Here is a 57,671-nt window from a genome sequence, read left to right on the forward strand (position 1 = left end):
GTCCAGTACCGCCGTCGGCGGACCGCGGTGGCCCCCGCGGCGGCCGTGGTGGTCGGCGGGGGGATCCCCGGGGGCGCGAACGCCGGCGGGCCCCGCCGGGGCGGGCCGCGGCCGGCCCCCCGCCCCTCGTCGTTCCAGGGCCGTCGAGGCGGTCGAAATTTTTCGATCAGGCGGCAACCACGCAGATCGAAACCGACGTCTGGGAGTGCATCAGAGACGCGCGCCCCCCAACCCCTGAGGATCGAATCGTGAACGTCATCGTCAACACCGCCCGCGGAGTTCGTACCGTCGCCGCCCTCGCCGCCGCCGCGTTCGTCGCCGTGGGCGTGAGCGCCTGCGGCGACGGCGGGTCCACCCCGTCTGCGTCCACCGCCCCGTCGTCCACCGCCCCGTCGTCCGCCGCACCGGGCCCGTCGGACTCCTCCTCCGCCGCCCTGCCCGGCACCCGGTACTACCTGGCGTTCGGCGAGCGGGCCGCGGAGGTGCACGTGGTCAAGGGCGGCACCGACCGGGTGAGCGACAGCGTCCCCTACGGCGGCGGCGACTGCGTCCGGAACACCATCACCATCTCCCCGTACGGCGAGCGGCTGGCCTGGGTGGAGGGAGCGGCCGGGGCGGAGGCCGGCGCGCTGGTGACCACCCTGATCGACGGCAGCGGCCGGGCCACGATCGCCAAGGAGGTGCCCTACTCTGGCAAGACGCCCTGCGACGGTGACGACCCGCTCGTGTGGAGCACCGACGACCGGCTACTGGTGCAGCAGGACGGCCACATGGCGATGATCGACCTGACCACCCGCAGGCCCGCGGACGGCGACGCCGGCAACGAGACCCTGAAGTGGTGGACGCCGGACGGCCGGAACTGGGCGGCGGTCTCCGAGGGCCGACCGTACTCGACGCGCAGTGAGGGGCCGAGGTTCTACCGCTACACGCCGCCGAAGGCCGAGGCGGCGCGGTACGCCGGCTGGCGGGTCCGCAGCGTCTCGCCGGACGGCCGGTACGTGGCGGTCGGCTGGATCAACAAGGACGAGTCCCGCAACGACGGCAGCTTCGCGGTGGTGGACACCAGCACCAGCAGGACCGTCGAAATGCCCGGCGACGGCGAGGTCCGCAGCATCCTGTTCAGCAAGGACGGGACGGTGCTGGTCCGGCGCGACAGCGGTATCAGCGTGCTGGACAAGCGTTTCCGGGCGGTCGGGGCCGTGACCGAGCCGGTCGGCCTCAGCGGCGGGGTGCTGCTGGCGTACGTGCCCTGACCATGGGCCGCAAGACGAGGGGCGGGTCACCGAGGGGTGGCCCGCCCCTTCCGTCGTTCAGCGCAGCACGGTGATCGCCGCGTCCGCAGCGACGTGTTTCCACGGCACCAGCACCACTGTCCCGTCCCGTTCCAGGACCTTCGCGTTGGTGCCCTCGCCACCGGCCGGGCGTGGGCCCTCGGCCACCACGCTCACCGTGCCGGTCGCCGGGTCGATGCGGATCAGCCGCGGGTCGAGGTTCCGATGGTCGCCGACCTCCCAGGCGAGCAGTCCCTGCTCGTCGACGCGGATCAGCTCCACCTGGCAGTCGGTGTGCCCGCTGGAAACCCAGCGTCGCTTGCCGGTGGCCAGGTCGATCGCCACCACCTGGTTGGTTTCGCGCATCTTGCCGGGCGCGTTCGTCGCCTCGGTGGGCAGATAGAGCGTGTCGGCGTCGGCCAGGTACCGCCGTACCGCCGCCCCCTCGATCGAGTTCGAGCTGTTGATCGGCAGGTCGCTGAACCGCGTACCGTCGACGGGGTTGCCGAACGTGGCCCGCGTCCGGCCGGTGGCGTCGCGGGCGACGAACGTGTCGGCGACCAGGCCGGGCAGGCTGACCAGCGGGTCGACGCTGAGTACGCCGGCGCTCTGCTGCGCGGCGGGCAGCTGTCGCTTCCAGCGGGCCTTGCCGGTGGCCGGGTCCAGGCCGAGCAGCGCCCCGCGGTCGCCGTCGCATCGCGCGGTGACCACGGCCTGGTCGCCGGCCGCCTGCGTGTCGGCGAGCCGGCAGTCCCGGCCGGGCAGCAGCCGGTCCGTGTCGGTCTGCCACAGCCGCTTGCCGTCGGCGAGCGAGTAGCCGAAGACGTTCTGGTCGGCGCGGACGATGACCTGACGGTCGGTCAGCGACAGGTCCGGGGCGGCGATCGTGGACCGTCCATCCCGGTGCTCCACCGGGAACGTCGCCTGCCACGTCCGGGTGCCGGCGGCCGTGTCGAAGCCGACGAGGGTGTTGCAGGAGCCGGTGCCCAGGGCCATCACACCCCGCCCCTCGACAAGCGTCTGGGTGGCTGCGCACAGCGAGCCGCCCTGCGGCGCGGGCACACCCCACGCCTGGCCGCCGTCGCCGAGCCGGTAGGCGATGATCCCGTCCAGGTGGGCGCGGACCACCGTGTCACCGGCCAGCCAGGCGCCGAAGATGTCCTGCTCGTCGTAGGTCTTCAGGCCGTTGCGCTGCCGCTCGGGGAAGTCGAGCACCCAGGCGGTGCGCAGCGCCTTGTCGTCGCTGCCGCCGCCGACCATCCGGTACACGCCGTAGGCGGTGCCGGTGGCCACGGCCAGCACGGCCACCACCCCACCGGCGACGAGCGCCGCCACGCGTCCGCGCTTCTTCGGCGCCGCCGGCGGCGGTGGGGCCGGCGGCGACCAGCCCGGCGGTGGGTACGCGGGGTGCTGCGGGTACTGGTAGGTCATCCGTGGTCTCCGATCCCACTCAACGTGCCTGGGCGCGGACGTAGGCGGCCCAGCCGGCCTCGAAGTCGCCGAGCGACACGCCCAGCACGTCCCGGGCGGCGCGGTCGGCCGGGGTGCCGCCGTAGACGGCCTCGACGAAGCGGAACAGCTTCGCCTCACCGTGCTTGTCGGCGAGGTGGTTCATCGCGGCGTGGCCGAGCCAGTAGTGGAAGCCGAGCCGTTCCGGGTTCTTCCACTCGCCGTTGCTCGGCAGCCTGCCGGTCCACCCGTCGCGGACCAGCCACTTGGCCGGCCCGGTGCGCGCGCTGGCGCTCAATGGGCGGCCGTGGAACGCGACGTACTCGGCGAAGCCCTCGGTCACCCACTCGTCGATCCGGTCGAGCCCGTTCACGTCGGACAGCTTCATCCGGTGCGCCATGAGCGAGTGCGCCACCTCGTGCCGGAACACCATGCCGGCGTCGTTGTCGCCGCCGGAGCGGGTGAAGAAGCCGTCCTCGGTGTCCACCACCACCCGGGTGGCGCCGATGGTGAACTCCCCGTCCTTTCGTTCGGCCGCCACCATCGGCAGGGAGAAACCCGCCTCGGTGGCCTTCTCGGTGCCGATCCGGAAGAGCGTGGTCATCTCCTCCTTGCCCTTGGCGAGCGTGAAGACGAAACCGTCGGGCACCGCGCCGGTCAGCCCACCGGCCCGCCACACCTCCAGGTTCCGGGCGACCGCGGCCTCGGCGATCGGGGCGTACCGCTTCGCCGACGCGGCCCGGGTCGCGTCGGCGATGACCAGCGCGTGCGGGGTCCGCTCGACGTGGATCTCCCGCCACCGGTCCCACGGGCCGGGGTAGTGGACCGTCTTCGAGCTGCCGTTGGCCGCGGCCGGCGCGCCGGTGACCGCGGTGACCCGGACCGGCGCGTCCCTGGACGCGCGGACGACCGTCCAGCGGTACCACTGGCTGACCGGGGCCAGGTCGAAGCCGTCGAGCTGGTGCACGAACGAGACGTCGAGCTGGAACGTGACGCCCTGGCCGAACGCGTCGCTGGCGCGGCCCTGCTTCTCGATCGTCTCGTAGCGGGCCACCGACAGGGGCAGCTTGGCCAGGTTGCGGAACAGTCGGGTCTGCCCGGCGACCAGGTCCTTGCGGGCCGGGTCGAAGGCGGCCAGGTAGCCGTCCAGGTCCTTCGCGGCGAGCGCCTTGCTGTGCCGGTCGAGCAGGGTGGTCAGCTCGGCGTTGGTGACCGTGACGCCGTTGGCGCCGGCCGCCGCCTTCGGTGCCGGCGCGTCCTCGTCGCCGCGCAGCCCCAGACCGACGCCGACCGCGGCGCCGGCGCAGACCGCCAGCGCGAGCGCACCGGCCGCGAGCCCGATCCAGAGCCCACGGCGGGACTTCGGCTTCGGCGGGGGCCCCGGCGGGTACGCCGGCCACGCCCCCGGGACGGGCGGCGGTGGACCGGGCGGGCCGGCGGCCTGAGCCGGTGCGTGACCGGGTCCCGGCAAGCCTGCCGGGGGGTGCCCCTGCGTCATGTGGTTCCTCGCTCGCGCCGTACACGGGACCGGTCGGACGGACCGCCCGAACGGATGACGGCAGACATCATGCCTGGTCCGGGCGTCGTATTCTGCCCCGCGCGGACGAGTCGGACGTTTTGTCCGCCCGGACCGGTCGCCGGGAACGGGACATCGAGACATCCGCCACGTCTGTCCCGGGAGGCCAGCGGGACAGGCCCGCACGGTGACAGACTGTGCGACGCACTTCTGCCGGGACGTCTGAGGGGGGCGCCGTGCGCTGGCGCAGCTACGTGGCGGTGGGCGACAGCTTCACCGAGGGCATGGACGACGCATACCCGGACGGCAGCTACCGGGGTTGGGCCGACCTGGTCGCCACCCGGCTCGCCGCCGAGACCGGCCCCGACTTCCGCTACGCCAACCTTGCCATCCGGGGTCGGCTGTTCCCGAACGTCGTGGCCGAGCAGGTGCCGTCGGCCCTGGCCATGAAGCCCGACCTGATCAGCTTCGCGGCCGGTGGCAACGACGTGCTGCGGCGCAGCTTCGACCCGGAGGTGTTCGTCCCCCGCTACGACTCGGTGGTCGCACGGCTCCGTTCCGGCGGCAGCGACGTCGTGCTGTTTCGGTTCGCCGACGTGATGGCCCGCCTGCCCGGCCAGCGGCTGGTGGCCCCCCGGGTGGCGATGCTCAACCGCGCGGTCGGCGAGGTCGCCGAACGGCACGGCGCGATCCTGGTCGACCTGTACTCCGACGACACCTACCTCAACCCGATGCTCTGGAGCACCGACCGGCTGCACCTGTCCGCCGCCGGGCACCGGCGGGTCGCCGCGCAGGTGCTCACCGCACTCGGCGTCGGCTGCGACGAGGAGTGGTTGTTGGTGCCGCCGCACCCCGCGCCCAGTCCGTGGCTGGCGGCCCGCGCCGCCGACCTGCGCTGGGCCGGCAAGCACCTCGCGCCGTGGCTCAGGCGCCGGCTCACCGGCCGGTCCTCCGGCGACTTCATCACCGCGAAGCGGCCGGTGCTCGGGCCGGTCGAGCCCGACTGAACGGTGCGTACCGCCCACGCCGCCGACCTGCTGCGGCTCACCCCTGACGACCCGCCGCGCGCCGGGCTGGCCGTGGTGGTCCGCGACGACCGGGTCGAGGCGATCCTGCCGGTGGCCGAGCTGACCGACGCGTACCCGGGGGTGCGGGTGCGGCGGTGGGCCGGCACGCTCGGGCCGGCGCTCGTGCACGACGGCCCGCTGCCCCCGGCGCCCACGCCCCGCGAACGGGTGCACGCCCTGTTCCGCCTCGGTGTCGCCGCGGTACGCGACGCGCACGTCACCGACCCGGCGCTGCGGGCCGCCGCCGCCCGCAACGACGTGGCGGTGCTGGTCGCCGCCCGCCCGCCCACGCTGGAGGCCGGCGGGCGGGCCGACCTCGCCGTGTTCGACCCCGACGGGTCCTGCCGGGCGACCGTGGTCGCCGGCCGTCTGGTCCACCGCCGCGCCTGATCGCCGGACGGCTCGACTTCTCTCGACCCTCGGTCCGGTGTGGAGTGTCCGCGTCGAATGGGCATCGCCCGATGTCCGCCCGGTTGGTTAGCATCCGCTGCCCCCGTTATCGAGTACGGGGTGACATTGGGGAAAGGTGGATGAGGGATGCCCCTCATGCCGGTCAGAAATCCGCTCCGTACCGGTGGGCGAGCCGTGCTCGCCGGTGCCCTGTCGATGGTGGTGGCCGCGGGTGCGGTCGTAGCCGCCGCGGCACCGGCCGCCGCGTACGACATCCGTTACGAGACCAACAGGTCCTGGGCGTGGACCGACTCCCGCACGCCGGACACGATCGTCATCGACCGGGCCGGTGACGTGCCGGTCGGCACCTGGAAGGACGCGGCGGGCCGGCCGCACACGTCGCGGGCGTACTTCACGTTCGACATCTCCCGCTACCGGGGAGCAGACATCCAGTCGGCCAAGCTCGACGTGAAGGAGACGGCCGGCGCGGACTGCACCAAGCGTCCGAAGATCGAGCTGTGGCGCACCGCGCCCTACACCGCCAGGTCGAGCTGGCGTAACCCGCCGGCCGACCTCGCGCTTGTCGACAGCCGGCAACTCACCGACCAGACCGTCTGCCCGGCGCCCCGGGTGGAGTTCGACGCGATCGGAGGGCTGCGCCAGGCGCTTGCCGAGGGCCGGTCGACGCTGACCCTCTCACTGCGGCTGCCCGCCGACGCCGAGCGGGATCCGGCACTGGCCCGGAAGTACGCCACCAAGGTCGGCATCTCGATCGACTACAACTTCCGTCCCGGCGTGCCGACCGACCTCCAGAGCGAGGCCGGTACGGCGTGCACCACCGCCGAGCCGTACCAGGTGATCCGCAACCCCACGCTTTCCGGAGTGGTGCACGACCGGGACCGCAACGACGGCGGCGGCACGGACCACCTCGACGTCACCTTCGCGGTCTGGCCGGTCGACCAGCCGGAGGCGCGGATCGAGCAGGCGAACCTCGCGCGTGACGGCGAGCGTGCCGTCGGCCGCTTCGACCACATCTATCCGTCGCCGTTCGAGCACGACCGGACGTACGCCTGGCAGATGCGGGCCAAGGACAGCCGGGCCACCGGCGACTGGAGCGTGACCTGCTACTTCCGCCTCGACGTCCGTGGTCCGGCCACGGCGCCCGGCGTGACGTCCACCGACTTCCCCGACGACGACCAGTGGCATCCGGGCCTGCCCGGCGAGTTCACCTTCACCGCCAACGGCTCAGCCGACGTGGTGCGGTACGGCTACTCGTGGGACTCCGGCCCGCAGCAGACGGTCGACGCGGACCGGCCGGGCGGCGGTGCCACAGTCACGCTCACCCCGGACCGTGGCGTGAACACCCTGCGGGTGTGGAGCATGGACGCGCTCGGCAACCGCTCGGCGAGCACCGATTACACGTTCCTCGCCGAGGACGTGTCGCCGATCATCGAGGGACGGTTGACCGAGATCGGGGTGCCGGCCACGTTCCAGCTGCGGCCGCAGTTGGACGGGGTGGTGCGCTACCGGTACAGGTTGGACGGCGACCCGGAGCGGACGGTCGAGGCCGCCGCCGACGGCTCCGCCGGGATCACCGTCACCGCGACCCGGGGCGGCCTCCGCACCCTCACCGTCACCAGCGTCACGGCCGACGGTGTGGAGACCACCGGCAGTCGGGAGTTCAACCTGCCGACCGAGCCGAAAATCTCGGCCACGGTCTACGAGGAGTACGGCACCGACGGCGGGCAGGGCATCCCGGGCGTCTTCACCTTCGCCCCACGCCTGCCCGACACCGTCAGCTACCGCTACCGGTTCAACGGCGAGTCGGGCACGGTGGCCGCGAAGGCCGACGGCACCGCATCGGTGACCTGGACGCCGACCGAGGCGGGCGCGGTCAACCTGGACGTGTGGAGCGTGAGCCGGGACGGCACCGAGTCGCAGCCGGCGACCTGGTTCTTCCGGGTGCGGGACCTGCGCCCCGCCGTCTCCGCCGACCCGTACCGGGCCGACCTGCCCACGGGTGGTCCGGGCCAGGCGGGCGAGTTCCGGTTCACCTCGCAAATCCCCGAGACGGTGGCCTTCCTCTACCGGTTCGACGACGGTGCCGAGCAGCGTGTCGAGACCGGCCCTCGGGCGACGGTGAGCTGGACGCCCACCGAGGGCGGGAGCCACACGCTCACGGTCCGCGGGGTCACCGCGGACGGCACCCGCTCGCTCGAACGGGTCTGGACGTTCCTGGTCAACGACGCGCCGCTGGTCGCCTCGACGGAATATCCGCAGGACCAGAGCGGTGGCCTGCCCGGCGTCGCCGGCACCTTCACCTTCACGCCGCAGCGGTCGAACGTGGTCCGCTACCACTACTCGTTCCAGGGCGAGGAGACGAAGACGGTCGACGCCTCGGCCGACGGCACCGCCACCGTCACCTGGACCCCGACCGGCGCCGGCTGGCACTACGTGACGGTGACCGCGGAAACCGGTGACGGCACGCGTACCGGGCAGCGGGACTACCAGTTCACCGTCCGCGACCCGCAGCCGCGGGTCATCTCGTACCTGTACAGCGAGTGGAGTTCCAGCGGCGGCATCGGCGTGCCCGGCGGTTTCCGCTTCGACTCCGACCTGCCGGACACGTCCGCGTTCGTCTACCGGCTCAACGGCGGGCCGGAGCAGACCGTCGAGGTCAACGACGGCACCGCGGCCGAGCTGACCATCACCCCGGACCGGGCCTTCCGCAACACGGTCACCGTCCGGGCCCGCTCGGCGTCCGGCGAGTTGTCCCCGGAGACGAGCTTCGCGTTCCTGGTCAGCAGCGCGCCGGGCGTCAGCTCGACGACCTACCCGCCCGGTGGCTCGGGTGGTGGGCCGGGCACGCCGGGCGTCTTCACGTTCACCCCCGGGATGCCGGACATCGACAGGTATGTCTACGAGTTCAACGGCGCGGAGGTCACCGTGCCGGCGGGTGCGGACGGCGCCGCCTCGGTCACCCTCACGCCGTCCGAGGCGGGTTGGTACACGCTCTCCGTGTACGCGATCGACAAGGCCGGCAACCAGTCGGACGTCGCCTACCACTGGTTCGTCGTCGAGGACTGAGAGGTTGAGCGCACCGGCCCCACCACCTTCGCCTGGTGGTGGGGCCGGTGTCACATCCGGAGCCGGTGATCCGGCGTACCTTGGGGATCATGCCTGTGCCGAACGATCCGCATCCCCAGCTCCAGTCGTACGCCGACCCGCAGCGCCTGGTCACCACCGGGTGGCTGGCCGAGCATCTGGGCGACGAAGGGCTCGTGGTGGTCGAGTCCGACGAGGACGTGCTCCTCTACGACACCGGCCACATCCCCGGCGCCGTCAAGGTCGACTGGCACACCGAACTGAACGACCAGGTCACCCGCGACTACCTGGACGCCGAATCCTTCGCCGAGATGTGCGCGGCCAAGGGCATCGGGCGCGACGACACCGTCGTCTTCTACGGCGACAACTTCAACTGGTGGGCCGCGTACGCCCTCTGGGTCTTCACGCTCTTCGGTCACCCGGACGTGCGGCTGCTCGACGGCGGCCGGCAGAAGTGGGCCGCCGAGGGGCGGGAGCTGACCCGGGACAAGGTGTCTCGCCCCCGCGCCGACTATCCGGTGCCGGAGCGCGACGACGCGCCGATCCGCGCCTACCGGGAACAGGTCATGGACCACGTGGCGGCCGGCCGGCCGCTTGTGGACGTGCGGTCGCCGGGCGAGTACACCGGCGAGATGCTGCACATGCCGGACTATCCGCAGGAGGGCGCGCTGCGCGGCGGGCACATCCCGGGCGCGGTGAGCAAGCCGTGGAAGTCCGCCGCGAACGACGACGGCACGTTCAAGTCCGCCGACGAGCTCCGCGCCATCTACGCCGACCAGCTTGGGCTGGACCCGTCCGACGACGTGGTGGCGTACTGCCGGATCGGTGAGCGGTCCAGCCACACCTGGTTCGTGCTGCACCACCTGCTCGGGTTCCCGCAGGTGCGCAACTACGACGGCTCGTGGACCGAGTGGGGCAACCTGGTCCGGGCCCCCGTCGTGAAGGGTGACCAGCCCGGCGGCCTGACCCGCTGAGCCTCCCCGGCCGGCCCCCACACGCGGGGCCGGCCGGTCCGGTCCCGCGTCGCGGGTGGGGCGAGCGTGACCGCGACAAGTTCTCGGACGATGCCGTCGCCACCTCGCGGCGATCTTGCAGTTGCCGCCCCCGACTGGTCCTTTTCAGGGCTTTTGCCGGGGTGCTCAGTGCAAGATCGGCGAGGCGCGGGCGCTGCGGCCCGCACCCGGTCGAGGGCCGAGCCCGGCAGACGGGAAGGGGGACGGACACTGTCGGCGGCGGCCGGTACGGTGAGCGCCGAAAACGCGAACCGGGAGCGCGATTGGACCGTACCTTCCAGGTGGACCTCCGTGGCGTGGTCGACCTGCTCAGTCATCACCTCTACGGCAGCCCGCGGGTCTATGTGCGCGAGCTGCTCCAGAACGCCGTCGACGCGATCACCGCGCGCCGGGCCGCCGAGCCGGACGCGCCGGCCCGGGTGCGGATCGAGCCGCCGGAGCTGACCGGCGACGGGACGCTGCGGGTGCACGACACCGGCATCGGCCTCACCGAGGCGCAGGTGCACGAGCTGCTCGCCACCATCGGCCGCAGCTCCAAGCGCGACGAGCTGGGTTTCTCCCGGCACGAGTTCCTCGGCCAGTTCGGCATCGGCCTGCTCTCCTGCTTCCTGGTGGCCGACGAGATCCGGGTGGTCACCCGGCACGCCGACGAACCGACGGTGCTCTGGACGGGCTGGTCCGACGGGCGGTATTCGGTGCGGGCCGCCGAGCCGGAGCAGGCCCGCGACGAACCCGGCACCACGGTGACGCTCGTGCCCCGGCGCGACGCCGACAAGTGGCTCGGCGTGCCCACGGTCACCGAGCTGGCCCGCCTCTACGGCAGCCTGTTGCCTGTCGACGTGCGGGTCGGCGACACGCTCACCACCACCGGCCCGCCGCCGTGGCCGACCACGCCGGGCGACCCGGTCGACCGGGCGGCCCTCCAGCGGTACGCGCAGGAACTGCTCGGCTTCGCCCCGTTCGACGTGCTGCCGCTGTCGGTGCCCGAGGCCGGCCTCACCGGCGCGGCGTTCATCCTGCCCGCCGCGGTCAACCCGGCGGCCCGCGCCGGGCACCGGGTCCACCTCAAGCGGATGCTGCTCAGTGAGCACGCCGAAGGGCTGCTGCCCGAGTGGGCGTTCTTCGCCCACTGCGTGGTCGACGCGACCGAGTTGCGGCCCACCGCGAGCCGCGAGGCGCTCTACGAGGACACGCTGCTGACCGCCGTCCGGGAGTCGCTCGGCGACCAGATCCGCGCCTGGCTGGTCCGGCTGGCCACGCACGACCCGCGCCGGCTCGGCGAGTTCCTCCAGGTGCACCACCTCGGGGTCAAGGCACTGGCGGTGCACGACGACGAGATGCTGCGCCTGGTCGAGCAGTGGTGGCCGATGGACACCAACGTGGGCACGCTCACGCTGGCCGAGTTCCGCCGCCGCCACAGCGTCATCCGTTACGCCGCCAGCCTGGACGAGTTCCGTCAGCTCGCGGCCGTGGCCGCCGCGCAGGACCTGCCGGTGGTCAACGGCGGCTACACGTACGACACCGAGCTGATCGAGCGACTGCCCACGGTGGACCGGTCGGTGCTCATCGAACGGCTGGAGCCGAGCGACCTCACCACCCGGTTCGAGCTGCTCGATCCGGCGACCGAACTAGCCCTGCGACCGTTCCGCACCGCGGCGCAGCGGGCCCTGGAACGGCTGGGCTGCGAGGTGGTCCTGCGGGCGTACGACCCGGTCTCGCTGCCGGCGCTCTACCTGGTCTCCCGCTCGGCGGCGTTCCACGACCAGCTCGCCGCGAGCCGGGACCGGGCCGACGAGCTGTGGGGCGGGGTGCTCGACGCGTTGGCCGCCTCCGCGCCGCCGGACCGCCCGCAACTGGTGCTCAACCACCGCAACCCGCTGGTCCGCCGGGTCACCACGCTCACCGACCCGGAGCTGGTCGGGCTGGCCGTGGAGGCGCTCTACGGGCAGGCCCTGCTGCTCGGGCACCACCCGATCCGGGCGGCCGACGCCGCCCTGCTGAACAGTTCCTTCCTCGGCCTGCTCGGCCGGGCCGTACCGGGAGTGGACCGTGACTGACGACGACCTCTGGCGGATGCACCGCGAGATCAACGGGATGCCGTACGGCCCGGGGCAGATCGCGGCGTTGGAGCAGTTGCTGCGCCGGGCCGACGCGGGCGACGACCGGCACCTGGCGTTCGCCGCCCGGATCACCGGCACCACCGCGTACGTCTACGGCGGCGAGCCGGCGAAGTCCTTCGTCACGTTCTCCTGGTGCCTGTCGGAGTACGACCGGGACCCGCAGCCCTACCACCAGAACTACACGCACCAGTTGTTCTGGTTCTTCAAGTACATGGTCACCGCCATGGTGAGGTTCCCGGAGCTGCCGCTCGACCGCACGTACGGGGTGCTCGACGACATGGAGCGTCGCTACCGGGCGGCCGGGCACTCGCTCCAGGCGGTCCACAAGCACCGCTACCTGGTGGCCGAGCACGTGGGCGACGAGGACGCGGCGGCCCGGTGGTACCACCAGTGGATGACCACGCCCCGCGACGAGTTGTCCGACTGCGCCGGTTGCGATCCGACCACCCAGGTCACCCACCTGGCCGGTCTGGGTCGGCACGAGGAGGCCGTGGCGCTGGCGGAGCCGGTGCTCGCGGGCCGGTTGAGCTGCACCGAGCAGCCGCAGGCGATTCTCACGGCGCTGCTCACGCCCTACCGGGAGACCGGGCGGGCGGACGCCGCCCGGGACGCGCACCGGGAGGCCTACCGGCGGCTGCGCGGGCACCTCGCCAACCTGTGGGACATCGCCGCCCACGTGGAGTTCTGCACCGCGACCGGCAACGGGACCCGGGCGTTGGAGCTGGTCGAGCGGCACCTGGACTGGCTGGACCGGGCGCCCACCCCGGCCGCCGCAATGCACTTCGCGGCTGCTGCGTCGGCTGCGCTGCGGCAGGTGCCGGCCGAGGTGACCGTGCACCGTCGCGCCGCCGGGGACCGGCCGGCCGCCGACGTGCCGGCCGGGGAGCTCGCCGACGATCTGGCCGGCACCGCCACCGAGCTGGGCGGGCGGTTCGACGCGCGCAACGGCACCAGCCGCCAGTCCGAGCTGGTCGCCCGGATGCTCGCCGCCGGGCCGGTCGGTGAGCACCTGCCGCTGTCCGCGAGCGTGCGCCGGCCGGTGGTGCCGGCACCGCGCAGCGGCCCGGACGGCGCAACGGCTGCCGCCGTGCCGGTGACCGTGCCGGCGCAGGCGAGCGCCGACGAGTTGCTGGCGCTGGCCGAGGAGTGCTGGCGTACCCACCGGCGGGACGGGCTGCTCGCGGCGTTGCGCGCGTACGACGAGCGGTACGGCGAGGCCGAGCTGCCGGCGGCCATCCGGGCGTGGCGGCTGGAGTTGCGGGCCGGTGAGTTGTCCGAGGACGACGACGGCGTGCCGGTGGCGATCGAGTTCAACCGGGCCGCGTTGGCCGCGTGGCGGGAGGTGCCGGACCCGCTGCGGGCGCAGGTGGTCGCGGGACGGCTCGGGGTGCTGCTCAGCATGGCCGAGGAGAGCGCGGACGAAGGACTGGCCCTGGCTCGGGAGGCGGCCGGCTATCTGGCCGAGCACGGCGAGTCGCGCGACCGGGCCGCCGCGTGGGACCGGCTCGCGTTGGCCCACGTGCACCGGCAGCGGTGGGCGGAGGCGTTGGAGGCGCTCGACCGGGCCGGCGGGGACGCGGACGCCGATCCGTGGCTGGCGGCCCGGATGGCGCTGCACCGCACGCACGTGCTGGAGCAGTTGGAGCGGGCCGAGGAGTTCCGGGAGTCGGCGGGGCAGGCCCGTCGGCTGGCCCGCGAGGTGGGTGACGGCGAGTTGCTGACCGGCGCGTGCCTGGCCTTCGTCCGGGCCACTGACGACCCGGCCGAGGCGGTGGCGGCCTGCGACGAGGCGCTGTCGTCGGCTCCGGCGGCCGCCTGGTTGCCGCTGCGACTGACCCGGGGGCGGGCGCTGCTCGCGGCCGACCGGGCCGGGGAGGCGGTGGATGATCTCGCCGAGGCGGTCACCCTCTGCGTCGAGCAGGGGTTGCCGGGTGACGCGTTGCTGCGCTGGGAGTTGGCCGAGGCGTACCGGGCCGCCGGGCGGCTGGCGGAGGCGGCCGAGGTGGCCGAGGAGGCGGTGCTCGGGCTGGACCGGGCCGGCGCGCAGGGCGAGGCCGACGGGTGCCGGCATCTGCTGGCCGGGATCTACGCGGGGCTCGGCGAGATCGATCTGGCGCTCGCGGCGCTCGACCAGTTGGCGGTCAACCTGGACGGGCCGGACAACCTCCCGCAGCGGGCGCAGGTGCTGGAGGAGTCCGGTGGTCTGCTCTACGACGCTGACCGGGACGCCCTGGCCGCGCAGAAGTTCGCGGCGGCGGCGTCCGCCTGGCGGTTGGCCGGGCATCCGGTCGACGAGCTGCGGACCCGCCGGCGGGAGATGCTCGCGCTGCACTGGTCCGGTGACCTGCCGGCGGCGGTGGCGGCGATCGACCGGGTGGACGAGGCGGCCGCCGCGTTCGCCGGTGGGTCCGACGAAGCGCCTGTCGTGACGTACGAGCGGGCGATGGCCGCGGACGCGGTGGCCCGGGTGCTGATCGGTGAGGATCGGCTGACCGCCGCGCTGGACCGGGTGGACGGCGTGCCGGAGCGCCTCCGGTCGATCGAGGCGTTCGGCGAGGCGGCGCAGGTCGAGGTCCTGACCGGTGAACTCCTGCTGCGGGACGGCCGGCCGGAGCAGGCCGAGGGGTTGCTGCGGACGGTGCTCGGCGGGTTGCCCGCCGCTTCCCGCCCGGCCGCGCAGGCCGCCTGGCTGCTGGCTCGCGCGCTGGACGACCAGGGGCGCTCGGCCGAGGCGGCCAAGGTTCGCGCCGAGCACGGCATCGAGGAGGACTGAGAGGGTGGTGTGAGGTGGCCGACCGGCGTCGGCGGCTGCCCCGCCGGGAACGCGAGGTCTAGGCTGACCCGGTGGCGGTGGAACAGCAGGCGCGGAGGGCGGCGGGCGCGGCCCGTCGCAGGTCCCGGCGGGACGAGATCCTGGAGATCGCGGTCGGCCTTTTCGCCGCCCGCGGCTATCACGGTGTGTCGATGGATGACATCGGCGCGGCCGCCGGGGTCACCGGCCCGGCGCTCTACCACCACTTCGCAGGCAAGGAGGCGATGCTGGTCGCGGCGCTCATTCCGGTGAGTGAGGGGCTGCTCGCGGGTGGGCGGGAGCGGGCCGCCGGCCACCCGGGCGACCCGCGTGCCGCGCTGGAGTCGCTCGTCGACTTCCACGTCGACTTCGCGCTGGCGAACCCGGCGGTGATCGCCCTGCACCTGCACGAGCTGGACCGCCTCCCGGAGGAGCCGCGCCGCCGGATCCGCCAGCTCCAGCGGATGTACGTCGAGGAGTGGGTGGCCGTGCTGACCGTGTTGCACCCGGACCTGTCCGACGGTGCGGCCCGGGTGCTCGCCCACGCGGCGTTCGGGTTGATGAACTCCACCCCGTTCCTCGGCGGTGAGGTGGACCGTCGTCGCCGGGCGGCGCTGCTGCGCGGCGCGGCCCTGGCGGCCCTGCTCGCGCCCACCGACCCGACCTGACACGCCGGGCGCACCTTAACGCGTGTTAAGAAGGGGCCCCGGCTACACGTCGAGAAGGGGTCACGTCCGTGCCGAAAATGATCGAATCGTTGTTGGTCGCGAATCGGGGGGAGATCGCACGCCGGATCATCCGTACCGGGAGGCGACTCGGGATCCGGACGATCGCGGTGCACTCGGAGGCAGACGCCGCGCTGCCGTTCGTGGCGGAGGCCGATGAGGCGGTCTGTGTCGGCCCGGCGAACCCGGCGCAGAGCTACCGCAACGTCGAGGCGATCCTGGACGCCGCCCGGAGCACCGGGGCTCAGGCCATCCACCCCGGCTACGGCTTTCTGTCCGAGAACGCCGAGTTCGCGCGTACCGTCGAGCGGGCCGGCCTGGTCTGGGTCGGGCCGGGAGCGGACGCGATCACCGCGATGGGCGACAAGATCAATGCCCGGAACCTGATGGCGGCGGCGGGGGTGCCGGTCGCGGCCGGCACCAGCGAGCCGGCGGCCGACCTGGAGGCGGCGGTGACAGCCGCGGCGGAGATCGGCTACCCGGTGATGGTCAAGGCCGCCGCGGGCGGCGGCGGCATGGGCATGGGTGTGGCCGCCGACGAGACGGCCCTGCGCACCGAGTACGACAAGGTCCGCGCGTTCGCCGAGCGGATGTTCGGCGACCGCTCGGTGCTGATCGAGCGGTACTTCCCCCGGGTGCGGCATGTCGAGGTGCAGATCCTCGGCCTGGCCGACGGCCGGGTGGTGGCCCTCGGTGAGCGGGAGTGCTCGGTGCAGCGGCGCAACCAGAAGCTGGTCGAGGAGTCGCCGTCCCCGGCGGTCACGCCCGAGCTGCGCGAGCGGTTCCTGGCCGCCGCGGTGCGCGCGGGTGAGGCGGTGGGCTACCGCAACGCGGGCACCGTCGAGTGTCTGCTCGATCCCGCGACGCAGGAGTTCTTCTTCCTGGAGATGAACACGCGGTTGCAGGTCGAGCATCCGGTCACCGAGTACGTCTACGGCGTCGACCTGGTCGAGGAGCAGCTCCGGGTGGCCTCGGGTCTGGCGCCGACGTTCGACCCGGACGCGCTCACCCCGCGCGGTCACGCCATCGAACTGCGTGTCAACGCGGAGGACCCGAAGCGGTTCCTGCCCGGCCCGGGTGCGATCACCACCTGGCGGGAGCCGTCCGGCCCGGGGGTACGGGTGGACGCCGGCTACGTCGCCGGCAACCTGGTCACGCCGTTCTACGACAGCCTGATGGCGAAGCTGATCGTCAGCGGGGCGACCCGCGAGGAGGCGGTGGAGCGGGCGCGTGCCGCCGTCGCCGGCTTCGAGATCGTCGGGCCGAAGTGCAACCTGCCGTTCTTCGCCGAGCTGTTGGAGAACCCGGAGTTCCTCTCCGGCGACTACGACACCGGCATCGTCTCCCGGATGCGCTGACGCCGACCGGTGCCATGCTGGACTGAAGTGAGGTGACCCTGATGGCGGAACTGCCGGATTTCGTGAGCATCCGTGAGGTCGGACCGCGGGACGGACTCCAGAACGAGGAGCCCATCCCCACCGACGCGAAGGTGCGGCTGATCGACGCGTTGTCCCGGACGGGGGTGCGGCGCATCGAAGCCGTCTCCTTCGTCCACCCGAAGGCGATTCCGCAGATGGCCGACGCCGACGAGGTGTGGCAGCGGGCGGAGAAGGCCGACGGGGTGCGCTACTCGGCGTTGGTGCCGAACAGTCGGGGCGCGCGGCGGGCGCTGGCCGCCGGTTTCACCGAGATCGAGGTGGTGGTGTCGGCGAGCGACACGCACAACCGGCGCAACGTCAACCGGTCCACGGACGAGTCGCTCGACGACATCGCCGAGCTGATCGACCTGCTGCACACCGGGGGCGCCACCGCCGAGGTGATCGTGGCGACCAGTTTCGGCTGCCCGTACGAGGGCGACATCGACCCGCTGCGGGTGGCGGCGATCGTGGACCGGGTCGCCCGCGACGGCGCGGACCGCGTCGCCTTCGGCGACACCACCGGCATGGGTACGCCCCGTCGCGTCCGCGAGCTGCTGACCGCGGTGCGCGACCGTAACGCCCACCTGCCGGTGCTGCTGCACTTCCACAACACCCGGGGTACCGCACTGGCGAACATGCTGACCGCGATGGAGTTGGGGGTCACCGAGTTCGACGCGAGCGTCGGTGGTCTCGGCGGCTGTCCGTACGCCCCGGGCGCCAGCGGCAACCTGGCCACCGAGGAGGCGGTGCACATGCTGTACGACATGGGCATCGATACCGGCATCGACCTGGACGCCCTGGTCGGGGCGGCGGAGCTGGCCGAGAGCCTGGTGGGTAAGAAGCTCCCGTCGGGGGTCCTGCGCGCCGGCCCCCGTACCCGCCTGACCCCCCTGCCCGCCTGACCCCTTCCGCCCTCGCCCTCTCCCGCCCGGGTGAGGGCGGGCGGGGCGGTACGGGGTCGCCGGGGCGGGGGGAGTGCGGTAGCCTAACGATCGTTCAGGTCGGTGGCGCCCGTGCGGGCGGTGGCAGCGGGAGTCGGCGTGACGCTCGACGGTGAGGCACTGGAGCAACTGCGCAAGCGGGCCCGTGCCGGAGGCGCGGACAAGTACCACGCGGCCAACGCCGCCAAGGGGAAGCTGTTCGCCCGCGAGCGCGTGGCGTACCTGGTCGACGAGGGCTCGTTCGTCGAGGACGGGCTCTACGCCAACGCGATGGCCGACGGGCTGCCCGCCGACGGGGTGGTCACCGGCACCGCGACCATCGACGGCCGGCAGGTCTGCCTGATGGCCAACGACTCCACGGTGAAGGCCGGAAGCTGGGGCGCGCGCACCGTCGAGAAGATCATCCGGACCATCGAGCGGGCGTACGCGACGGGTGTGCCGATGGTCTACCTGGTCGACTCGGCCGGGGCCCGGATCACCGACCAGGTCGACCTGTTCCCGGGCCGGCGCGGCGCCGGCAAGATCTTCTGGAACCAGGTCCGCGCCTCGGGTGCGATCCCGCAGGTCTGCGCCCTGTTCGGGCCGAGCGCGGCGGGCGGGGCCTACATCCCGGCGTTCTGCGACGTGGTGGCCATGGTGGACGGCAACGCCAGCATGTACCTCGGGTCGGACCGCATGGTCGAGATGGTCACCGGCGAGAAGACCACACTGGAGGCGATGGGCGGTGCGAAGGTGCACTGCGCCGAGTCCGGGGTGGGTCACTTCCTCTGCAAGACCGAGAACGACGCGCTCGACGTGGTGCGGACCTATCTGTCCTACCTGCCGTCGAACTGGAAGCAGGAGCCGCCGGCCGCCGAGGCCGTGGACGCCCCGGCGAAGGTCGACCTGGCCGCGCTGGTCCCGGCCAGTGAGCGGCAGGCCTTCGACATGCGCCGGTACGTCAAGGGCCTGCTCGACGAGGGCAGCTTCTTCGAGATCCAGGCCCTGTGGGCCAAGGAGCTGACCATCGGCTTCGGCCGGCTGAACGGCGAGGTCGTCGGCGTAGTCGGCAACAACTCGATGTTCAAGGGCGGCGTGCTCTTCGTCGACTCGGCCGACAAGGCGACCCGGTTCGTGCAGCTCTGCGACGCGTTCAACGTGCCGCTGCTGTTCCTGAGCGACGTACCCGGCTTCATGGTCGGCAGCGCGGTGGAGAAGCAGGGCATCATCCGGCACGGCGCGAAGATGATCACGGCGATCTCGGAGGCGACCGTACCCAAGATCTGCGTGGTGGTCCGCAAGGCGTACGGCGCGGGTCTCTACGCGATGGCCGGGCCCGGTTTCGAGCCGGACGCCACCATCGCGCTGCCCACCGCGAAGATCGCGGTGATGGGCGCGGAGGCCGCCGTCAACGCGGTCTACGCCAACAAGATCGCCGCGATCGGGGACGAGGCCGAGCGGGCCGCGTTCGTGGCCGCGAAGCGCGAGGAGTACGAGCGGGACATCGACGTGGTCCGGCTCGCCAGTGAGCTGGTGGTGGACGCGATCGTCGAGCCGCACGAGCTGCGCACCGAGCTGGTGCGGCGGTTCACGGCCGCCCGCGGCAAGGAACGGCACTTCTCCCGGCGCCGGCACGGCGTCACCCCGGTCTGATTCCGGGCCCGGCGCCACGAGCGCCCGGCCCGTCCGTACCGTCGTCCCACCAGGAGGAACGAAATGGACTTCCGGCTCAGCGACGAGCAGGAGGCGCTGCGCGCCAGCGTGCGGGAGTTCGCCCGCGAGGTGGTCGCGCCCACCATCGGTGAGCACTACGAGCAGCACACCTTCCCGTACGAGATCGTCCGCCAGATGGGCAAGATGGGTCTGTTCGGGCTGCCCTTCGCCGAGGAACACGGCGGGATGGGCGGCGACTACTTCGCGCTCTGCCTGGCGTTGGAGGAGCTGGCCCGGGTCGACTCCAGCGTGGCGATCACGCTGGAGGCCGCGGTGTCGCTCGGCGCGATGCCGATCTACCGGTTCGGCACCGACGAGCAGAAGGCGCGGTGGCTGCCGAGGCTGCTCAGCGGTGAGGCACTCGCCGGGTTCGGGCTGACCGAGCCGGGCACCGGCTCGGACGCGGGCGGCACCCGGACGCGGGCGGTCCTGGACGGCGACGAGTGGGTGATCAACGGTTCGAAGGCGTTCATCACCAACTCGGGCACGGACATCACCGCGATGGTCACGGTCACCGCGGTCACCGGCACGCGGCCGGACGGCGGCAAGGAACTGTCCACCATCATCGTGCCGTCGGGCACGCCCGGCTTCACCGTCGCGCCCGCTTACTCGAAGGTCGGCTGGACCGCCTCGGACACCCACGAGTTGACCTTCGACGACTGCCGGGTGCCGGCGGCGAACCTGCTGGGCGAGCGCGGGCGGGGCTTCGCCCAGTTCCTGCGCATCCTGGACGAGGGCCGGATCGCCATCGCGGCGCTGGCCGTCGGGCTGGCGCAGGGTTGCGTGGACGAGTCGATCAAGTACGCCAGGGAGCGCCAGGCGTTCGGCCAGCCGATCGGCAACTACCAGGCGATCCAGTTCAAGATCGCGGACATGGAGATGAAGGCGCACACCGCGCGGCTGGCCTACTACGACGCGGCCGCGCGGATGCTCGCCGGTGAGCCGTTCAAGCGCCAGGCGGCGATCGCCAAGCTGCACGCCAGCACCGTCGCGGTGGACAACGCCCGCGAGGCCACGCAGATCCACGGCGGCTACGGCTTCATGAACGAATATCCGGTCGCGCGTTTCTGGCGCGACTCCAAGATCCTGGAAATCGGCGAGGGCACCAGCGAGGTGCAGCGCATGATCATCGCGCGCGATCTCGGCATGTGACGACCGCCGGTCCCGGCGGTCTGTCGGTTATCGGCAATGGACGGTCGGGTGGTTGACGATGGGCTGTGGAGCGTCGGAGGGGATCCGTACTCTTCGTGCCCATGACTCCCGATCATGACCGTTCGCGGAGCCCGGACGGTCGGACGGTGCTGTCCGACCTGTTACGCGGCCACCGGCTCGCCGCCGGCCTGACCCAGGCCGAGTTGGCGGGTCGGGCCGGCGTGGGCGTGCGGACCGTTCGCGATCTGGAACGCGGTCGGGCCACCCGGCCGCAACGCACCACAGTCGACCTGCTCGCCGACGCGCTCGAACTGACCGACGACGACCGGCGGGAGTTCGCGGCCACCGCCCGGCACGTGCCGGCCCGGCCGGCATCCGTCGTTCCGGCCACCGACGATCCGCCGGTCGCGCTGCCGCAGCCCGTGCCGCTGCTGGGCCGCGAGCGGGACGTCGCCGAGGTGTCCGCCCTGCTCGACGCGCATCCGGTGGTCAGCCTGGTCGGGTTGGCCGGTGTCGGCAAGACCGCGCTGGCGCTCAGCGTCGGGCACGCGGTGGCGGGCCGGCACCCCGGCGGGGTGGCCGGGGTGCTGGTCGGCGAGGGTTCCGACGCCGCCGAGGTGCTCGCCGCGTCCATCTCGGTGTTCGGTGTGACCCGGCCGGCCGATCTGGCCTGCCGCATCGCCGACCGACCGGCGTTGCTGCTCGTCGACGCCGTCGACCGGGCGCCGGAACCGGTGGCCGGTGCGTTGCGGGCCCTCGCCGCCGCGGCACCGACCCTGCGGGTGCTGGCGACCGGCCGACGGCCGCTCGGGGTTCCCGGCGAGCTGGTGCGGCCGGTGGCGCCACTGGACGTGCCGCCGGCCGGCGCCCGCCCGGCGGACCGGACCGACCTGGACCGGTGGCCGGCGGCGGCTCTCTTCGCCGTCCGCTTCGCCCAGGCACGCCACGCCCCGCCGACCCCGGCCGAGCTGCCGGCGCTCGCCGCGCTGGTCCGCCGGCTCGGCGGGCTGCCGCTGGCCATCGAGCTGATGGCGGCCCGGGGGCGGATCCTCGATGTCACCGAACTGCTCGACCGCTACGGCGACCGGGTGCTCGACCTGGCCGGTGTGCACGCCGGCTGGCAGCCCACCGGGTCGCCGGCCGCCACGGTGACGCTGCGCGAGGCGGTGGCGACCAGCTACCACCTGCTCACCCCCACCGAGCGGGCCGGGCTGCGTCGACTCTCCGCGTTCCGTAACCGCTGGTCGGTCGAGCTGGCCGAGGAACTGCTCGCCGACGACGACCAGATCGAGGACGCGGTGCCGCTGCTGGACCGGCTGCGTGAACTCGGGCTGCTCAGCGTCGGGGGCACCGGTTCGTTCCGCTTCCGGCTGCTGGATGCGGTCCGGGACTTCGCCGCCGAGCAGGCCGAGGTCGAGGGCGAGACGGCCCGGATCCGGCTCCGGCACGCGTCGGTGATCGCCCGGCTGGCCCGTCGTACCGCGCCGGGGCTGGTGGGCGCGGAACTGCCCGACGCGGTGCGGCTGCTCGACGAGGTGACGAGCGACATCACCGTCGCCCTGGCGTACGCCGCCGAGCACGCGCCCCAGACCGCGCTGCTGCTGGCCGCCGGGTTGCCGCGGTGGTGGCGGTTGCGGGGGCGGGACGTGCCAGGCCGCCGTTGGCTGCGCCGGCTGCTGGCCGACCCACGTACCGCCGACGCGCCTGCGGCCCGGCGGGCCTGGGCGATGCTCGGCTCTGCCCGGCTGGCCGTCGAGCACGGCGCCGGTGCGGAGGAGTTGCCGGCGGCTCGGGCCGCGCTTGCCACGTTCGTCGAGGTCGGGGACGTGACCGGGGAGTTGTCCGCCCGGTCCGTACTCTGCGTGCTCCTGGGCCGGATCGGGCGGCACGACGAGGCCCGCGCGCAGGGCGAGGTCGCGCTGGCGGCGGCCACCCGGCACGGCCGGGTACGCGAGACGGCCGTTGCGCAGGCCCACCTCACCTGGCATGACGTACGCGAGGCGCGGCTGGTTGGTGCCCGGCGGCGGCTGGCGGTGGTGGACCGCCTGGCCGCGCAGTGCGGTGACCAGCGCCTTCGACTGTTGGCCCGCGCGGACCTGGTCGAGCTGACCCGGCTGTCGGGCCGGTACCCCGAGGCGGTCGAGCAGGGGCGGCGGGTGGCGGTGGCGTTGGCGGAGCTGGGGGATCCGGGCCGGCGGAGGCGGGCGGTCGGCACGGTGGCGTTGGCGTTGGCGCTGCAGGGGCGGGACGACGAGGCGCTGGCGACCGCCGCCGAGTTGTGGCCGTCGGCGGTGGTGCCGGGGCAGCGCCGACTGCCGAGCGTGGAAGGGCTGGATCCACCCGGTGCGGGCCGGGACGCCGGGTCGGAGGACGCGCTGCGCGGGTTGATCGAGGGGCACGTGGCGCTGAGCCGTGGTGATCGAGAGTTGGCGGCGGAGTGGTTCGCCGCGGCGGCCGACGCCGCGGTCGGCGGGGCGGATCGGCGGGATCAGGTCGAGGCGCTGGTGGGTCTGGCGGTCAGCACCGGAGATCCGGCCGTGCTGGATCGGTTGGCGGCGGCGCGGGCGGCCACCGGCGTCCACCTGCTGCCGCAGGAGGAGGAGTTGGTGGCCGGCGTGGCGATACTCGGCGAGCCGGAAAGCCAGGGCTGAGCGGTGGGGGCGCGGGGGTGGCGCGAGCGAAGTAGCCCCCTGGTGCTGCCCCTCGCTCCACGCTCGCGCCGGCACCCCCCGGTGCCCCCCGCTGTGCGAAGACTAGCGAGACCCGAGGACCATTTCGCTGCCCTTTGTCAGCAATCAGGCTGGCCGGCTCCCGATTCTGCCGGTCGTTCTGCCGGTAACCGACGGGTAGCAAGCAAGTCCGTCAGGCGGCATCCTCCGCCCGCTCGACGCTGCCGGCGGTGGCGCCGGGATGGACCGCGTCCCGCACCCGGCGAAGCCCGTCGAGGAGCCCGGCCAACTGGGCCGGGTCGAGCTGGCTGGTGAACCACTGCTCGATGATGCGCAGGTGGCCGGGGAGGATCTGATCCAACCGGCTCAGGCCTTCGGCGGTCACCACCGCGAACGAACTGCGCCGGTCCGAGGGGCAGGCCCGTCGCCGGATGAGGCCGTCGCGCTCCATCCGGTCGACCACGCGCGTGACACCGCTGGTGGAGAGCGAGGTCTGCGCGGCCAGGTCGGTCATCCGCAGTTGGTTGTTCGGTGACCGGGCGAGGCGGGTCAACACCTCGAACTCGACCGGTGAGAGGCCGTGCTGCTCGAACTGGGCGGCGAAGCGGGCGGAGAGCCCGGCGTGCGCCTCGACGAGCAGGCCCACCGCGGTGATCCGCGGGTCGTCGAACACATTCTGGTCCACGGCGCCATCCTCACGACACTTGACAGGGGGAATATTGTCGAAGATATAGTTGCTGTGTCAGTCGTTGGTTTACTAAATCATATTCTTCCGAGGAGCACCATGACCAGCAGCATCGAGGCGACTACCCGCGCGTGGGAGGGTCTCACCATTCCCACCCCCGGCACCTACCTCCTGGACGCCGCGCACAAACGCGTTGGCTTCGTCGGTCGGCACATGATGGTCAGCAAGGTACGCGGTGATTTCGCCGACGCCACCGCCACCATCACCATCACCGACGACCCGCTGCAGTCCTCGGTCACCGCCACCATCCAGGCTGCCAGCATCAACACCGCCCAGGCGGACCGGGACGGCCACCTGCGCAGCCTGGAGTTCCTCGACGTCGAGCAGTACCCGACCCTGGAGTTCCGCAGCACCGGTGTCAAGTCGCGCGAGGGCAACGAGTTCGTGCTCGTCGGCGAGCTGACCGTCAAGGGCGTGACCCGCTCCGTAGAACTGGCGGTCGAGTTCGAGGGCGTCGGCCGCAGCCCTTTCGGGGAGGACCTCTTCGGCTTCTCCGCGTCCACCGAGATCGACCGGGAGGACTTCGGCCTGACCTGGAACGTGGCGCTGGAGACCGGCGGCGTCCTGGTCGGCCGCAAGGTCAAGATCGAGATCGAGGGTGAGGCCATCCGCCAGAGCTGAGCCCCGGCCCGGCCCGTGGGCCCGCACCGTCGTCGACGGCGCGGGCCCCTCGCGTATCCGCCGCAGGTGCGAATCGTCACCACCTGTTCTCTCGATGCCGGTGCTGGCGAGGGCACCGGCTGGGTACAGGTGCAGATCTGCGGCCCAGGTGTGGGCGGCGGACCGGGCGCTCTTACGCCCACCACCTGAATGGTTCACAATGCGTTGCGGAACGGAACGGTTCCGTCGCGCCGGCGCCGGGAGGACACATGGGCAGAGACGTCGAGCAGGGCGCCTTCTCCCGCGAGGATCGGGTCCGCTACCGGCAGAAGGTCCGACGGTGTCTGGACGTCTTCGCGCTGATGCTGGATGACTTCGGCTTCGACGCCGACCGGCCGATGACCGGGCTGGAGATCGAGCTGAACCTCGTCGACGCGGAAGCCGAACCGGCCATGCGCAACGACCAGATCCTCGCCGACATCGCCGACCCGCTGTTCCAGACCGAACTGGGACAGTTCAACCTTGAGCTGAACGCCTCCCCCCGGTTGATCGAGGGCACCGGCTTCGCCGACTACGAGCAGGGCCTGCGCAGCAGCCTCAGCCGCGCCGACGAGCGGGCCGCCAAGTCCGACGCCACCATCATGATGGTCGGCATCCTGCCCACCCTCACCGAACGCCACCTGGTTGCCGACAACCTCTCCACGAACGAGCGCTACCGGGTGCTCAACGACCAGATCGTCGGGGCCCGCGGCGAGGACATCGAGCTGGACATCAACGGTGTCGAGCGGCTGCGCACGCACACCGACTCGATCGCCCCGGAGGCCGCCTGCACCAGCCTCCAGTTCCACCTCCAGGTCGCGCCGGACAGCTTCGCCGACTACTGGAACGCCTCCCAGGCGATTGCCGGCGTGCAGGTCGCCGTCGGCGCGAACTCGCCGTTCCTCTACGGCAAGCAGCTCTGGGCGGAAACCCGGATCGCGCTGTTCCAGCAGGCCACCGACACCCGCCCGGACGAACTGAAGGCCCAGGGCGTACGCCCGCGGGTGTGGTTCGGCGAACGCTGGATCACCTCGATCTTCGACCTGTTCGAGGAGAACGTGCGCTACTTCCCGCCGTTGCTGCCCATCTGCGAGGAGGAGGACCCGGTCGAGGTGCTGCACGCCGGCGGGGTGCCCGAGCTCGGTGAGCTGCGGCTGCACAACGGCACCGTCTACCGCTGGAACCGGCCGATCTACGACATCATGAACGGCCGTCCCCACCTGCGGGTGGAGAACCGGGTGCTGCCCGCCGGGCCCACCGTGGTCGACATGCTCGCCAACGCGGCGTTCTACTTCGGGCTGGCCCGGGGCCTCGCCGAGGCCGAGCGTCCGATCTGGAGCCGGTTGACGTTCAGCTCCGCCGAGGAGAACTTCCACGCCGCCGCCCGGCGGGGCATCGAAGCGGCCCTGCACTGGCCCCGGCTCGGCGACGTGCCGGTCACCACGCTCGTGCTGGACACGTTGCTGCCGGTGGCCGCGCAGGGGCTGGACAGGTTCGGGGTCGCCCCGGCCGAGCGGGACCGCCTCCTCGGCGTGATCGAGGGCCGCTGCCGCACCCGCCGCAACGGCGCGGTCTGGCAGACCGAAACCGTGTGGAAGGCCGAACGGCATCACGGCATGGACCGGACCGCCGCGCTGCACCACATGGTCAAGCAGTACGCCCACCTGCAGAGCAGCAACGAGCCGGTGCACACCTGGCCGGTCGACTGAGTCACCCGGCCGGCGGAAGTCGGGTCAGCGGGCGCGGCGGCGGGTTCTCGGTTCGGTGGGTGTCCCCGCCGGGTCCGGCACCGCCACGTCGTCGACGGGCGCCGTGGTCTCGCCCCGGTCGGTGGGCTCGACCGTCCCGGTCGATCCGGGCCGGCGCTGCGACGGGACCGGGCGTTCGCGTCGGTCCGCGGTCCGGGTGCCCCGACCCGGGGACACCCGGCGTTCCGGGTCCTGGCCACCGCTCGTCGCCTCCGCCAGGCCTGCCCCCGCCGGAGCCGCCTCGGTCGGAGCCGCCTCGGTCGGAGCTGCCCCGGTCGGAACGGCCTCCGCCGGGCCCGCCTTCGGGCCAAGGTCGGTCGAGCGGCTCGGCGCCTCGTCCGGGCCGGCCGGCTCCCGTGTCGCGTCCGACTTCCCGGCGGTCGGCTCGGCCTCCCCGACCCGCGGGCCGGGCACATCCTCCCGAGTGGGGTCGGCACCTCGGCGGTCGGCTCGCTGGGCGAGCGCGGCGATCAGCGCCGAGCCGCCGACGCCGGCGATCACCGCGTACGGCGCGATCAGATGGGCCGACAACTGCTCGGCGGCGATCCCGGCCAGCCGGGGCACGGCCAGCAGGTACGCCAGCGCGACAAGCAGCGGCCCGGCCGCACCGGAGGCCGCCGCGCCGACCCGGGTCCCCGGTGAGCGGGCCGCGCGGCGGGCCGCCACGACGCCGATCACCAGGGCGGAGAACAGCGACAGCAGCGCACCCGGCCAGTAGAAGTAGTCGCGGATCCAGAACGCACCCCGGTCCGCGCTGATCTGCCAGATGCCGAGTTGCGCGGTGCTCAGGCCACGGCCGGCGATCACCCCGTCGACCACCGACACCACGGCGAGCAGCCACAGCCAGCCGGAGGTGGCGATCAGGTTCGTGGCGGCGGCCCGGGTGTGCAGGGCCCAGGTGGCCAGCAGCACGCCGAGCAGCAGCCCGGCGGCGGCGTACCCGGCGGCGACCGCCTGCGGCGCGGAGACGTCCGGCACCTGGGCCGCCCGGGCCGGCACCGCCACGAGCAGGACGGTGACCAGCGCGCCGACCCCGGCCGCGAGCGCCAGACCGAGCCGGGGCAGCGTCCCCCTCGGCTCGGCGTCCCGCTCGGCGGCGCCCCGGAGCCGTTGGGCGCAGACCGCGCCGACGACCACCGAGGTCGCGGCGATCCAGGTCGCCCAGGCGAGACTCGCCACCCAGGCCGCCTCGACCCGGGCAGCCCCGCTCGGCGCCCAGTTGATGATGCCGAGCCCGTACCCGAAGCCGAGCTGCGCGGCCCCCGCGCCGGCAGCGACGCCGAGCGCGGCGGCGGTTGATCCTCCCCAGCCCCGTCTCGCCATGCGGGGGAGCGTAACCTCCCGGGGTCGGCGCGGCGAGTCGTGTGACAGGCGGTGACCGTTTGACGCCACCGGATACCGTCGCCGAGGACTGGGCGGGGGACTATGACCGACGAGTGGCGGCCGGTGGACGAAGGTGGTGCCCCCGGCCGGGGGAAGCCGATCCTCGGCGTCCTGGCGTTGATCGTGCTGGCGGTGATCGGGGCCGGTGCGGGTTGGGTCCTGGCCGGTGACCCGGAACGGCCGGTCGCGTCGCCCTCCCCGGCACCGCCCCCGGCCGCACCGACGTCGGCGCCGCCGACCGCACCCACGTCGAGCGCGTTGCCGACCACCGCCGACGCCCGACCCACCGGTACGCGTACGACCACGCCGACCGGGCTCACGGTGCCGGAGTTGGTCGGCGTCGACTTCGAACAGGCCCGGCGGGAACTGCGCGACCGGCGGCTGGGCTGGCGGTTGGTCTTCGGCACCGCAGCCGGCCGCGCGGTGGCCCGCACCTCGCCGTCCCCCGGTACGCCGGTGAAGCGTGGCATCACCGTCACGGTGTGGGTGGTCGGGCCGGCTCCCGCCGTCGCCGTGCCGGACGTGGGCGCGCTGTCCTGTTCGGATGCCGCCGACGACCTGGTCGACGCCGGGCTCTATCCCCGTTACGCCACCCAACGCCAGGGGTCCGTGTCGGCGCAGGCACCGACGGCCGGCGCCATGGCCCGGTGGAACGATCAGGTCGTGCTGACCTGCGGCACCTCGTCGCCGGTCGCCCCGTCGCCGACCCCCTGACGATGCCCCCGCGGGCTCCCGCCGTCGCGGTGCCGGCGCGCTGTTCCGGGCCGGCGGGGCCGCGGACCGTTACCGTGGACGATCGAGGGCGGTGCGCCCCGTCCCGGTGGGGAAAGGACGTGCCATGAGCGATGACCGTCAGGAGCCACCCGCCGGTGACGCGGACGCGACCCGGGCGTTCCCCCGGGACGTACCCGGCGGGGACAGCGACGCGACGCGGGCGTTCCCCCGGGATGCGGCCCGGGCCGACGCGGACGCGACGCGGGCGATGCCCCGGGACGCCGCCCGGACCGACGCGGACGCCACCCGTCCACTGCCCGGGGGAGCCCGTCCCCCGCTTGATGCCACCGCCCGGTCGGAGCCGGTGGGCGGTGGCGCGTGGTCGGGCCGGGCGGGGGTGCCGCCGCCGCGACCGGCCGGCTACGTCGAGCCCGGCGGCGAGTGGTACGGCAACGAACCGTCCGGTCGCCGCTGGTGGATGCCGATCCTGTTGGGCATCCTGGCGCTGGTACTCCTCGGCTTGATCGGGGCGGGGGTCTGGTGGGCGCTGCGCGCGTCCGAGCGGAACTCCGACCCGGAGGCCCCGGGCCCGTCGGGGGTGCCGAGCACCTCGGCGCAGACAAGTGCCGCGCCGACGAGCGCCGCCCCGAGCAGTGCGCCACCGAGCACACCGCCGGCCACGACGGCCGGGGTGCGGGTGCCGATGCCGCCGCTCGTCGGGCTGCCGGAGAGCGTCGCCCGGGCGGCGCTGGACCGGCTGGACGTGGACTACCGGGTGCAGCGTCGGCCGTCGGACCGGCCCGCCGGAACGGTGATCGCCACCGACCCGGATGCCGGCTACCCGGTGGGCGAGGGAGCCCGGGTCACCGTCGTGGTGGCCGAGCCGGAGCGGCCGACGGTGGGCGCGAGTACGCCGCGCTCCGGGCCGCCGACCACGAACACACCCACTCCCTGACGGTCACCACTGGCGGCGGCGGATGCCGACCAGACCCAGTCCGGCCAGCGAGATGGCGAGCCCGAGCAGGCCGGAATAGAACAGTGACCGGCTGAGGCCGTCCGTATCGGTGGGCCGGTCGGCGACCGTGCCCGCACCCGTACCCCCCTGCGGAGGCGGGGTGATCTCGGCCGCCCCGTTCGCCGCCCAGCCGTCCTCGTCGTCGTCATCTGCCGGCTCGCCCTCGTCGGCCGGTTCGTCAGCGGACCGGGGGTCGCCATCGACCACGGTGATCTCCGGTGCCGGTACGGGCTCGGCCAGTTGCTGGGTGGCGGAGAAGGCGGGATGCCGCACCACCAGGGCGAGCGCGGTGGCTACGACGAGGAAGAGCAGGAGCCCGACGGCGTAGCCGACACGGGACCGGTGGTGCCGTCGCGCGGCGGGCAGATTGACCATGACCATCCCAGGTTCAGGGTCCGTGGCGCGCGGGGTGGAACGTTGCCGGGGTGGCGTACCGAATTCTATGTCGTCGGCACGCCCGCCCGACCGGGAATCGTGAGGTCAGCTCACCCGAAGGGGGGTCCGGACCACCGGACGGCGGGGGGTGCGGATGGTGTGCTGGCGGGGCACCGGTGCGGCCTGGAGTTGGCGCAGCCCGTCTCCGAGTACGAAGATCGACCGTCGCTTGACAGCGTCACCGGCGGTGTTCAACTCGTAGCCCTCGAGCCAGAGCCAACCGTCGAAGGTCGGCCAGTCGAGCACCCGGATCACCCGGAACATGATCGGTTGAAGGAACTGGACACTCGCCGCGCGAGTCACGTGCAGTACGTCACCGGAGCGGGGCAGCACATGGACTCCTGGGAAGGTCGGCCGGTGGGACCGGCGAGGCTGAACGGGGGTCGGTGCGGTTCCGTGACGAAGGATCTGCCTCGTGGACCGGTGGTCTGTGGTTCGGTGCTGGTCGAGCCGTATCCGCGGTGGCGGACCGCCACCCGACCATCACCCGGCTGCTCCCGGTTACCGCTCCCGCCGCCGCAGCCAAGCTGGCGTGCAGCGGCGGGGTCTTCATCTCGGGGCAGGTCGCACGGCGCGGGAAGGCTCCCCTCCGGCTGTCCCACCGGTCGTGGGGTCACCACGCCCGGAGATCGCGCGGAGACGGTGAGTAACCCATGCCATACGGACAGAGTGCAGCAGGGACGTGCGACATGCAAGTTGCACGTCGAGTTTTGCCTATAAGCGAGTCCGACACACGTACCGGGACGCTTGATGCGTCAGGTACCGGGACGGCACACTGGACGCCGGTTCGCCCGACGCGGCCGGTCGACGACCGGCACCACCCCTGCCGCGAACGCTCGCCCGCCGCGAGTCGGTCGCGTCCGCGGTGGGCGTCGAACCCCGGGCGCGACCGACCGGAGGTAGCCGGGTGACTATGAGTCCTGGTCCCGTGGACCGGCGGACGGCGCCGTGAGCGAACGGCGCAGCCCGACCATCCGGCGGCGCCGGCTGGGGGCGGAACTCCGCCGACAGCGCGAGTCCGCCGGCATCACCATCGAGGCGGTGGCCGAGCAACTGGAGTGCTCGGCCTCCAAGGTCTCCCGCATCGAGACCGGCCACACCACCGCGACGCCCCGCGACGTGCGGGACATGCTCCGCATCTACGGAGTGGTCGGCGCGGAGAGCGACGAGCTGGTGCAGATCGCCCGCGAGGCGCGGCAGAAGGGGTGGTGGCACCCCTACAGCACGGTGCTTGTCGGCGCGTACGTCGGCCTGGAGGCCGCGGCCAGCACCATCCGGGCGTACGAGCAGCAGGTCGTGCCGGGGCTGCTGGAGACCGAGGAGTACGCCGGCGCGATGATCCGGGCCGCCCGGCCCGACTTCACCGCCGATCAGGTCGAGCAAAGGGTGCGTGTCCGTCTGGGCCGTCAGTCGTTGTTGACGCAGGACGATCCGGTCGATCTGTGGGTGGTGCTCGATGAGGCGGTGCTGAGCCGGCCGGTTGGCGGCGACGCAGTGATGCGTGGTCAGCTCAAACGGCTGGTGGAGGTGGCTGAGCTGCCGAACGTGACGGTGCAGGTCCTGCCCTTCGAGGTGGGTGCGCACGCCGGGATGGACGGGACCTTCACGATCCTCGGCTTCCCCGAGCCGAGTGATCCGGATGTCGTGTACGCGGAGAACGCCACGGGCGGGCTCTTCCTCGAGAAGAGCGACGAACTGCAGAAGTACAGCTTCATCTTCGATCACATTCGCGCAGCGGCCATCCGCCCGGAGGAGTCCATCGCACACATCGCGAAACTGGCAGAGGAGCCACTGTGGAAATGGCGACCAAGGAGTTCCCCGTGGACCTGACGCAGGCGACGTGGTTCAAGAGCTCGAAGAGCGGGCCGAACTGCGACAACTGCGTCGAGGTCGCGTACGTGACCGGGGCGGTCGGAGTGCGGGACTCGAAGGACAAGACCGGCCCCGCCCTGGTCTTCGCCCCAGGTGACTGGCACGCCTTCGTCGCCGGCACCAGGGGCGGTGCGTTCGGCCAGGGCTGAACCGGCATCGAAACGTGGTCCCGCCCGGCAGCGTCGCCGGGCGGGATCATGGCCGTCCACGTCGGAACCCGTCGCCAGTTCCGCCCCGCCTCGTTGAACCGCACGGATCGGCAACCGAACGAGGCAGGCGAGACGGATGACGACGATCGGTTCAGACAACCTCACCAACGGCCCGGGCAAGCCCGAACGGTTCGGCGGCAAATACCGGGGTGCCCGCCGGGACACCGTCCTGACCGAGGTGGTCTCCGGTGACGGCGAGGACGCCGGCCTTCCGCCGGAACAGGCCACGACGCCGCTCTCCCTGCCGTCGCTCGACCCCAACCCGCTCACCGAGCCGTCGTTCCCCCCGAGCGGCTGGCCGGTCGACCAACCGGAGTCCCTGGTGGACCATCCGCTGCTGCGCGGCCTGCTGATGGAGCTGCCGCCGAAGGGCAGCGTACCTCCGCCGGGCTGGCTCGACCGCTGGTTCGAGGCGACCCGCGCGATCCTCGAACTGCTATACGTGCAGGGCACCAGCCGATCGCGCTGACACCGCCTCCGCCGGTGGCCGGGCCCGCTCGGCGAGCCGGCTGTGCCGCAGCGCGTGGCGTACCCCGATCACGGCCACACCCAGCACCGCCGTGATCATCGGACCGGCGACGCCCGGGGTGTCGAACAGGTCGACCCCGGCGGCCGGCAGCAGTCCCAGCAGCACGGCGAGCGCCGTCACCTGAAGGGGCAGCGCGATCAGCGGATGCGCGGCGGCGGCACGGAGGCCGTGCGGGGCGGGTGTGTCCGGGGCGGCGGCGAACACGCCCGCGCCGGACCGCAACCGCCGCACCCGCCGTACCGTGCAGACGGCCACGACGGTCGCCGGCACCGCCGCGACGGCGAGGCCGGCGGCCGCCCGGTCCAGCGCGGTGTCCCCGGCGCTCTGCAGGCCCGCGACGAGCACCGCCGCGGTCAGCGCCAGGCCGGCCAGCACCAGGGCGGACAACCATCCGGTACGCCGACGGAACGCGCCCGCGCGGTCCAGCCCGGGCAGGCCCTCCGCCACCAGGCCGGCGGCGAGCCAGACGGCGGCGAGGGGAAGCAGTACGGCGAGACGGTCATCCATGGGCCCAGCCTTGCCCACCGCGGCGTCCACCGAATCCGGGACGGCACCCCGTTTCCCCCGTAGGGGTGGGGCACCTCAGACGTCGAAGGTGGTCAGGCGTCCGGTGGCCGGCGGCGGCGGGGTGGCCTTCCACAGGCCGGTCTTCTGCGCGGCCAGGCGGGCCAGGTAGGCCGGGTTGAGGATGACGTATCGGCGCCACAGCCGCTTCGGCTCCAGGCCGAGTCGCCAGAACCACTCCAGCCCGGCCCGCTGCATCCACGGTGGCGGGTTGCGCAGCAGCCCGGCGTGGTAGTCGAATGCCGCGCCGACCGCCATCAGCGGCATGTCCAGCAGCGGTCGCATCGCGTACGCGAAGACCTCCTGCCGGGGGCAGCCCAGTCCGACGAGGACGAGGCGGGCACCGCTGGCCCGGATCCGCTCGGCGATCTCGGCGTCCTCACCCGGCGTGGCCGCGCGGAACTTCGACGGCTCCACACCGGCGATCTTCAACGCGGGGAACCTGCTCTCCAGCATCGGCACCAGGCGGGCCAGCGTCTCCTCGGTGGAGCCGTAGAGGTAGACCGGCAGCCCTTCGTCGGCGAACCGGGCGAGCACCCGCAGGGTCAGCTCCGGGCCGTAGACGCGGTCGGTGAGGCCGGCGCCGTGCAGCAGGTTCAACGCCCAACGCACCGGCTGGCCGTCGGGGGTGACCACGTCGAACGAGTTCAGCCGGGCGTTGTGCGCCGGGTCGAGCACCCCGGTCATCACGCCGTGCACGGCCAGCGCGGTGAGCGCCAGCGGGCGACGCTCGTGCGCGGCCGACACCACCGCCTCGGTGGCCCGGGCGTAGTCGGTGGCGTCGACCCCGACGCCGAGCACGTTGCGCTTGGTCTCGCCGGTCATGCCTTCGGCACCCACTTGTCGGCGTTCGCCTCGTAGATCTCGCGGAGGATCATCGGCACGTCGTAGGTGATCTTCCAGGCGGGGTAGTGCTCCTCGAACCGGGCCATGCTGCTGACGTACCACTGGTGGTCGCCGGTGCGGGCCTGCTCGACGTAGTTGATCCGGGCCTCGCGACCGGTGATCTCCTGGGCGACCCGGAACGCCTCGATGTGCGAGGTGTTCGAGTGCCGGCCGCCGCCGAGGTTGTAGACCTGGGCGGAGCGCGGCTCGCGGAAGAACGCCTCGAACGCGGTGAGCACGTCGTGGGAGTGGATCGCGTCCCGGACCATCTTCCCCTTGTAGCCGAAGAGGTTGTACGTCCGGCCCTCCATCACGCACCGCATCAGGTAGGCCAGGAAACCGTGCAGCTCGGCCGCCGAGTGCGCCGGGCCGGTCAGCGTGCCACCGCGGAAGCAGGCGGTCTTCATGTCGAAGTACCTGCCGTACTCCTGGACCATCACGTCCGAGGCGACCTTGGAGGCGCCGAAGATCGAGTGCAGCGACTCGTCGATCGACATGTCCTCGGTGATGCCGTCGTACCAGTGGTGGTCCTCGGGCAGTTCGTAGCGGGTCTCCAGCTCGATCAGCGGGAGGGAGTTGGGGCGGTCGCCGTAGACCTTGTTCGTGGAACAGTGGATGAACGGCGCCTCGACGGCGTGCCGCCGGGTGTTCTCCAGCACGTTGAGCGTGCCGACGGCGTTGACGTCGAAGTCGGTGTACGGCTCCTTGGCGGCCCAGTCGTGGCTCGGCTGCGCGGCGCTGTGGATGACCACGGCGATGTCCCGGCCGTACCGCTTGAAGACCTGCTCCAGACCGTCCCGGTCGCGGATGTCCACCGCGTGGTGGGTGTACGCCGAGCCGAGGTCGGCGGCGAGCCGGTCGAGACTCCAGGCGGTCGAGCCGTCCTCGCCGAAGAAGTACCGCCGCATGTCGTTGTCGATGCCGACCACGTCGAGACCGAGACCGGCGAAGTGCCGGGCCGCCTCGGAGCCGATCAGACCGCCGGAACCGGTCACCAACGCGACAGTCACACGCCACTCCTGGTCCATCGGAGGCAGAAACCATCGGAGCATAGCGTGACGTCCGGAACGCCCCGATACGACGCGAGGGCCCCGCAGCCTGCGGAGCCCTCGTTGTGGTGGGGAAGGGGGGAGTTGAACCCCCACGCCCTTTCGGGCACACGGACCTGAACCGTGCGCGTCTGCCATTCCGCCACTTCCCCGTGGCCGACCGGTGAAACCGTATCCGATCCGGTCCCCGCGATCTGCGCCGGGTGCCGGGACATATTACGCTGTCCACTGGTCACGCCACGAGCGGTTACCGTTCGTGGCGGACGAAACTGTAGCACGTCCGCAGGCCCGGTCACGAACGGGCCGTCGGCAGCCGGCCGAGCGGCGTGTGAGCTGCGGAGGCGGTGTCCGGATACCATCATTGCCTCGGGACCCGAGGAGGAGCCGGTGAGCGTGCTGCAACGCTTCGAGAAGCGTCTGGAAGGCCTGGTCGAGGGGGCCTTCGCCAAGGTCTTCAAAGGGGTGGTCCACCCCGTGGAGATCCTCAACGCCATGCAGCGGGAGGCCGAGGCGCACAAGGCGATCCTGGCCGGTGGGCGCACGTTGGTGCCCAACCGCTACGTGATCGATCTCTCGCCGTACGACCACAGTCGGTTGGCGCCGTACGCGGCCGCCCTGGCGCAGGAACTGGCCCAGTCGCAGGCCGAGTTCATCGGCGAGCAGGCGTGGACCGTATACGGCGACGTGATCGTCGAGGTGGAACGCGGTGAGGGCCTGGACACCGGCATGTTCCGGGTCACCGCCGAGGTCTACACCGGTGGGGACGTCGCCCCGGTCTCGGCGCCCGGCGGCTACGACGCCGGCCCGGCGTACCCGGCGTACGACCAGGGCGGCGGCTACGGCCCTCCGCCCGGCCACGGGGGCGGTCGCAACGTCCGCCTGGTCTCCGGCGACGGCCGCACCTACCCGCTCCAGATGGGCTCGACGGTGATCGGCCGCGGCGACCAGGCAAACCTGCGTCTGCCGGACGTCGGCATCTCCCGGCGCCACGCCCGGCTGGACTTCGACGGCGGTCAGGTCGTCCTGACCGACCTGGGCTCCACCAACGGCACGATGGTCAACGGCCAGCGGGTCTCGGCGGTCGCCCTCAACCCCGGCGACATGATCCAGCTCGGCACCACGACGCTGACCTTCCGCGTGGACGGCTGATCCGCGTTGCCGGAACTCGTCATCACCGTCGCCCGGTTCGGGTTCCTCATCCTGCTGTGGATCTTCGTGTTCACAGTGGTCGGCGTGATCCGCCGGGACCTGTTCGCCGGGGCCCGGTCGGGTCGGCTGGTGGCCGCGCCCCGGGGCGTCGGCGCGTCGACCGGGCAGCCCGGCAAGCCGGCGAAGGCCAAGCGTGGCCGGGCCGCCCGCCAGTTGGTGGTCACCGCCGGCCAACTCGCCGGGACCCGGATCACGCTCGGGGAGGCCCAGATCACCATCGGCCGTGCGGAGGACTCGACACTGGTGATCACCGACGACTACGCCTCGGCGCGACACGCCCGGCTGCTTCCCCGGGACGGGCAGTGGTACGTCGAGGACCTCGGATCGACTAACGGCACCTATCTGGATCGCGCTAAGGTCACCGGACCAACCCCCGTCCCCCTCGGCGTGCCGATCCGGATCGGCCGCACTTCCCTCGAATTACGGCCATGACTCTGACCCTGCGTTACGCGGCCCACAGCGACCGCGGTCTGATCCGAGACGGCAATCAAGATTCCGTCTACGCCGGACCGCGGCTGCTCGCCGTAGCCGACGGCATGGGCGGCATGGCCGCCGGTGACGTCGCCAGCAACATCGTCATCGGTGCCATGGCGCCGCTCGACGAGGACGTCCCAGGGGACGCCCTCGTCGACGCGCTCCGCTCCGCCGTGAGCACCGCCAACCAACAGCTCCGCGACACCGTGGACGCCAACCCGCAGCTGGAGGGGATGGGCACGACGCTCACCGCGACCCTCTTCTCCGGCAGCAAGCTCGGGATGGTCCACATCGGTGACTCGCGTGCCTATCTCCTGCGCAACGGTGAGTTCGCGCAGGTCACCAAGGACGACACCTACGTCCAGATGCTCGTCGACGAGGGCCGGATCAGCGCCGAGGAGGCGAGCAGCCACCCCCAGCGCTCGCTGCTCACCCGCGCGCTCGACGGCCGGGACATCGACCCGGAGTACAGCGTCCGCCAGGTGTTGCCCGGCGACCGCTACCTGATCTGCTCCGACGGGCTCTCCGGCGTGGTCAGCGCGGACACCATCGCCGACACGATGCGGGAATACCCCGACCCGCAGCGGTGCGTGGAACGTCTGGTGCAACTCGCGTTGCGCGGCGGCGGTCCGGACAACATCACCGTGATCGTCGCGGACGCCACCGACCAGGACATCGTCGAGGCGTCCCCGATCGTCGGCGGCGCTGCCGCCCGCGACCGGGGCATGGCGACCTCGGCCGACGAGTCCACCCCGGCGGCGCGCGCCTCCGCGCTGTCCGCTCCCCGGTCGCCGGCGCCGGAGGAGCCCGCCGATACCCGCGACGACGAACCCGAGCGGCGTCGCCGCCGGCCGTTGCGCACCGTCGCGATGGTGGTGGCGCTGGCCGTCATCGTCGGCGGCGGCATGTTCGGCGGCTGGACCTACACCCAGCGGCAGTACTACGTGGGTGCCACCGACGACGGCCAGCTCGCGGTCTTCCGGGGGGTGCCCGGCCAGGTCGCCGGGCTGAACCTGTCGGACGTGCACGAGCGCAGCGGCTCCCGGCTCGACGACCTGACCCTGGCTGCGCAGGAGCGGGTGAAGCAGGGCATCCAGGCCAAGAGCCAGCCGGATGCGGAGCGCCGACTGGCCGAGTTGACAAGCGACGACCCGGGCAACCCGAACCTCAAGCCGCTCTGCCCGCCCGACCCGTCGCCCGGCCTGACCACGCCCAGCCCGGCGTTCACCCCGCCGCCGAACGGGGGTGCACTGCCCACGCCGACCGCCGGCACGCCGACGGCCGCACCGGCTCCCGGGGCGGCGACGCCGACCACCACGCCCGACGCCGTTCCCTCCGACACCGACGCGCCGGCCGATCCGGCCGGCTGCCGGTCGCCGGAGTGAGCGCCGGCTCGATTCCGAGGACGAACCCGTGACCGCAGCCGCCGCACCGGCAGCCTCGCCCGCCTCGACGGGCGAGGAGTCCGGCGTACGCCTGGCCCGGTCCCGGCGTAACGCCGAGCTGTCCCTGCTCCTGGTCGCCATGGTGCTGGTGGCGGCGTACGCGGCGATGGTCGAGGCGAAGGCGCTTGACACGATCACGCCCGACTTCTGGGTTCCGGCCGCCGCGTTGGGGCTGGTCTTCCTGGGCCTGCATCTGGTGATCCGCTTCCTGGCGCCGTTCGCCGACCCGGCGTTGCTGCCGGCGGTGGCGCTGCTCAACGGCATCGGGGTCGGCTTCCTACGCCGCTACGACCTGGCCAAGGCCGCGCCGGCGGAGCGGGAGGACCTGGCCATCTTCGCGGGCACCGGAGGTCGGCAGCTCGCCTGGACGCTCGCTGCGGTGGTGCTCGCCGCGGCTCTGCTGGCGATCCTGCGCGACCACCGGTCGTTGTCGCGGTACGCGTACACGCTGGGCCTGGCCGGCATCGTGCTGGTGATGATCCCGGCGGTGCTGCCGAGCAGATTCTCCGAGATCAACGGCGCCAAGCTGTGGATCAAGTTCGGCGGGTTCTCCATCCAGCCGGGTGAGTTCGCCAAGCTGGCCCTGCTCACGTTCTTCGCCTACTACCTGGTGCGCAAGCGCGAGGTGCTCTCGCTGGCGAGCCGGCGGGTGCTCGGCATCGACTTTCCCCGTGGACGCGACCTCGGCCCGGTCCTGGTGGTCTGGATCATCAGCCTCCTGGTGCTGATCTTCGAGAAGGACCTGGGCACGTCGCTGCTCTACTTCGGCATGTTCGTGGTGACGCTCTACATCGCCACCGAGCGGGTCAGTTGGCTGATCATCGGTCTGCTGCTGTTCTTCGGCGGCGCCTACCTGGCATATCTGCTGGGCAGCACGGTGGGTGGGCCGTTCGCCAACTTCTACGACCGGGCGCAGATCTGGCTCGACCCGTTCGCCGAGCCGTACGACCGGGGTTACCAACTGGTCCAGGGTCTGCTCACGCTCGGCACCGGCGGCCTGTTCGGTGCCGGCCCGGGTGGCGGTCAGCCGGCGTTGCTGCCCGAGGTGCAGACCGACTTCATCTTCGCCGGCATCGGCGAGGAGATCGGTCTGTTCGGTCTGTCCGCGCTGCTGGTGATCTATCTGCTGATCGTCGAGCGCGGCCTGCGCGCCGCGTTGGCGGTGCGGGACTCGTTCGGCAAGCTGCTCGCCGGTGGCCTGGCGTTCACGCTGGGTCTGCAGGTCTTCGTCATCGTCGGCGGGATCAGCAAGCTCATCCCGCTGACCGGTCAGACCACCCCGTTCCTGTCCGCCGGTGGCTCCTCGCTGATGGCGAACTGGCTGCTCATCGCGGTGCTGCTGCGGGTCTCCGACGGCGCGCGCCGCCCGGTGACCGGTGGGCGCGGCCCGGCGGCCCGGCCCGCCGGTGGCCCGCCCGAGCAGTTGCACGGCGCTCCCACGGAGGTGATCCGACCGTGAACGCCCCCCTGCGCCGCGTCGGCGTGGTCGTGATGGTCCTGTTCGGGCTGCTCTTCGCGAACCTGAACTGGATCCAGGCCTACAAGGCCGACGAATACCGCAACAGCGACTACAACGGTCGGGTCCAAGTGGCCGAGTACGACCGCAAGCGCGGCAACATCGAGGTCGGCGGCACCGCGTACGCGCTCAGCAAGGAGACCGGCGGTGAGCTGAAGTACCAGCGCACCTACCCGGGCGGCAAGACGTACGCGCACGTGCTCGGCTGGAAGCCGGTCAACGGCAGCGCGAGCGGCATCGAGCGGGTGGAGAACGACTTCCTCGCCGGCACCAGCGACGCGCTCATCGCCAGCCGGATCAAGGACATGTTCACCGGCGACGAGACCGGCGGCGGAAACGTGCTGCTGACGCTCTCGAAGCGGGCCCAGGAAACGGCGTACAAGCAGCTCAACGACAACCAGGTGGGCGCGACCAAGGGCGCGGCCATCGCGATCGACCCGCGTACCGGCGCGGTGCAGGCGCTCGTCTCCATGCCGAGTTTCGACCCGAACCCGCTGGCCAGCCACAACAGCACCGAGGCCGACCGGGCGTACAACGCGCTGGAGAAGGACAAGGACCGGCCGCTGGCGAACCGGGCACTGTCCGAGACCTTGCCCCCGGGCTCCACCTTCAAGGTCATCATGGCTGCGGCCGCGCTGGAGAACGGCATCGGCCCGCAGACCCAGATCCCGGCCGGGTCGAGCTACACCGCGCCCGGCGCGGGCAAGCCGATCCGCAACGCCCGGACGTCGATCTGCCCTGAGTCCCAGGTGACGCTGCGCGAGGCGGTGACCGAGTCCTGCAACACCGGCTTCGCGCAGCTCGGCGTGCGCCTCGGCGCGGACAAGGTCAAGGAGAAGGCCAAGCAGTTCGGCTTCGAGCAGGACGACCTCACCGTCGGCCAGCTCGGCGAGGGCGGCCTGCCGGTGGCGGCCAGCCGCACCGGCGACATGCAGAACCCGGACGGCAGCCCCGACCAGGCGGCGCTGGCGCAGTCGTCGATCGGCCAGAACAACGTGCGGATGACGCCGTTGCAGGGCGCCCTGATCGCCGCGACGGTGGCCAACAAGGACGGCAAGCAGATGCGTCCCTACCTGGTCAAGCAGCTGCTTGGGCCGGACCGCACCACGGTCTACAGCCCTGCCCAGCCGCGTGAACTGCGCCGGCCGATCAGTGGCCAGGTCGCCGCCGACCTGCGCGACATGATGCAGAACGTGGTGAAGGAGGGCACCGGCCGCCGGGCCGCCATCGACGGCTACCTGGTCGGCGGCAAGACCGGCACCGCCGAGTCCGGCCCGAACACCCCGGACCACGGCTGGTTCATCGGCTTCGCCCTGGACAAGAACGGCACGCCGCTCTCCGCGGTCTGCGTCGAACTGGAACAGGCCGGCAGCGACGGCAGCGCCGAGGCGGCCCGGATCGCCGGCCGGATCATGGCGGCGGCCATCGCGGACTCCGGGAGGCGCTGACGTGCTGAGCCCGGGGGTGAAGCTCGGCAACCGCTACCGCCTCGACGAGCGGATCGCCAGCGGCGGCATGGGCGACGTGTGGCGCGGCACCGACCAGGTGCTGGGCCGTACCGTCGCGGTCAAGAGCCTGCTTCCCGCTCTGCTGGACGAGCCGGGTTTCGCCGAGCGGTTCCGCGGCGAGGCGCGGACGATGGCTACCATCAACCACCCCGGCGTGGTCGACGTCTACGACTTCGGCAGCGACCAGCACATCGCGTTCCTGGTCATGGAGTACGTCGAGGGCGACGCGCTCTCCGCCACGCTCAGCCGGGTCGGCCGGCTGACCCCGGCCCGCACGATGGCGCTGCTGGCGCAGGCCGCCGACGCGCTGCACGCGGCGCACGAGAAGGGCATCGTGCACCGGGACGTGAAGCCCGGCAACCTGCTGGTCCGGCCGAACGGCACGCTCGTGCTCACCGACTTCGGCATCGCCCGCTCCGAGCTGGTCGGCCAGCTCACCGCTGCCGGTTCGGTGCTCGGTACCGCCTCGTACATCTCGCCGGAGCAGGCCACCGGTGCGGTCGCCACCCCGGCGTCGGACGTCTACGCGCTCGGTGTGGTGGCATACCAGTGCCTGGCCGGGCGGCGTCCCTTCGAGGGCGAGAGCCCGCTGGAAATCGCCATGAAGCACGTACGGGAGGCTCCCCGGGCCCTGCCCGCGGACATCCCGCCGCAGGTGAAGGTGATCGTCGAGCGGGCCCTGGCGAAGGATCCGGCGGCCCGCTGGCCCAGCGCCGCCGCCCTGGCCGGCGTCGCCCGGCAGGCCAAGCTGGCGCTCTCCCAGCAGGCGCGCTCCGGCGGTCGCCCGATCTCCGGCGTGCCCGCGTCGCCGGCCGCGCCTGTCGCGCGGGCGAAGGTGCCGAACCCCGCCGCCCGCCCGCAGCCGCGGCCGCCCGTCTCGCCGGCCCGCCCGCAGGTGGGTCCGCGCCCGACCGCGGTGGCGCATCCCGCGGTCGCGCATCCGGTCCCGCAACCCCGCCCACCGGTGGCGCCGCGTGGTGCGGCCCCCGTCCAGCACCCGCGCCCTCCGCACAACCCCGGGGGGTACGCCCGCCCGCCTGCCGCACCACCACCGCCGCCCCGGCGTTCCCGGACCCGGTTCTGGACGACGGCGATCGTGGTGGCCGTGCTGGTCATCCTCTGTTCGGGAGTGATTTCGTTCCTGTTCCGGAAATACGGTTCCACGGCGGCCGGCCCGACGGGTGTGAGCGCGACCTCCGGCGCGGTGCGGCCGTACGGAGGCGACTATCTGGTCCGCACGTCGTACGGTCGTGAGGTACGCCTCCAGCCGGTCGGCGACGCAACGACGAGCGAAGGACGAGAGACGCGATGACAGCGCAGGCCCGCCTGCTCGGTGGCAGGTACCAGGTCGGCGAGCTGCTGGGCTACGGCGGCATGGCGGAGGTGCACCGTGGCCGCGATCTCCGGCTCGGGCGGGATGTCGCGATCAAGATGCTTCGTACCGACCTGGCCCGGGATGCCACCTTCCAGATGCGGTTCCGCCGCGAGGCCCAGAACGCCGCATCCCTCAACCACCCGGCAATCGTCGCCGTCTACGACACCGGCGAGGAGACCGCTCCCACCGGCGAGACCCTGCCGTTCATCGTGATGGAGTTCGTCAACGGCCGGACCCTCAAGGAGGTCCTCGGCGTCGAGGGGCGGCTCCAGCCGCGCCGGGCGCTGGAGATCTGCGCCGACATGTGCGCGGCGCTGGAGTTCAGCCACCGGCACGGGATCATCCACCGGGACATCAAGCCCGGCAACGTGATGCTCACCCAGACCGGCCAGGTCAAGGTGATGGACTTCGGCATCGCCAGGGCGCTGGCCAGCGGTGCCACCACGATGACGCAGACCAGCGCGGTCATCGGCACCGCCCAGTACCTGTCGCCCGAGCAGGCGCGCGGGGAGGCGGTCGACGCCCGCTCCGACGTCTACGCGGCCGGCTGCGTGCTGTTCGAACTGGTCTGCGGGCATCCGCCGTTCGTCGGCGACAGCCCGGTCAGCGTCGCCTACCAGCACGTGCGGGAGCAGCCGCCGACGCCCAGCACGATCAACCCGGACGTCACCCCGGCGGTCGACGCGATCGTGCTCAAGGCGCTGTCGAAGAACCCGCTCAACCGCTACCAGAGCGCCGGCGAGATGCGGGCCGACCTGCTCCGCGCCGCCGCCGGCCGCCCGGTGCTGGCCACCCCGGTGATGCCCGCCGAGGAGACCATGCCGATGGCGGCTGCCGCCGGGGGCGGTTACCACCAGGCGCAGCAGACCCAGATGATGGGTCCGCAGACCCGCCAGCAGCAGCCGGCCCGGGTCGGTGATCCCGGCAAGCGCAAGAGCTCGTCCTGGGTCATCGCCGTGTTCGCCGCGCTGGGCGTGCTCGCGGTGATCGCGCTGGGCACGGCGCTCTGGCTCAACCAGACCGGCAACGAGAAGGTGTCGGTGCCGCAGGTGGTGGGCCGCTCGCAGGCCGACGCGCGGGCGGCGATCGACCAGGTCGGGCTGCAGTTCAGGGCCGGCCCGCCGGTGCAGAACACCACATGCGAGAAGGGCTCCGTGGTCGACCAGAACCCGAAGTTCGGTCAGCGGGTGGACAAGGACAGCACGGTCACCGTCCAGGTCTGCACCGGCCCGGGCCAGGTCAACGTCCCCGGCGGTCTGGTCGGCAGCCAGTTCGAAGCCGCGCAGGAAACCCTGCGTGCGCGAAACCTCGTCCCCGTGCGCAAGGACGTGGACAGCAGTGCCCCGAAGGGACAGGTCGTCAGGGCCTCGCCCGTCCCGGGCACGCCAGTCAACGAGGGCAGCAGCGTGACCCTCGAGGTCTCCGAGGGCAACATCGGCGAGGTGCCGAACGTCCGCGGCTATACCGAGGAGCAGGCGGAGCAGCAGCTCAAGGGCGCCGGCTACAAAGTCAAGGTCGAGAAGGGCAACGAGGTCGAGCCCTCCCAGGCCGGCAAGGTGAGCCGCCAGTCGCCGGCGGCCGGTGCTCGACTGGAAAAGGGTAAGACGGTGACCATCGAGGTCGACGTCCCGCTGGAAGAGGAGGAGCCGACGAGTCCGACGCCCTCGGTCACCCCCAGCGTGAGCCCCAGCACCCCGGGCGGCGGTGGCGGCGGTAGCGGCCTCCCCCTCCCGACCCTCCCCCCAACCCGCACCACCCCGTAACCGCCCCACCCACCCCTGCCCGCAGCGTGCGGGGTGGGTCGGCGTGCCCGCGTGCGCCGTCCCGCGTTCGCCGCCCGTCTGCCCCGCCCGTATGAGCAGGCCGGGCCAGCCGGGTGGGGTGGGTCAGGCCGTGGCGAAGGCGGCCCGGCGGCGGGCGTCCACCTCGGCGGCCAACTCGGGGGCGCGCTCCAGTGCCTCCGGGAAGCCGCAGGCGGCCAGCCAGTTCGCCAGCATCAGGTGGCCGCCCTCGGTCAGCACCGACTCCGGGTGGAACTGCACGCCCTCGATCGGCAGCGTGCGGTGGCGCATCGCCATCACCACACCCGAGTCGGTCCGGCCGGTGACCTCCAACTCGTCGGGGAGCGTCTCGGGCAGCACGGCGAGCGAGTGGTAGCGGGTGGCGGTGAACGGGTCGGGCAGGCCGGCGAGCACGCCCACACCGTCGTGGCGTACCTCGGAGGTCTTGCCGTGCAGCAGCTCCGGCGCCCGGGTGACGGTCGCGCCGAACGCCTCGCCGATCGCCTGGTGTCCGAGGCAGACACCGAAGATCGGGAGCTTGCCGGCGTACTCCCGGATCACGTCCAGGCAGATGCCGGCCCGGTCCGGGGTGCCCGGACCGGGGGACAGCAGGATGCCGCCGGCGCCGACCCGACCCACCTCGGCCACGTCGATCTCGTCGTTGCGGCGGATGTCGCACTCCGCCCCGAGCTGCCCCAGGTACTGCACGAGGTTGAAGACGAACGAATCGTAGTTGTCGATCACCAGGACGCGCATCGGGTCACCTGTTCGGGGTGGAGGGCGGGGCGTTGTTCGTTTCGGTGCTGTACGGCAGGTCCTCGCCGTTCTCGGACCGGCCGGTCGGGTTGGTGATCCCGCCGTCGCCCGGCACCTCGGAGTCCTGGGTGACCTGCACGTCGTCGAAGGGCAGCAGGGGTTCGGCCCACGGGAAGACCACGAACCAGAGCAGGGCGACCGTGGCGGTGGCCAGCAGTAGTGACCCGGCCAGCTTGCCGGGCAGCCCGAACGGCAGTTTCCGCCAGATCCACGCGTACACGGCTCAGGCCCCCAGTTCGGCCGGTCGGCCCGCCGACTTGGCCTGGACGTTGTCCAGCCGGGCGTGCACGATCAGCCGTTGGTAGTTGTCGAACTTCGGGTTGCAGGTGGTGAGCGTCAGCAGTTTCTCGGTGGCCCTGCGGCCGGGCTTGCCGGGCACCGGTGCGACCACCTCCACCTGCTCGGGCTTCACGATCCGCTGCTGGTAGACCCGGTAGACGAGCCAGTCGGTCCGGGTCTCGACCACGATCGTGTCGCCCGACGCCAACTCGTCCAGCCGCCAGAAGGTGGAGCGGATGCGGTGGCCGGCGACGGAGAAATTGCCCACCTGTCCGGGCATGGCGCTGTCCGGGTAGTGGCCCGGGGCGTACCTGATGTCGTTGGGTTCGACGCCCTCCACCACCACCCAGTGCTTGTCGAACCTGGGGATGTAGAGGCCGGCGACCGGTTTTCCCTCGGCCGGCGGTTTCGGCTTCACGGTCGGTCCGGTGCTCGGGCCGACCGTCGGGTCGGTGGCCCACTCCTGGGCGAGTTGACCGCTCAGGTCGTTCTGGTGGGCGTCGACGATGACCGACTTGCCCCAGATCTCGTATCCGGCGAAGAGGAGCACCACGATGCCGAAGGTGATCAGCACCTCGCCCGCGCCGCGTACGGCGGTGCGCAGCCGGGAGCCGACGGTGGGGCGGGTCAGCTCGGAGTAGACGCTGCGGTAGCCCTCGCCGGTCTGTTCCGGGCGCAACTGCACCACCCGCTCGCCGCGTCGCGGGCGTGGCGGATCGGCCGGTGGCGGGTCGCCGCCGCCGTCACCCTGCGCCGGGGGCACCGCGCCCATCAGCGCGGTCGAGTCCAGCCGTGGGTCCGGGGGCGGGGGCGTCACCGGGCGCAGCACCGCGGTCGCCTCGGGGTCGGCGGTCGGTCCGCGTCCGGGCGACCACCCGGAGCGCGGTACGCCCGGCGGGGACCCCTGCTCCGGCCGGCGTGCCCCGGCGCGGCTGTCGCGGCGCGGCCCGGTCGGGGGGGTCGGGGCGCGATCCGGGCCGGTACGGCGGTCGTGGGGGTGATCCGGAGCCGGGCGGGCGTTCCACCCCGGGCGGGGCGGGGTCGGGCGTGGGTCCGCCCCTGCACCGCGCGGGCCGGCAGCCGGCGGCGGCCCCTGACGGTCGGGCCGTGCCGGTGGCGGGGTCGGGCCCTGGGGCGTCGGTGGAGTCGGGCCCTGGGGCGGCGGGGTCGGGCGGTGGGACGGCGGTGGAGGCGGGCCCACGGGCGGCGGTGGAGCCTGGCGGTTGGGCGGCGGCGGAGCCGGGCGGGTCCCCGGGCCACGCCGGCCCGGGGACGAGTGGGTCGGGCCGGACTCGGGCCAGGGCAGGTGGAGCGGGGGCGGCGATCCGCGTGGGTGCTCGACCTTCGGGAGGAAGGCCGTGGGCTCCTCCTGGTGGTGACCGTGGCCGTCGCGTTCCCGCGGGTCGCCGCCGGTCACCGTGGCACCGTCGCCGACTGCAGGGCGGTGGAGTCCTCGAACGCCGGCACGGTGACGGTGGAGACGCGCTCGGAATAGCCGAGCTGGTAGTGGTCGGCCACTTCCTTGAACTCCCGGACTCCGTTGGAGGCGGCGAGCGCCCGCTGGAGTTCCGCGGGATCGCCGATAGCCACGATCTTGAAAGGAGGGGAGTACACCCGGCCGTGGAGCAGCAGGGTGTTACCGACGCAGCGTACCGCGCTGGTGCTGAGGACGCGGACGTTCATGATTGACATGGCTTCGGCGCCGCCGGCCCAGAGCGCGTTCACCACCGCCTGCACGTCGCTCTGGTGTACGACCAGGTCGTCGTTGCTGGCACCCTTGGGCAGCGGCTGGTCGGGCCGGCGGTCGGCGTCGTTGAGTTCGACGGTGACGCCGTTGCCGGTGAGCGCGGTGAAGCCGGCCGCCAGACGACTCCCGGCGGCCCGGTCCCGTTCGGTCTTGATCGGCCCGTCGGCGCCGGCCAGCGCGGCGGTCTGGTCCTCCACCTCGCCGCGCAGTCGGGCGGCCTTCGCCTCGCTGGCCGCGACCTGCTCGCGCCGGTCCTCGATGAGCTGGGTGAGCTGGGGCCGGCGGTCCTCGCGCAGGGCGGTGCCACCCGCGGTGGTCGCGGTGGTGGTGAAGAGCAACCCGGCCGCGGCGGCGATCAGGGGCACGCCGATCGACCAGCCCGAACTGCGGGGGCGGGTCCGCCGGGGCAGCAGGGCGGCGACCGCGCGGCGGAGGGCCTTCTGCCAGGAGGCGGCGCCGGACGTGTACTCCACCGGGCGTTCCCTTCCTGTCGTCTCGTGGCGGGCCGCGCCGAAGCGAACCATCTGCTCACCCGAAAGTCCTACTTTCCGGGCATCCGGTGCATCGGCTCGGCCCCATTCGTGGCCTGGAGGGCCGGTCGGGACTACGCTAGCTGTCGAGCATTATTGGCCATGGACCGTCGCCCTCGCGCCCGGTTGTCAGGCCGGACGAGGTCGTACCCCCCCCTCTGGAGAGCGTCGTGCCCAAGTCTCAGGTCCGCAAGAAGAAGGTGTACACCCCGCCGACGGACGTGCGTCCGACGGCGACGGCGTCGACGCGCAAGCCTAGCCCGATCTGGCTGCCGGTCACGGCGGTCGCGTTGATCGTGGCGGGCATCGGCTGGCTGGTGATCTACTACCTCTCCGAGCAGGCCTACCCGGTCGCCTCGTGGGGCTACTGGAACCTCGCGGTCGGCTTCGGCGCGATGGTCTCCTCGTTGATCCTGCTCTCCCGATGGCGCTGAACCAGGGGTTCTGACCCCGGTTCTCGCCACGCCACGCCGCCCCTGCCCGGCACTTCGGTGCCGGTCCACCTAAGGTGTGCGCAGGGCGGCGTGGCCCGGTGCGAGAAGACTCACGTTACCGCTGGGTAACCTTGCGCGTAGGCTGCACGCACACAGCAGCAGACCCGGGAGGCCAACTCGATGGGCAGCGTCCAGATCGTCACCACGATCCTCGCGGCCGCCATCACCGCTGTCGCGGTGTGGCTTGCGGTGCGTGCGGTCATGAAGATGACCGCCGTCATCCGGCTCGGGCAGCCGGCGCCGGAACGGTTCGGCGACAAGAGCGCCCGCACCAGCAAGATGCTGGTCGAGACCCTCGGGCACACGCGGATGCTCAAGTGGAGCGTGGTCGGCGCCGCCCACTGGTTCGTGATGGTCGGCTTCATCGTGCTGTCGCTGCTGGTGCTGGAGGCCTACTTCGAGGTGGTCTCGTCCGGCGGCGGGCTGCCGATCATCGGGCACTGGACGATCTTCGGCCTGGTCACCGAGTGGATCGGCATCCTCGGCCTGGTCGGCATCGGCGTGCTGATGGTGATCCGGCTGCGTAACCGCCCCAACCGCCCGGAGAACCGCTCCCGGTTCACCGGCTCGACCATGTGGCAGGGTTACTTCGTCGAGTGGATCGTCCTGCTGGTCCTGATCTTCGGGTTCATCATCCGGGGCTTCAAGGTCGCCACCGACCACTTCGAGTACCCGCTCTGGGCCACCCCGCTCAGCCACGCGGTCGGCGCCGTGCTGCCGGACTGGTCCGCCGGTGTCAGCATCGCCGCACTCATCAAGATCGCAATCTCGATGACCTGGCTCATCGTGATCTCGCTGAACGTCACCATGGGTGTGGCCTGGCACCGTTTCCTGGCCTTCCCCAACATCTTCTTCAAGCGCGACCCGGAGAAGCCGGCCGGCTCCGGCCTGGGCCCGCTGCGCCCGATGACCAGCGAGGGCAAGCCGCTGGACTTCGAGGAGGCCGACCCGGAGAAGGACCAGTTCGGTGTCGCCCAGGTCGAGCAGTTCAGCTGGAAGGGCCTGCTCGACTTCAGCACCTGCACCGAGTGCGGTCGCTGCCAGTCGCAGTGCCCCGCCTGGAACACCGGCAAGCCGCTGTCGCCGAAGCTGCTGGTGCTCAGCCTGCGCGACCACGCGTACGCCAAAGCCCCCTACCTGCTGGCCGGCGGCGGCAAGGACCTCACCGGCGAGGAGAAGGCGACGCAGGAGCAGTTGGCCGGCGTCGACGTGCTGGCCATGGCCGAGGCCGACCGGCCGCTGATCGGCACCGCCGAGGAAGGCGGCGTCATCGACCCGGACGTGCTCTGGTCCTGCACCACCTGCGGCGCCTGCGTCGAGCAGTGCCCGGTGGACATCGAGCACGTGGACCACATCGTGGACATGCGTCGCTATCAGGTGCTGATCGAGTCGAGCTTCCCGTCCGAGGCCGGCGTCATGCTGCGCAACCTGGAGAACAAGGGCAACCCGTGGGGTGCCCCGCAGAACACCCGCGAGGACTGGACCAAGGGCCTCGGGTTCGAGGTGCCGCGGGTCGGCGAGATCGACGACTTCGAGTACCTGTTCTGGGTCGGCTGCGCCGGGGCGTTCGAGGACCGGGCCAAGAAGACCACCCGGGCGGTCGCCACGCTGCTCAACGAGGCGGGCGTCAAGTTCGCCATCCTCGGCGAGGGCGAGACCTGCTCCGGCGACCCGGCCCGCCGGATCGGCAACGAGTTCGTCTTCCAGATGCTCGCCCAGCAGAACGTCGAGACCCTCAACGAGGCGTTCGACGGCCGGGAGAAGAGCAAGCGGAAGATCGTCGCCACCTGCCCGCACTGCTTCAACACCCTGGGCAACGAGTACGGCCAGCTCGGCGGCGAGTTCGAGGTGGTGCACCACACCCAGCTGCTGGCCCACCTGGTCAGCGCCGGCAAGCTCACCCCGGTGCAGCCGGTCGACGGCGGCGTGACCTACCACGACCCGTGCTACCTGGGCCGCCACAACCGGATCTTCGCCGCCCCGCGTGAGGTGCTCGGCAGTGCCATCGGAGATGGCCGCGGTGGCGCAGCTTCCGATTCCGGTGCGGGCCGCGACAGCGGCCTCATCGAGATGCCGCGCAACAGCGAGCGCTCCTTCTGCTGCGGCGCCGGCGGCGCCCGGATGTGGATGGAGGAGAAGATCGGCAAGCGGATCAACGTGGACCGGGTCGAGGAGGCCATGGCCACCGGGGCGAAGACCATCGCGGTGGGCTGCCCGTTCTGCTCGACGATGCTCAGCGACGGCGTGAACGGCAAGGGCGCGGGCGAGCAGGTCGAGGTGGTCGACGTGGCGAGCGTGCTGCTGCGCTCGGTCAAGCCGGCCGCGCCGGCCGGTGAGCCGGAGACCGCGCCGGCCGCGGGCTGAGGCGTACCCCGGCGGCGAGCCGGACCACGACGGCGGCGGCACCCGGGCGGTGCCGCCGCCGTTCGTTCAGCTTCCGGACAGCAACGTGACGGTGGTCGCGGCCGTGATCGTGACCAGCAGCGCGGCCTGCATCTCGTCGATCGCCTTCTTCACGGCGCCGGAGGCCCAGTCACCCGCGGCGATCTCGTCCATCCGCGCCTTCACCCGTTCCTTCGGCAGCTCGCGGAAGATCTTGCGGTCGAGGCCGACCGCGCAGGTCAGGGTCAGCAGCGCGGCGGTCCGCTCGTCGACCGGGCCGTTGCCGGTCAACGCGGCCGCCATCCGCTCCCGGGCCGCGGTCTCCACCGCCGGCTCGGCGCCGGTCGGCGAGGGATAGCGGGTACGCGGAAAGACAAGCAGCACCCGGTCGGACTCCCGGCGCAGCACCCCGGCATCGACCAGCCCGTCGAGCACCCGGTCGGGCAGGCCCCTGGCCAGCTTGCCGATCCAGTCGGCCGGCTTGCGGGGCCGACCGGCCCCCACGCCGGTCAGCGCCTCGTCCAACAGCGGGACGCCGGTCGGGGCGGGATCGGTCACCACGAGTTTCCTGTCCGACACCTCCACCCGTCCGGCCAGGGCCAGTTCCAGCAGCACCGCCCCGGCGAGGCCGTAGCCGAGATGCGGGCTGCCGAGCCGGGTGGTGCCGTCGTCGTCGTAGGCGAGCAGGACCAGTTCGTCGGTGAGCAGCAGGCCGTCCATGCACCCCAGGTTACGGGGGGCCCACCGTCGTCGCTCCCGTGTCACAATCACGTCCATCGACGGGCTTCTGGTTCTGACGCTGCTGCCCCTGGTCGGCTTCGTGCTGCTGACCGCCGGCAACGCCTTCTTCGTCGCGGCCGAGTTCGCCCTGGTCACGGTCGACCGGGCGGATATCGCCAGGCGGGCCGACGAGGGCGACGGCCGGGCCGCCACGGTGCGCCGCGCGCTGCGCGAACTGTCCTTCCAGCTCTCCGGCGCGCAGCTCGGCATCACGCTCACCGCGCTGCTCACCGGATACCTCGCCGAGCCCGCCCTGGCCCGGCTGTTCACGCCGCTGCTGCGTCCCCTCGGCGACGCGGAACGCTTCTCCGGCCTGCTCGCCCTCGCCCTCGCGACGCTCATCTCGATGCTCTTCGGTGAGCTGGTGCCGAAGAATCTCGCGCTGGCCCGCCCGATGCCGACGGCGTTGGCGACCGCCGCGCCGATGCGCACGTTCTCCCGCACGTTCGGCTGGTTGATCCGCCTGCTCAACGAGTCCGCGAACCGTCTCGTGCGGCGCCTCGGTGTGGAGCCGCAGGAGGAGTTGGCGAGCGCGCGCTCACCGGAGGAACTGGGGCTGCTGGCGGCCATCTCGGCGCGGGCCGGTGCGCTGCCGCCGGACACCGCGATGCTGCTGCGCCGCACCATCCGGTTCGGGGAGAAGCGGGCCGCCGAGGCGATGACCCCCCGGGTGGACGTGACCGCGCTGCGCGCCACCGCCACCGTCGCCGAACTGCTGGAGGCGTCCCGGCGGACCGGGCGGACCCGGTTCCCGATCTACGAGGAGACACTCGACCTGGTGACCGGCGTCGCCGGCGTGCCGGACGCGCTCGGTGTGCCGTTGGCCCGCAGGGCTGCCACCACCGTCGCCGTGGTCGCCCGGGAGCCGGTGTACGTGCCGGAGAGCCTCGACCTGGACGGGGTGCTGGCCGCGCTGAAGGGCGCCGGGGCCGATCTGGCCATCGTGGTCGACGAGTACGGCGGCACCGACGGCGTGGTCACCGTGGAGGACCTGGTCGAGGAACTGGTCGGGGAGATCGCCGACGAGTTCGACCCGGATGCGGTGGACCACCTCGGGCCGGTGGAGCTGACCGTGCCGGGCGGCGAGCGGACCGTCCTGGTCGACGGTGTGCTGCGCGCCGACGAACTGGTCGAGCAGACCGGCTTCCGGCTGCCCGAGGGGCCGTACGAGACGTTGGGCGGGTTCCTCATGGCGCGGCTCGGGCACATCCCGGTCCCCGGCGAGACGGTCGAGGAGGCCGGGTACGAGTTCACCGTGGTGGAGGTCGACCGGCACCGCATCGAGCAGGTCCGGGTGGTTCGCCCCGAGGAGCCCGACGACGGTGCCTGAGCTGCTGGTCGCCCTGGGACTGCTGCTGGGCAACGCGTTCTTCGTGGGCAGCGAGTTCGCGCTTATCGCCTCCCGGCGTACGGTGCTCGAGCCGCTGGCGGCGACGTCGAAACGGGCGCGGTGGGCGCTGTCGGCGATGAACCAGATCCCACTGATGATCGCCGGCGCGCAGCTCGGCATCACGGTCTGCTCGCTGGGGCTCGGCGCGATCGCCGAGCCGGCGTTGGCCCACCTGCTGGAGGCGCCGTTCACCGCGCTCGGGCTGCCCAAGTCGGCGGTACACCCGGTGGCCTTCGTGATCGCGCTGGCCGTGGTGGTCTTCCTGCACACCGTGGTCGGCGAGATGGTGCCGAAGAACATCACCCTGGCCGGGCCGGAACCGTCGGCGCTGTGGCTGGGCCCGGCCATGCTGGCGTTCTGCCTGGCCACCAAGCCGCTGTTGCTGGCCATGAAGTGGGCGTCCCGGCAGGTGCTGCGGTGGTGGCGGGTGGAGGCCACCGACGCGGTGAAGACGGTGTTCACCGCCGAGGAACTGGCCGGGCTGGTGTCCCAGGCACGTACCGAAGGGCTGCTGGACGCCGAGGAGCACGCCCGGATCACCGGCGCGCTCGCCCTGCACAGCCGTACCGCCGCGGACGCGCTGCAACCCTGGTCGACGGTGACGACCGTGGCCGAGGACGTGTCGCCGGCGTCGCTCGAGGTACTGGCGACCCGCACCGGCCGGTCGCGCTTCCCCGTGGTGCAGCGGTCCACCCGCCGGGTGCTCGGCTTCGTCCATGTCAAGGACGTGCTCGGGTACGCGGGGGCCAGCCGCCGGGCACCGGTGCCGGCCGAGGTCTACCGGCCGTTGGCGGTCGTGCCGCCGGACCGCACGCTTGCCGACCTGCTGCTGGCCATGCGCCGCGAGCGGCGGCACATGGTGCTGGTCAGCGACGGTCTCCGGCCCATGGGTGTGGTGACACTCGACGACGTATTGACGGCTATCGTCGGCCGTTGAAATGGATACCGTTTGTGTGCGGTCGATTGCGGACACGTGATGAAGCAAACTGTCGCCTTGATTCCGCCGGACGGCTTCCCTAGTGTGGGGCACCGACCGCTGTGGGTCGTCTGCCTCGATCTTCCCTCTCGCGAGGCGCCCGGCGGTCGGTTGCAAAGGAGTCCGTGCCGGTGGCAACCACGCCCCCTGAACGTCACGCCCCGAGCGCTCCGCCCGGCCGGCCAGCCGGGTTCCACCGGGTCGTACGCCGTCTGGTCACCCTGGTCGCGGCCGCCGCGGTCGGCGCCGGGATGCTGACGGCTCCGGCGCAGGCGGCGCCGTCGGTGGATGAGATCGACGCGCAGATCGACAAGCAGTGGGAACAGCTCGAACCCACGATCGAGCAGTTCAACAAGGTCCGCTCGCAGATGCGGGCCAACCAGAAGAAGTCCGACGCGCTGCAGAAGAAGATGGCGCCGCTGGAGCTGGCGTCCACGCTGGCCATGAACAAGGTCGGCGACATCGCGGCCCGCTACTACATCCAGGGCCCGTCGCAGGAGTTGGGCGCGCTGCTGGTGAGCACGAAGCCGGGCGCGCTGGCCGAGCAGCTGGTCATGCTGGACCGCATCGCCGACGACCAGCGCCGCCAGATCGCCGGTGTGCTGAAGGCGCGGGACGAGTACCACCAGCAGAAGCAGAAGCTGGACGCCCTGATCGCGCTGGAGAAGAAGCAGCAGAACGATCTGGCGGCCAAGAAGAAGCAGATCGACTCGGAGATCAAGCGGCTGACCGCCATGTTGCCGGTCACCTCGATCCGCCCGGCGGGGTGCCCGAAGGTCGACGGTGTGGTGAGTAGCGCCGCGCGTACCGCGATCAAGACGGCGTGCGCGCAGGTCGGCGACCCGTACGTGTGGGGTGCCACCGGCCCGAACTCGTTCGACTGCTCCGGCCTCACCCAGTACGCGTACAAGGCGGCGGGTATCTCGCTGACCCACTTCACCGGCGCCCAGTGGAACGAGGGCCGCCGGATCAAACAATCCGAGGCGCGACCGGGTGACCTGGTGTTCTTCGGTTCTCCTCTGCACCACGTCGGGCTCTATCTCGGCGACGGGGTGATGGTGCACGCGCCCCGGACCGGTAAACCGGTCCAGGTGTCGAGCATCAGCACGATGTCGATCGCCGGCTTCGTCCGGGTCGCCTGACGCCGCCACGCGAAAGGCCCCCGGTCCGTACGGACCGGGGGCCTTTGCGTTGTCGGTGTACGCGTCAGCGCGGCGCACCGAGCGGGGACGGCAGGATCAGCACGTCGTCCAGGTTCACGTACATGATCCGGTGGCCGAACTGGACCTGCACGTACCGGTTGTCACCCCGGACCACGGTCCGGTCGCCCGGCGCCGAACCGTCGAACGAGACGGCCCGGTAGTACTCGCCGGGCAGCACCCCGCCGACCGCGTACCGCTGGCCGGCGGCCAGCGTGTACTGCAACGGCGAGATGGTCTGGTAGGGGATGGTCTCCGGGTAGGCGGCCTGCTCCGGGTAGGCGCGGCCGTACACCGGGATGGTGGCCTTGCCCGGCCGTGGGGTCACCACGAAGCCGGTCGCCCACTTGGCGGTGGGCGCCGAGGCCGGGTTGAGGAACCAGGCCTTCTGGCCGAGGTACCAGATCGCCGTCCAGTCACCCTGGCGGCCGGCGAGCGCGTACGTCTGGCCGGCGGAGGCGCGGGCGCCGTGGTCGGAGATGTACATCGTGTCCGGCGTGCCGTCCGGGCGCAGCGCGATGTCGTTGACGAGCGGGGCGTCCGGGCTCGGCGCGGTCCGCAGGACGACCGCCGAGGAGCCGCGCGACGGGCACGGCTCGGCCGGCGGGGTGGGCTTCGGCACGCCCGGCGGCTGCTGGTTGCAGCCGACGAACGCCGGCCGGTTGGTGGCGAAGTCGGGGTCGATGGTGACCAGGCCGGTGCGGGCGGTGCCGGTGGTCCGGAACGGCGCCTTCATCAGGTCGAAGTAGTGCGACCAGTCCCAGTACGGTCCCGGGTCCCAGTGCATGCCGCGCACCGTGGCGGCGGTGGTGCCGGGCACGTTGTCGTGGCCGATGATGTGCTGCCGGTTCATCGGGATGCCGAACTTCAGCGCCAGGTGGCGGACCAGCTTGGCGGAGGTGCGGTACATCGCCTCGGTGTACCAGGTGCCGTGCCCGGCGAAGCCCTCGTGCTCCAGGCCGATGGACTTGGCGTTGACGTACCAGTTGCCGGCGTGCCAGCCGACGTCCTTGGCCTTGATGTGCTGGGCGATGTAGCCGTCCACCGAGCGCAGCGTGTAGTGCCAGCCCAGGTAGTCGGCCCGCTTCACCAGGTCGACGCTCGGGCCGAAGTAGCCCTCGGTGTCGTGGATGACGATGTACTCGATCTTCTGCTGCTTCGGCCGGTTGGCGAGGTCGTGGTTGCCGTAGTCGCCCGGGTCCGCGCTGAGCTGCTCGTACGGCGCGGGGATCCATTCGCAGGCCAGCCGGACCGGGCACTCCAGTCCGTCGGGCCGTTCGGCGTTCCGCAGGCCGAGCCGGGCCAGTTTGGAGCGGTCCGGTTGGGCGACGGTGGCGGCGAGCGTGACCTTCTGCCCGTCGTCGGTGATCCGGGAGGCGCCCTGGCCGAGCTGGTCGTAGACCTCGTCGGCGAAGGCCGCCGCCCCGTCGGACGTGTCCGCGCCGGAGTAGCGGGCCACGGCGCCGTACCAGGCCGCCGGGTCGCTGCCGGCGCCGACCGGCCCGCCCAGCGTCTTCTGGTACGAGGCGAGCAGCGCCGCGCCGCCGCGGATGTTCGCGGCCGGGTCGGTGCGAAGCGTCCGCTCGTCGAGGCCGGTCAGCGTCGCTGCGGTGCCGAGTGTCTGCAGCGCCGCGCTCGGCAGCGGGGTCTCCCGCGGCGGCGCGGCGGCGGTGGCCGGGTCGAGGGTGAGCGGGCGGGAGTCGTCGCCGCGCGGGTCCTCGTCCTCGTCGACGTGGGCGCTGCCCGGCGTGGCGAGGATGTGCGCCGCGTCGGTCAGGTGCATCGGGCCGTATCCGCCGCTGGTGCTGGGCTGGCCGGGATGGGTGTCCCAGCGGGACTCCAGGTAGGAGACGCCGAGCAGGACGTTCTGCGGTACGCCGTACTCGGCCGCTGCGGCGGCGTACTGCTGCTGCCGGTCGCTCGTCGGTGCGGCCGGCTGCGGCGCGGCGCTCACCGGGGCGGTGGTCGCCAGCGCGGTGGCCGTGGCCACCGCGGCGGCGAGCAGTATCCGCCGGCCCGACGGCGGGGGTGAGAGGTGCATCGAACCTCCTGGACAGGGATGGGTGTCACTGCCCCTCAACCTCACTCCGCGTACCCCGTGACGGTCAATACCTTTCCAGCAGGTAATCTCCCTTGAAAGAAAACTTCACATCGCCCCTCCGGTTCGACACCGACCGTCACGGCGCTCCGAGTTGCGGATCGATCACGATCGTCCTTACTCTGGTCAAATGTCGGCCGCCAGTCTCACCGTCCATCCCGGTCGGTGACGGTCCGGCACCGCCGAGTCGCCCGCGGGCGAGCCGGGGACCCAGGTACCTGGGGTGAATCCGCAGCACTGCGGTAGGGCGACTCCCTTCCCGCCCGAACCCGTCAGCTAACTCGGTAGGCGGTACGGAAGAAGGAGCACGGACGCCCGGTGGCACACCATGCCCGGCGGCCAGCGTCCGACCGGTCGATCGACCGGTCCACGGCTGCGCCGCGTTCCCGCTGGTCCCGCTGCACCACCGCCCTCGCCGCACTGATCAGCACCGCCGTCGTCCTGACCGGCGGTGCCACGGCGGCCCATGCCGAACCCTCGGTCACCGAGATCGAGGCCCAGATCGACCGCGACTGGAACAAGCTCGAACCCGTCATCGAGCAGGTGAACGCCGTACGCGAGCAACT

General features: G+C 72.3%; 48 protein-coding genes, 1 tRNA gene and 1 riboswitch (1 of these 50 cut by a window edge). Of the genes, 33 read left to right on the plus strand and 16 right to left on the minus strand.

The features are described 5' to 3' along the window. Positions 1-248: 248 nt before the first annotated feature. Positions 249-1,253 (plus strand): hypothetical protein, encoded by a 1,005-nt coding sequence (locus ACLQ2X_RS10965; protein WP_425680870.1) that lies wholly within the window; start codon positions 249-251, stop codon positions 1,251-1,253. A 57-nt stretch (positions 1,254-1,310) separates the two neighbouring features. Here ACLQ2X_RS10965 and ACLQ2X_RS10970 read toward each other — a convergent pair whose 3' ends face one another. Continuing rightward, entirely contained in the window at positions 1,311-2,702 is a 1,392-nt protein-coding gene (locus ACLQ2X_RS10970; protein ID WP_425680871.1) for a PQQ-binding-like beta-propeller repeat protein, read from the minus strand. A 19-nt stretch (positions 2,703-2,721) separates the two neighbouring features. After that, positions 2,722-4,218 carry a hypothetical protein gene (locus ACLQ2X_RS10975; RefSeq protein ID WP_425680872.1) on the minus strand — a complete coding sequence of 499 codons (1,497 nt, stop codon included), beginning with the start codon at positions 4,216-4,218 and terminating at the stop codon, positions 2,722-2,724. 254 nt (positions 4,219-4,472) lie between these two features. Here ACLQ2X_RS10975 and ACLQ2X_RS10980 point away from each other — a divergent pair, with 254 nt between their 5' ends. The 12 genes from ACLQ2X_RS10980 to ACLQ2X_RS11035 all read left to right on the plus strand — a co-directional run bounded on the left by ACLQ2X_RS10980 (position 4,473) and on the right by ACLQ2X_RS11035 (position 23,301). After that, a complete protein-coding gene (locus tag ACLQ2X_RS10980) occupies positions 4,473-5,243 on the plus strand; it encodes an SGNH/GDSL hydrolase family protein (protein WP_425680873.1) in 771 nt (256 codons plus the stop codon). Between the two features lie 3 nt (positions 5,244-5,246). Then, positions 5,247-5,693, plus strand: a complete 447-nt coding sequence (locus ACLQ2X_RS10985) for a hypothetical protein (protein ID WP_425680874.1) — start codon at positions 5,247-5,249, stop codon at positions 5,691-5,693. Between the two features lie 156 nt (positions 5,694-5,849). Further along, positions 5,850-8,780: a hypothetical protein gene (locus tag ACLQ2X_RS10990; protein ID WP_425680875.1), complete on the plus strand. Its 2,931-nt coding sequence runs from the start codon at positions 5,850-5,852 to the stop codon at positions 8,778-8,780. A gap of 89 nt (positions 8,781-8,869) precedes the next feature. Then, positions 8,870-9,772, plus strand: a complete 903-nt coding sequence (locus ACLQ2X_RS10995) for a sulfurtransferase (protein WP_425680876.1) — start codon at positions 8,870-8,872, stop codon at positions 9,770-9,772. A gap of 302 nt (positions 9,773-10,074) precedes the next feature. After that, positions 10,075-11,868 (plus strand): HSP90 family protein, encoded by a 1,794-nt coding sequence (locus ACLQ2X_RS11000; protein ID WP_425680877.1) that lies wholly within the window; start codon positions 10,075-10,077, stop codon positions 11,866-11,868. After that, entirely contained in the window at positions 11,861-14,704 is a 2,844-nt protein-coding gene (locus ACLQ2X_RS11005; protein ID WP_425680878.1) for a hypothetical protein, read from the plus strand. Before ACLQ2X_RS11000 ends, ACLQ2X_RS11005 begins: the two co-directional genes overlap by 8 nt. Positions 14,705-14,775: 71 nt before the next feature. Further along, positions 14,776-15,390 carry a TetR/AcrR family transcriptional regulator gene (locus ACLQ2X_RS11010; RefSeq protein WP_425680879.1) on the plus strand — a complete coding sequence of 205 codons (615 nt, stop codon included), beginning with the start codon at positions 14,776-14,778 and terminating at the stop codon, positions 15,388-15,390. A 77-nt stretch (positions 15,391-15,467) separates the two neighbouring features. Beyond that, positions 15,468-16,805 (plus strand): acetyl-CoA carboxylase biotin carboxylase subunit, encoded by a 1,338-nt coding sequence (locus ACLQ2X_RS11015; RefSeq protein ID WP_425680880.1) that lies wholly within the window; start codon positions 15,468-15,470, stop codon positions 16,803-16,805. 50 nt (positions 16,806-16,855) lie between these two features. Continuing rightward, complete coding sequence (locus ACLQ2X_RS11020; protein ID WP_425681081.1) at positions 16,856-17,767, plus strand: hydroxymethylglutaryl-CoA lyase; 912 nt, start codon at positions 16,856-16,858, stop codon at positions 17,765-17,767. A 138-nt stretch (positions 17,768-17,905) separates the two neighbouring features. After that, positions 17,906-19,438, plus strand: coding sequence for an acyl-CoA carboxylase subunit beta (locus tag ACLQ2X_RS11025; protein ID WP_425680881.1), 1,533 nt, complete (start codon positions 17,906-17,908; stop codon positions 19,436-19,438). A 63-nt stretch (positions 19,439-19,501) separates the two neighbouring features. Then, a complete protein-coding gene (locus tag ACLQ2X_RS11030) occupies positions 19,502-20,650 on the plus strand; it encodes an acyl-CoA dehydrogenase family protein (protein ID WP_425680882.1) in 1,149 nt (382 codons plus the stop codon). Between the two features lie 101 nt (positions 20,651-20,751). Beyond that, positions 20,752-23,301, plus strand: a complete 2,550-nt coding sequence (locus ACLQ2X_RS11035; protein WP_425680883.1) for an ATP-binding protein — start codon at positions 20,752-20,754, stop codon at positions 23,299-23,301. A gap of 211 nt (positions 23,302-23,512) precedes the next feature. On the opposite strand, the gene ACLQ2X_RS11040 is transcribed toward ACLQ2X_RS11035, so the two are convergent. Continuing rightward, positions 23,513-24,004, minus strand: a complete 492-nt coding sequence (locus ACLQ2X_RS11040; protein ID WP_425680884.1) for a MarR family winged helix-turn-helix transcriptional regulator — start codon at positions 24,002-24,004, stop codon at positions 23,513-23,515. Positions 24,005-24,103: 99 nt separating this feature from the next. Here ACLQ2X_RS11040 and ACLQ2X_RS11045 point away from each other — a divergent pair, with 99 nt between their 5' ends. Both ACLQ2X_RS11045 and ACLQ2X_RS11050 read left to right on the plus strand, forming a co-directional pair. Further along, a complete protein-coding gene (locus ACLQ2X_RS11045; RefSeq protein ID WP_425680885.1) occupies positions 24,104-24,685 on the plus strand; it encodes a YceI family protein in 582 nt (193 codons plus the stop codon). 248 nt (positions 24,686-24,933) lie between these two features. Then, on the plus strand, positions 24,934-26,412 hold the full coding sequence (locus ACLQ2X_RS11050) for a glutamate--cysteine ligase (protein WP_425680886.1): 1,479 nt from the start codon (positions 24,934-24,936) through the stop codon (positions 26,410-26,412). A 24-nt stretch (positions 26,413-26,436) separates the two neighbouring features. Here ACLQ2X_RS11050 and ACLQ2X_RS11055 read toward each other — a convergent pair whose 3' ends face one another. Then, positions 26,437-27,774: a hypothetical protein gene (locus ACLQ2X_RS11055; protein WP_425680887.1), complete on the minus strand. Its 1,338-nt coding sequence runs from the start codon at positions 27,772-27,774 to the stop codon at positions 26,437-26,439. 102 nt (positions 27,775-27,876) lie between these two features. On the opposite strand from ACLQ2X_RS11055, the gene ACLQ2X_RS11060 reads away from it, so the two are divergent. After that, a complete protein-coding gene (locus ACLQ2X_RS11060; protein WP_425680888.1) occupies positions 27,877-28,548 on the plus strand; it encodes a PASTA domain-containing protein in 672 nt (223 codons plus the stop codon). Positions 28,549-28,672: 124 nt separating this feature from the next. Next, entirely contained in the window at positions 28,673-29,503 is an 831-nt protein-coding gene (locus tag ACLQ2X_RS11065; protein WP_425680889.1) for a PASTA domain-containing protein, read from the plus strand. Positions 29,504-29,506: 3 nt separating this feature from the next. Here ACLQ2X_RS11065 and ACLQ2X_RS11070 read toward each other — a convergent pair whose 3' ends face one another. Together ACLQ2X_RS11070 and ACLQ2X_RS11075 are read right to left on the minus strand one after the other, a co-directional pair. Beyond that, on the minus strand, positions 29,507-29,938 hold the full coding sequence (locus ACLQ2X_RS11070) for a hypothetical protein (RefSeq protein ID WP_425680890.1): 432 nt from the start codon (positions 29,936-29,938) through the stop codon (positions 29,507-29,509). A gap of 105 nt (positions 29,939-30,043) precedes the next feature. Further along, a complete protein-coding gene (locus ACLQ2X_RS11075; RefSeq protein ID WP_425680891.1) occupies positions 30,044-30,331 on the minus strand; it encodes a hypothetical protein in 288 nt (95 codons plus the stop codon). Positions 30,332-30,946: 615 nt separating this feature from the next. On the opposite strand from ACLQ2X_RS11075, the gene ACLQ2X_RS11080 reads away from it, so the two are divergent. From ACLQ2X_RS11080 to ACLQ2X_RS11090, 3 genes are all read left to right on the plus strand, one after another. Beyond that, complete coding sequence (locus ACLQ2X_RS11080; RefSeq protein WP_425680892.1) at positions 30,947-31,828, plus strand: helix-turn-helix domain-containing protein; 882 nt, start codon at positions 30,947-30,949, stop codon at positions 31,826-31,828. Then, positions 31,798-32,019 (plus strand): DUF397 domain-containing protein, encoded by a 222-nt coding sequence (locus tag ACLQ2X_RS11085; RefSeq protein ID WP_425680893.1) that lies wholly within the window; start codon positions 31,798-31,800, stop codon positions 32,017-32,019. The genes ACLQ2X_RS11080 and ACLQ2X_RS11085 overlap by 31 nt, the downstream gene beginning before the upstream one ends. 136 nt (positions 32,020-32,155) lie before the next feature. Beyond that, positions 32,156-32,548: a hypothetical protein gene (locus ACLQ2X_RS11090; RefSeq protein WP_425680894.1), complete on the plus strand. Its 393-nt coding sequence runs from the start codon at positions 32,156-32,158 to the stop codon at positions 32,546-32,548. On the opposite strand, the gene ACLQ2X_RS11095 is transcribed toward ACLQ2X_RS11090, so the two are convergent. The 4 genes from ACLQ2X_RS11095 to ACLQ2X_RS11110 all read right to left on the minus strand — a co-directional run bounded on the left by ACLQ2X_RS11095 (position 32,516) and on the right by ACLQ2X_RS11110 (position 35,258). Beyond that, complete coding sequence (locus ACLQ2X_RS11095; protein WP_425680895.1) at positions 32,516-33,115, minus strand: hypothetical protein; 600 nt, start codon at positions 33,113-33,115, stop codon at positions 32,516-32,518. The two genes, ACLQ2X_RS11090 and ACLQ2X_RS11095, sit on opposite strands and share 33 nt — an antisense overlap. A 75-nt stretch (positions 33,116-33,190) precedes the next feature. Further along, the gene (locus tag ACLQ2X_RS11100) at positions 33,191-33,997 is read right to left on the minus strand and encodes a WecB/TagA/CpsF family glycosyltransferase (RefSeq protein ID WP_425680896.1); all 807 of its coding nucleotides are present in this window, start codon (positions 33,995-33,997) and stop codon (positions 33,191-33,193) included. After that, entirely contained in the window at positions 33,994-35,109 is a 1,116-nt protein-coding gene (locus ACLQ2X_RS11105) for an NAD-dependent epimerase/dehydratase family protein (RefSeq protein WP_425680897.1), read from the minus strand. Before ACLQ2X_RS11105 ends, ACLQ2X_RS11100 begins: the two co-directional genes overlap by 4 nt. 63 nt (positions 35,110-35,172) lie before the next feature. Beyond that, positions 35,173-35,258 (minus strand) — tRNA-Leu (locus ACLQ2X_RS11110). A gap of 208 nt (positions 35,259-35,466) precedes the next feature. Here ACLQ2X_RS11110 and ACLQ2X_RS11115 point away from each other — a divergent pair. Genes ACLQ2X_RS11115 through pknB form a run of 7 tightly spaced genes read left to right on the plus strand, consistent with a single transcriptional unit; the run spans position 35,467 to position 44,396 of the window. Then, a complete protein-coding gene (locus ACLQ2X_RS11115) occupies positions 35,467-36,255 on the plus strand; it encodes an FhaA domain-containing protein (protein ID WP_026267912.1) in 789 nt (262 codons plus the stop codon). A gap of 6 nt (positions 36,256-36,261) precedes the next feature. Further along, positions 36,262-36,747, plus strand: a complete 486-nt coding sequence (locus tag ACLQ2X_RS11120) for an FHA domain-containing protein FhaB/FipA (RefSeq protein ID WP_425680898.1) — start codon at positions 36,262-36,264, stop codon at positions 36,745-36,747. Continuing rightward, a complete protein-coding gene (locus ACLQ2X_RS11125) occupies positions 36,744-38,174 on the plus strand; it encodes a PP2C family protein-serine/threonine phosphatase (RefSeq protein ID WP_425680899.1) in 1,431 nt (476 codons plus the stop codon). Before ACLQ2X_RS11120 ends, ACLQ2X_RS11125 begins: the two co-directional genes overlap by 4 nt. A gap of 28 nt (positions 38,175-38,202) precedes the next feature. Continuing rightward, entirely contained in the window at positions 38,203-39,693 is a 1,491-nt protein-coding gene (locus ACLQ2X_RS11130) for an FtsW/RodA/SpoVE family cell cycle protein (protein WP_425680900.1), read from the plus strand. Further along, positions 39,690-41,198: a peptidoglycan D,D-transpeptidase FtsI family protein gene (locus ACLQ2X_RS11135; protein WP_425680901.1), complete on the plus strand. Its 1,509-nt coding sequence runs from the start codon at positions 39,690-39,692 to the stop codon at positions 41,196-41,198. The genes ACLQ2X_RS11130 and ACLQ2X_RS11135 overlap by 4 nt, the downstream gene beginning before the upstream one ends. A gap of 1 nt (position 41,199) precedes the next feature. Continuing rightward, a complete protein-coding gene (locus ACLQ2X_RS11140; protein WP_425680902.1) occupies positions 41,200-42,570 on the plus strand; it encodes a protein kinase domain-containing protein in 1,371 nt (456 codons plus the stop codon). Further along, positions 42,567-44,396, plus strand: coding sequence for a Stk1 family PASTA domain-containing Ser/Thr kinase (gene pknB / locus ACLQ2X_RS11145; RefSeq protein ID WP_425680903.1), 1,830 nt, complete (start codon positions 42,567-42,569; stop codon positions 44,394-44,396). The genes ACLQ2X_RS11140 and pknB overlap by 4 nt, the downstream gene beginning before the upstream one ends. A 123-nt stretch (positions 44,397-44,519) precedes the next feature. On the opposite strand, the gene ACLQ2X_RS11150 is transcribed toward pknB, so the two are convergent. The 4 genes from ACLQ2X_RS11150 to ACLQ2X_RS11165 are packed head-to-tail and all read right to left on the minus strand — an operon-like array spanning position 44,520 to position 47,729. Beyond that, on the minus strand, positions 44,520-45,170 hold the full coding sequence (locus tag ACLQ2X_RS11150) for an aminodeoxychorismate/anthranilate synthase component II (protein ID WP_425680904.1): 651 nt from the start codon (positions 45,168-45,170) through the stop codon (positions 44,520-44,522). Between the two features lie 4 nt (positions 45,171-45,174). Further along, on the minus strand, positions 45,175-45,450 hold the full coding sequence (locus ACLQ2X_RS11155) for a hypothetical protein (protein ID WP_425680905.1): 276 nt from the start codon (positions 45,448-45,450) through the stop codon (positions 45,175-45,177). A gap of 3 nt (positions 45,451-45,453) precedes the next feature. After that, positions 45,454-46,926 (minus strand): class E sortase, encoded by a 1,473-nt coding sequence (locus ACLQ2X_RS11160; protein ID WP_425680906.1) that lies wholly within the window; start codon positions 46,924-46,926, stop codon positions 45,454-45,456. Then, positions 46,923-47,729 (minus strand): DUF881 domain-containing protein, encoded by an 807-nt coding sequence (locus ACLQ2X_RS11165; protein ID WP_425680907.1) that lies wholly within the window; start codon positions 47,727-47,729, stop codon positions 46,923-46,925. Before ACLQ2X_RS11165 ends, ACLQ2X_RS11160 begins: the two co-directional genes overlap by 4 nt. A 227-nt stretch (positions 47,730-47,956) precedes the next feature. Between ACLQ2X_RS11165 and ACLQ2X_RS11170 the strand changes: the two genes are divergently transcribed. Both ACLQ2X_RS11170 and ACLQ2X_RS11175 read left to right on the plus strand, forming a co-directional pair. After that, positions 47,957-48,220, plus strand: coding sequence for a cell division protein CrgA (locus ACLQ2X_RS11170; RefSeq protein ID WP_425680908.1), 264 nt, complete (start codon positions 47,957-47,959; stop codon positions 48,218-48,220). 180 nt (positions 48,221-48,400) lie between these two features. Continuing rightward, a complete protein-coding gene (locus ACLQ2X_RS11175) occupies positions 48,401-50,644 on the plus strand; it encodes a (Fe-S)-binding protein (protein ID WP_425680909.1) in 2,244 nt (747 codons plus the stop codon). Positions 50,645-50,710: 66 nt separating this feature from the next. Here ACLQ2X_RS11175 and ACLQ2X_RS11180 read toward each other — a convergent pair whose 3' ends face one another. Beyond that, a complete protein-coding gene (locus ACLQ2X_RS11180) occupies positions 50,711-51,382 on the minus strand; it encodes a GOLPH3/VPS74 family protein (RefSeq protein ID WP_425680910.1) in 672 nt (223 codons plus the stop codon). Between the two features lie 82 nt (positions 51,383-51,464). Here ACLQ2X_RS11180 and ACLQ2X_RS11185 point away from each other — a divergent pair, with 82 nt between their 5' ends. The 3 genes from ACLQ2X_RS11185 (at position 51,465) to ACLQ2X_RS11195 (ending at position 54,950) form a co-directional block, all read left to right on the plus strand. Then, entirely contained in the window at positions 51,465-52,772 is a 1,308-nt protein-coding gene (locus ACLQ2X_RS11185; RefSeq protein WP_425681082.1) for a hemolysin family protein, read from the plus strand. Continuing rightward, positions 52,765-53,769 carry a hemolysin family protein gene (locus ACLQ2X_RS11190; protein ID WP_425680911.1) on the plus strand — a complete coding sequence of 335 codons (1,005 nt, stop codon included), beginning with the start codon at positions 52,765-52,767 and terminating at the stop codon, positions 53,767-53,769. Before ACLQ2X_RS11185 ends, ACLQ2X_RS11190 begins: the two co-directional genes overlap by 8 nt. Positions 53,770-53,939: 170 nt before the next feature. Continuing rightward, entirely contained in the window at positions 53,940-54,950 is a 1,011-nt protein-coding gene (locus ACLQ2X_RS11195; protein ID WP_425680912.1) for an NlpC/P60 family protein, read from the plus strand. Positions 54,951-55,014: 64 nt separating this feature from the next. Here the strand turns inward: ACLQ2X_RS11195 and ACLQ2X_RS11200 are convergent, their stop codons facing one another. Then, positions 55,015-57,048 (minus strand): N-acetylmuramoyl-L-alanine amidase, encoded by a 2,034-nt coding sequence (locus ACLQ2X_RS11200; protein WP_425680913.1) that lies wholly within the window; start codon positions 57,046-57,048, stop codon positions 55,015-55,017. Positions 57,049-57,275: 227 nt separating this feature from the next. Beyond that, positions 57,276-57,410, plus strand: a riboswitch (cyclic di-AMP (ydaO/yuaA leader). A gap of 13 nt (positions 57,411-57,423) precedes the next feature. On the opposite strand from ACLQ2X_RS11200, the gene ACLQ2X_RS11205 reads away from it, so the two are divergent. After that, positions 57,424-57,671, plus strand: partial view of an NlpC/P60 family protein gene (locus ACLQ2X_RS11205; protein ID WP_425680914.1) — the start only. Its footprint extends 787 nt past the window's final position; 248 of the gene's 1,035 nt are visible here — the first part of the coding sequence; its start codon is at positions 57,424-57,426; its stop codon lies beyond the right edge, outside the window.

It is taken from the genome of Micromonospora sp. DT31 (assembly GCF_049841795.1).
Lineage (GTDB): Bacteria > Actinomycetota > Actinomycetes > Mycobacteriales > Micromonosporaceae > Micromonospora.

Coding starts and splice junctions, on each gene's coding strand:
- ACLQ2X_RS10970 (WP_425680871.1), bottom strand. CDS start 2,702: ATGACCTACCAGTACCCGCAGCACCCCGCGTACCCACCGCCGGGCTGG.
- ACLQ2X_RS10975 (WP_425680872.1), bottom strand. CDS start 4,218: ATGACGCAGGGGCACCCCCCGGCAGGCTTGCCGGGACCCGGTCACGCA.
- ACLQ2X_RS10990 (WP_425680875.1), top strand. CDS start 5,850: ATGCCGGTCAGAAATCCGCTCCGTACCGGTGGGCGAGCCGTGCTCGCC.
- ACLQ2X_RS10995 (WP_425680876.1), top strand. CDS start 8,870: ATGCCTGTGCCGAACGATCCGCATCCCCAGCTCCAGTCGTACGCCGAC.
- ACLQ2X_RS11015 (WP_425680880.1), top strand. CDS start 15,468: ATGATCGAATCGTTGTTGGTCGCGAATCGGGGGGAGATCGCACGCCGG.
- ACLQ2X_RS11030 (WP_425680882.1), top strand. CDS start 19,502: ATGGACTTCCGGCTCAGCGACGAGCAGGAGGCGCTGCGCGCCAGCGTG.
- ACLQ2X_RS11035 (WP_425680883.1), top strand. CDS start 20,752: ATGACTCCCGATCATGACCGTTCGCGGAGCCCGGACGGTCGGACGGTG.
- ACLQ2X_RS11045 (WP_425680885.1), top strand. CDS start 24,104: ATGACCAGCAGCATCGAGGCGACTACCCGCGCGTGGGAGGGTCTCACC.
- ACLQ2X_RS11050 (WP_425680886.1), top strand. CDS start 24,934: ATGGGCAGAGACGTCGAGCAGGGCGCCTTCTCCCGCGAGGATCGGGTC.
- ACLQ2X_RS11055 (WP_425680887.1), bottom strand. CDS start 27,774: ATGGCGAGACGGGGCTGGGGAGGATCAACCGCCGCCGCGCTCGGCGTC.
- ACLQ2X_RS11060 (WP_425680888.1), top strand. CDS start 27,877: ATGACCGACGAGTGGCGGCCGGTGGACGAAGGTGGTGCCCCCGGCCGG.
- ACLQ2X_RS11065 (WP_425680889.1), top strand. CDS start 28,673: ATGAGCGATGACCGTCAGGAGCCACCCGCCGGTGACGCGGACGCGACC.
- ACLQ2X_RS11070 (WP_425680890.1), bottom strand. CDS start 29,938: ATGGTCAATCTGCCCGCCGCGCGACGGCACCACCGGTCCCGTGTCGGC.
- ACLQ2X_RS11085 (WP_425680893.1), top strand. CDS start 31,798: ATGGCGACCAAGGAGTTCCCCGTGGACCTGACGCAGGCGACGTGGTTC.
- ACLQ2X_RS11090 (WP_425680894.1), top strand. CDS start 32,156: ATGACGACGATCGGTTCAGACAACCTCACCAACGGCCCGGGCAAGCCC.
- ACLQ2X_RS11095 (WP_425680895.1), bottom strand. CDS start 33,115: ATGGATGACCGTCTCGCCGTACTGCTTCCCCTCGCCGCCGTCTGGCTC.
- ACLQ2X_RS11100 (WP_425680896.1), bottom strand. CDS start 33,997: ATGACCGGCGAGACCAAGCGCAACGTGCTCGGCGTCGGGGTCGACGCC.
- ACLQ2X_RS11105 (WP_425680897.1), bottom strand. CDS start 35,109: ATGCTCCGATGGTTTCTGCCTCCGATGGACCAGGAGTGGCGTGTGACT.
- ACLQ2X_RS11125 (WP_425680899.1), top strand. CDS start 36,744: ATGACTCTGACCCTGCGTTACGCGGCCCACAGCGACCGCGGTCTGATC.
- pknB (WP_425680903.1), top strand. CDS start 42,567: ATGACAGCGCAGGCCCGCCTGCTCGGTGGCAGGTACCAGGTCGGCGAG.
- ACLQ2X_RS11150 (WP_425680904.1), bottom strand. CDS start 45,170: ATGCGCGTCCTGGTGATCGACAACTACGATTCGTTCGTCTTCAACCTC.
- ACLQ2X_RS11175 (WP_425680909.1), top strand. CDS start 48,401: ATGGGCAGCGTCCAGATCGTCACCACGATCCTCGCGGCCGCCATCACC.
- ACLQ2X_RS11180 (WP_425680910.1), bottom strand. CDS start 51,382: ATGGACGGCCTGCTGCTCACCGACGAACTGGTCCTGCTCGCCTACGAC.
- ACLQ2X_RS11200 (WP_425680913.1), bottom strand. CDS start 57,048: ATGCACCTCTCACCCCCGCCGTCGGGCCGGCGGATACTGCTCGCCGCC.